The sequence below is a fragment of the Halanaerobium hydrogeniformans genome, from assembly GCF_000166415.1.
Taxonomy (GTDB): Bacteria; Bacillota; Halanaerobiia; order Halanaerobiales; family Halanaerobiaceae; genus Halanaerobium; species Halanaerobium hydrogeniformans.
Genome location: NC_014654.1, coordinates 1,499,460 through 1,557,130 on the forward strand (window position 1 = coordinate 1,499,460; position 57,671 = coordinate 1,557,130).

Sequence of the window (57,671 nt, forward strand, 5' to 3'; positions counted from 1 at the left end):
TCTAATCCGCTGCATAACTACTTGTTTTGCGGTTTGGGCAGCGATTCTACCAAAATTACCGGGTGTTACCTCAATTTCTACAATATCACCAATTTTATATTTGCCGTCAATTTTATCAGCTTCTTTTAAAGAAATCTGGGTATTTTCATTTTCTACTTCTTCTACAACTTCTTTGCGTGAATAGACTTTTACTTCCCCAGCATCTGTAGAAATATCTATCCGAACATTGTCTTTTGAACCAAAATCTTTTTTGTAAGCAGAAACCAGGGCGGTTTCAATTGCATCTATTAAGACTTCTTTTGAAATCCCTTTATCTTTTTCTATATCATCCAGGGCTTGAATGAATTCTACATTCATGCTAATCCCCCCTCAAATTATTAAATTTCAAATGTTAAATTAACTCTTGCTATTATATTGTCATCTAAATCAATTTCTTTACCGTTTCTTAAATCTATTTTAATTTGACCATTATTATAGGCTTTTAAGATACCAATAAATTCTTTTTGTCCATCGATTTTCTTAAAGGTTTTAACTGAAATTAATTCCCCTTGAAAACGTTCAAAATCTTCTTCAGTTTTAAGCGGTCTTTCTAAACCAGGAGAAGATACTTCAAGTATATAGCTTTTATCAATCGGATCTTCTTCATCCAAAATAACACTTAAAGCCCTGCTTACTCGTTCACATTCTTCAATTGTTAATTCTCCCTCTTTGTTTTCAAGAAAAACTCTTAATATCCAGTCACTTCCTTCTTTTAAAAATTCCACATCAACTAAGTTTAAATTTTCATTATGGGCAATTGGAAGTACAAACTCTGTTACTAAATCAGCAACTTTTCCCAAATAAAACACCCCACTTTCTTAATATTTAATTTTAATTTAAAGCAAATAGCAATTATTTAACTTTACTATAATAAAAGAGTGGGAAATAACCCCCACTCCTAATCAACAAAACTATTTTATCAGAACTCTTTCCTTTATAATTCTATCACAGCTTTTTTTTACTTGCAAGTTTAAATTGCTGAATAGTTAAAAGCTATTTGATGAACAAAGAAAGCTGATTTTTTTCAGGGAGTTCATCTAAAGAGCCGTGTTCTTTTAAAACCTCAATAACTGTTTTGGTTAAACAGGTTCTATTTGAAAGTTCTTCGATCGAAGTAAAATCTGATTTCTCTCTTTCCCTGACAACACTTTCTGCTGCACTACCACCTAAACCCTGTAAGCTTATTAAAGGGGCAAGAAGTTTGTTATCACCAAGATGCTGAAATTCAGTTGCTTTAGATTGATAAATATCAACAGCTAAAAACTCTATCCCTCTCATCATTGCCTCTAAAACGATTTTTAAGACTTTTAGGGTTCCACTTTCTTTGGTTGTGATTTCATTACCTTTATTTTCAAGCTCTTTTATTTTTGCTATTACCTTTGCTTTACCATTACAGGCCAGTTGAGCATCAAAATCATCTGCCTTGATAGAAAAGTAGGTAGTATAAAATGCTGCAGGATGATGTACTTTAAAATAAGCGATCCGATAAGCCATCATTACATAAGCTGCTGCATGAGCTTTTGGGAACATATATTTAATCTTTTTACAGGAATCTATATACCAGTTTGGTACATTTTTATCCCGCATAATATTTTCTTCCTCTTCTGTAAGGCCCTTGCCCTTACGCACATTTTCCATAATCACAAAAGCTTTTAAAGGATCAAGTCCTTTAGTAAGAAGATAATTCATAATATCATCTCGTACAGAAATAACTTCGGCTAATTTTGCCTTACCCTGCTTTATGAGCTTTTGAGCATTATTTAACCAGACATCAGTTCCATGAGAAAGACCACTGATTCTAACAAGTTCAGAAAAACTGCTTGGTCTGGTATCCCTAAGCATCTGCTGAACAAAAGATGTTCCAAACTCTGGTATTCCTAAAGTTCCAATATCAGTTCCTAAAACTGCAGAGTCTACCCCTAATTTATCTGTGCTTGAAAAAATACTCATTGTGGCCTGATCATCTAAGGGAACCTTCTTAGGCTCTATACCAGTCATATCTTCCAGCATCTTTAAAGAGGTGGGATCATCATGACCTAATAGATCAAGCTTTAAAATTCTACCACTGATTGAATGGTAATCAAAATGGGTAGTTCTAATATCTGTTTCCTGATCATTTGCAGGATGTTGAATCGGTGTAAAATCAAATATATTTTTGCTTTTGGGAACAATCATTAATCCACCTGGATGCTGACCGGTTGTTCTTCTAACCCCAGTACAGCCTTTAACCAATCTGTCTATCTCAGCTCTTTTGACTTCAATTCCTCGATCATCAAGATAGTTTTTTACAAAACCAAAAGCAGTTCTATCTGCAATCGTAGAAATTGTACCAGCTTTATAGACATAATCTCTCCCAAAATAGTCTTCTGTATAGCGATGGATTTCACTCTGATATTCTCCTGAAAAGTTAAGATCAATATCAGGAACCTTATTACCTTCAAAACCCATAAAGACCTCAAAAGGTATATCAAAACCATCTTTGATATATTTGGCCCCACATTCACATTTTTTGTCTGCAAGATCTATTCCACTACCTACAGATTCAGAATCTACAAATTCATAATTAGAACATTCAGGACAGCGATAATGAGGTGGTAGAGGGTTAACCTCGGTAATCCCGGTCATTGTTGCAACAAATGATGAACCTACCGAACCTCTTGAACCAACCAGGTAACCATCATCTAAAGATTTTTTAACCAGTTTATGGGCGATTAAATAAATAACTGCAAAACCATTTTCAATTATAGAATTTAGTTCTTTTTCCAGCCTGTCTATAACCAGTTGAGGTAGCTCTTGACCATAATACTGATGAGCTTTTTGATAGGCCATTTCCCTGATTTCGTCTTCAGCACCTTCTATTTCTGGAGTATAAAGTCCATCAGGAATAGGCTGAATCGCCTCAATTTTAGATAATATTTTATTTGGATTGTCAATTACGATTTCCTTAGCGGTTTGCCCATCAAAATAACTGAATTCAGCAAGCATCTCTTCTGTTGTTCTATAATATAATGGAGGCTGATTTTCTGCATCGGCAAAATTTTGTCCAGCCTGTAATATCTCTCTAAAAATACTATCTTTAGGATCCAGAAAATGCGCATCTGTTGTAGCAACGACTTCTTTATTTAACTCCTGACCTAATTGATAGATTTTTTTATTTATATTTATTAGGTCTTCTCTACTGTTTACTTTTTCTGGTATTAAAAATTCATTATTAGCCAGTGGCTGTAGTTCAAGATAATCATAAAGTTTTGCAATTTTTTTGATTTCGTTTTTAGGCCGATTATTAATAAAAGCCTGATATATCTGCCCTGATTCACAGGCTGAACCAATTAATAATCCTTTTCTGTGCTGCAGCAATTTGCTTTTTAAAATTCTTGGCTTACGATAAAAATTATCAAGATGTGAAATCGAAACAAGTTTGTAGAGGTTTTTCAATCCCTTTTTGTTTTTAGCCAGCAAAACTGCATGAAATGGTCTTAAATCTTTCCAGTCGATTTTTGAAATATAATCATTTATATCTTTAAGATTGCTGTTATCGTCTTTTTCGATAATAGCTAAAAGTTTTTTTAAGATTTCTGCTGTAGCATCAGCATCAGCTAAAGCCCTGTGATGATCATCCAGTTCAACAGAAAAATATTCAGCCAGTGTATTAAGCTTATAATTTTTGCTGTCTTTAATAAGAGCCCTTGATAAAGCAAGAGTATCTAAAACGGTATATTCTTTTCTATTAATCTCTAATTTCTGGAGAGCAGTTCTTAAAAATCCATAGTCAAAATCTGCGTTATGAGCAACCAAAACCCCATCACCGATAAAGTCAATAAACCGCTCAATCGCTGCTTTTAATTTAGGAGCTCCGGTAAGCATAGAGGTGTTGATTCCGGTTATTTCGGTTATTTTTGCAGGAACATTTTTATCGATATCTATAAAAGTTTCAAATTCAGCTATTTTTTCACCTGCTTTAATCTTAACAGCTCCAATCTCTATAATATCATGTTGAGATGGATTTAAACCCGTTGTTTCTAAATCAAAAACAACAAATTCTGTCTGCTTAATTTCGGCAGGATAAGGATTATTAATTATCGGTTCTCCATCATCAACCAGGTAAGCTTCCAGACCATAAATAATCTGGACATCATGTTTCTGTCCTGCCTGATAGGCATCCGGAAAGGCCTGTACAACACCATGATCGGTAATTGCAACTGCTTTATGGCCCCAATCTGCAGCCCTTTTTACCAGTTTTTTAACATTCATAACACAATCCATCGAACTCATTTGAGTATGCAAATGCAGGTCTACTCTTTTTTCTTCACTATTATCTGCTCTAGTTTTTTTATCTATTTTTATTAAATCATTAAAAATGATATTCCATTCTTTGCTGTAAGGGTCGAAAGACACCTTACCCCTCAATTTAATTCTATCTTCAGTGGTTAAGCTATCTAAAAATGGATCTCTTTTATCACTGAATGTTTTGGCAGAAATAGAACTATCATAATCAGTAATTTTTAAAATATATAAATAACTGCCATTACGAGTTTGTTTAAAATCAACTTCAAACAGATCTGCTTCTATTACTACCTTTGGAATCTCACTATTTAGTTCATTTATTTCATGAGTTTTTGCAGCCCTAATTATTCTTCCATATTTATTTTTTCGTTTAGATTTTTGATAATTATTTGGGCTTTGTTTTTGCTGCTTTTTATTTGTATTTTTAGTCTGATTTTTAATTTTCTCTGCTACAAAATCATTATTATCATCAATTTCAGCTAAAAAATTCCCGTTATGGATACTAATTTTTTGAATTTCACTTAGATAATTTTTAATTGTATATTCGAGAAAATTTCTAACTTTTGCTTGAGATAATTTTTTGTGGGCAACCTTAGTCTCCAGCTTAATATTCAAATGATTGCCATCAAGATACAATTTAGCTCTCTGCAGCCAGTTTGATTTAAAAGAGAATTTCTTCTTGAAATCCTTAATGATCTGAGGCCAGATCAAAAAAAGCTCTTCCTTAAGGCTTAAATCACTGATTACTTTAATTACATAATCATCATTAAAACTTAATTCTTCCTCGAGCTGCTTTTTTATCTTTAATGGCTGATCCTCAGCTGCTATACAGTAAATAAGCTTTTTTTGTTCATCACAAATTAAATATTTATAGCTATTATTTTTTTTATTATTTAGTGACAAAGCTTTGATCATAATTATTCCTCCAAAGAAAAGTTACCAAAGACTGATTAATTTTTAAATAAAATACTTAAATTTTAATTAAGAAATTTCAGCCATTAATTCTGCTGTTTTTTCTTTTAAATTATCTATTTTAATCTTTGATTTCTGATTATTTTCTCTAATCATGGCCTCGATCTCTCCATTTTCTAAAGAACGAGAACCGATGGTTAAACGCAAGGGAATTCCTATTAATTCTGAATCATTAAATTTTACCCCTGCTCTTTCTTTACGGTCATCAAGCAGTACTTCCCAGCCTTCTGCCTCTAGTTCTTGATAAATTTCTTCAGATTTTTCTGCAACTGCTTCATCATTACCTAAAGCTAAAATAATAATTTGGTAAGGAGCAATTGCTTTTGGCCAGATGATACCATATTCATCATTGTTTTGTTCTATAGCAGCTGCTACAAGTCTGGTAATGCCTATTCCATAACTTCCCATAACAATTGGCTGAGTTCTGCCATTTTCATCTAGATAATTAGCTCCCATATTTTCACTATATTTCGTGCCAAGTTTAAAGATGTGACCAACTTCGATTCCAGCTTTAATATTTAATTTTCCTTCTGTACACTGTAAACAGCTTTCACCATCTTTAACCAAGCGTAAGTCTGCAAATTCTTCTACTTGAAAATCTCTTTCTATATTAACATTTTTAAAGTGATAATCTTTTTGGTTCGCACCTGTTACTGCACCCCTGATCTTTTCCAGGCGTTGATCTGCAATTATTCTTATATCTGCTAAATTTACCGGACCTATAAAGCCAGCTGTACTATTAAATAGCTCTGCAAATTCTTCTTCCTCAGCTGCTCTTAACTGATTAGCCTCTAAATAATTTTTAAATTTAATCTCATTTAATTCATCTTCTCCAGAAAGAAGAGCTAAAACAGGCTGTTCATCTGCCACCATTGCTACTGCTTTAATCATTCTTGCTGCAGGTAGATCTAGATAAGCTTCCAGTTCAGCGATTGTTTTAATATCAGGAGTATGTATTTTTTCCATTTCATTTTCTTCTTCAAAATCAAGCAATTCTTTATTTGCAACTGCTCTTTCTACATTTGCTGCATAACCACAGCTGTCACAGAAAGCTACCTGGTCTTCACCTGAGTCAGCAAGCACCATAAATTCATGAGAATCTTTCCCTCCCATTGCTCCAGTGTCAGCTTCCACAGCTACTGCATCAAGTCCACATTCTGCAAATGTTTTTTCATAAGCATCATACATAGCTTGATAGCTTTTATCTAAGCCTTCATAATCAATATCAAGGCTGTAAGCATCTTTCATTATAAATTCGCGACCCCTCATAACTCCGAAGCGGGGTCTGATTTCATCCCTGACTTTTGTTTGAATCTGATAAAGGTTTAAAGGGAGATCTTTATAAGAACGGATTTCATCTTTTATTAAATCTGTTACCACTTCTTCATGGGTTGGACCCAGACAATATTCTCTATCTTTACGATCTCTTAATCTCATCATTAAAGGCCCAAATTTATCCCATCTTTTAGAATCCTTCCAGATTTGAGCGGTCTGTAAGATGGGGAGCAGTACCTCCTGAGCTCCACTGGCATCCATATGTTTTCTTGTTATATTCTCAATTTTTTTAATTACCCTATAACCTAATGGAAGGTATGAATAAATACCAGCTGAATGATTTCTCATTAAGCCTGCTCTCAGCATTAATTTGTGGCTTGTTATATCTGCTTCAGCTGGATCTTCTTTTAAAGTAGGTAAATATAAATTTGACATGCGCATCTTTATCACTCCTGCATTAAAAATATTTATTTTTAAAGTTTGTTTATTTCTTTTAATAATTCTGCTAATAGTTCCGATTCTTTAACCTTTTTTATTATTTTTCCCTCTTTAAAGATCAGAGCTTCCTTTTTCCCTCCTGCTATTCCTATATCTGCTTCTTTAGCCTCACCAGGGCCATTAACAGCACAACCCATTACAGCGATCGTAATATCTTTATTAATTGCTGCAGTTTCTTTTTCTACTTTTTGAGCTAAAGATATTAGATCTATCTCGGTGCGTCCACAGGTAGGACAGGATATTATTTCAACCCCTCTTTTTCGCAGACCAAGAGATTTTAAAATCTCCCAGGCAACTTTAACCTCTTCAACTGGAGAGCCGGTCAAAGAAACCCTCAATGTATCACCATAACCTCTGGTTAAAAGAGAGGCTATACCAGCTGCAGATTTAATCGTCCCCTTCCAGGGAGTACCTGCTTCAGTAATCCCAATATGAAAGGGATAATCAACTTTTTTAGCCATTAAATCATAAGCTTCAATTGTTGTTTTAATATTACTGGATTTTAAAGAAATAACGATCTCATAAAAATCATTTTCCTCTAAAATCCTTATATTTTTTAGTGCACTTTCTACAAGTGCTTCTGCAGTAGCCCCACCATATTTTTCTAATAGCTCATTTTCTAATGAACCAGAATTACTACCGACTCTAATCGGAATATTTTTTTCCTTACAGGCTAAAGCAACAGCTTTAATTTTATCTTTGCTGCCGATATTGCCAGGATTGATCCTTAGAGCATCAACCCCATTTTCTACTGCTTTTAAAGCCAGTCTATAGTCAAAATGGATATCTGCTACAAGGGGAATTTCTATTGCCTTTTTGATATCTTTTAATGCCTCAGCTGCACTTAAAACTGGTACAGCAACCCTTATAATCTCACAGCCAGCCTCAACTAATTCCTCTATTTGTATAAGAGTCTTTTCTATATTTTCTGTTTTAGTATTGGTCATAGACTGTACCGATATTGCTGATTCTCCACCGACAGCTTGTTCGGCAAAAAATATTTTTTTCGTTTTTCTCCTATTATACATAAGCCACCTCTTCTAATAATGAAGAAATTTATTGCTATAATTCAAATTAAAAGAAACTTCTCATAACATCTCTGTAAATGATAAATACCATTAATAAAAGCAAAACTGCAAAACCTACTAGATGAACATAACTTTCTTTTTCTGGATCTACCGGTTTACCCCTCAACAATTCAATAACTATAAAAGTTATTCTTCCACCGTCAAGTGCGGGAAAAGGTAAAAGATTGATAATCCCTAAATTAATTGAAATTATGGCAGTCCAATTTAAAACATTAATAATACCCACCCTGGCAGCCTGACCGATAATTGAGGCAATCATAACCGGCCCACCAATATCTTCGGCTGAACGGGTACTTATCATTTGAGCAAAACCAGTGATAGTCATACTAAATATTTGATAAGTCTGGGCAGCTCCAAGGCTTATAGCCTGGAAAACCCCAACGCTTTCTCTTATCAGTTGGGGATAGATACCTATTACTCCCCCTTCAACATCAGCACTGCTAACCGGAGTTATGCTCAATGTGTCAACACTTTCATTTCTCTGATATCTTATCGTAATCTCTCTGCCTTCATTTTCTCTAATCAGAGCAGCCATTTCTTCCCAGCTTTCTACTTCAGTACCATCGATTTCTAATATTCTATCATTAGCCCTTAAACCTGCTTCTGCTGCAGGTTGTTCTGGAATTACTTCACCTAAAACAGCTTCTCCAGTAATCGAGGTTGGTACACCAAAAACAGAAAAAGCAAAAATAAAGATCAATAAAGCAAGTAAAAAGTTCATTATTGGTCCCATTAAAATAACTGCCAACCTGGTGAATGCTGATTTTTGGGTAAATAATCTTCCATCTTCTTTTGCCTTATCATAAATCTTTTTTTCTTTTTCACCCATTGACTCATCAGCAGGAAACTCTCCTACCATATTACAGAATCCTCCCAGAGGAATTGCTCTGATAGAATAAAGAGTTTCGCCAACCTTTTTATATATTAATTTTGGGCCAAAACCAAGCGCAAATTCTGATACCATGATCCCAGATTTTTTCGCTGTAATATAATGGCCAAATTCATGAATAAATACAAGTAAACCTAATACCACTATAAAAGATAAGATTGTTAAAATCATTCTCTAATTACCTCCACTGCCAGACTACTGGCAAAACTTTACCAATTATATATACAAATTTAATTCTTAATTTATCTATTAATCTCTGATATTTACTAATTCAGAATCAGTAACTGCTTTAATAATAACCAAAAATGTTGGACCAACTACAAAACCAATTGCTCCTAAAATTCTAAACCCGGCAAAAAGTGCAATCATTGTTGCAAGCGGATGAACCCCTAAGTTCTCTCCCATTATTTTCCCTTCTGAAGCCGATCTTACTCCTGCTAAAAATAAATGCAGTAAAAAAAGTGAAAAAGCTTGAGTGAAATTACCATAAATAATTGAAACGATTATCCAGGGATAAAAAAGTAAGGCCGGACCAATAATCGGTATCAAATCTAATATAGCTGCTGTCAAACCGATTATCACGGCATATTCGAATCCCATTAAATGAACTCCAACACCTGCTATTGTACCACTTATAGAAATCAAAATTAACAGAGCTCTAATATAGCCAACTGCAGAAATATTTAGCTGTATAAAAACATTAGCAATTTTCGGTTTAACATCTTCGGGAAAAAGATTAACCAAAAAGTGCTTGATATCATCTCGATCTCTGCTGATAAAAAATGTTGCGATAAATGAGATAAAAAGTATCATAAATACACTTGGTAATCTGGTCAGCATTTCTAAAATGTTATTAATAACTGAGATAATCGCATCTCTAATTCCATTGTAAAGAAGTTGTATATTAGCTCTTATAGATTCCTGTACAGCTTCAGATATCTCCCAGCTTTCTATTAAAGCTTCCAGCTGCTGGTTTTGTTCGGCTAACCACTGAATTTGGGTATCGATTGTTCTAAAATCTGGCAAATTACGTAATAATCTATTTAATTCAAGATATATTTGAGCTCCACCAATAATAATAAAGCTCGCAAAAATGACCACAACCAGAAGCAGTACAATTAAAACCGAAAAACCTCTGTGAACTGGTATATTTTTATCTAAAATATCAACTATTGGATTAATTAAACTAGCAATAACTGCTGCTATAATAAAAGGTGTAAAATAAATAAAGATATGCCTTAAAAAAAATAAGGCAAATACCAGAAATAGCAGCATTATAAAATATTTGCTATACCAGTTTTTCATTGTCATTTTAATTCACCACCATTAAAATATAGAGAAAATAATAAGTTAAAGGTGCGGTAAAGATAAAACTATCAAATCTATCTAAAATACCACCATGACCGGGAATAATGCTCCCGGTATCTTTAACCTTAAAATCTCTTTTTAAACATGATTCAAATAAGTCACCCATGATCGCTACGATGGGGAAGAAAAGCGAAAAAATTAACCAGTAAATATTAAAAAAATCAAAAATTAAAGTAACAGAAATAATAAATATAATTGCAGTCGCTATACCACCAACTGCACCGGCAACAGTTTTATTGGGACTTATTACAGGAGCCATAGCCTTTTTACCAAATTTTATCCCGATAAAATAGGCACCACTATCTGTAAGCCAGGTAGCAATTAATACAAACCAGAGAGCTGAGGTGTTAAAAAATGGCCCAATTGTAAAATCACGCAAAAAGATTGCAAATGATAATCCTCCGGCAATATAAATTAAAGCAAAAAACTGATAGGAAATATTTTTAACAAATAATCCCTCTTCATAATGATAAATATTATAACAGTAAAGCAAAATAATAATAATAAATAAAATAATTCCATAGGGTAAATGCCTGTAGTTATTACTGAGCAAAAAACTATTAAAAACAATTAAAACTCCAGAAAAATTTAAAATTGATTTAAGAACTGTTGATTCAATTTTTAACATACTGCAGTATTCTTTGATTCCCAAGATTGCTATTGCAGAAACTGTTAAAAAAAATACGAATGATCCAGAAAAAACCAGAATTGCTAGAATAAGAATTCCAAAAATAGAACTTATAATTCTTTTTTTAAGCATTTTTATCACCATCATTAAGACCGCCAAATCTTCTTTCACGTTTTTTGAAGTCTTTTAAGGCTAAATCAAAATCAGCTTCTCCAAAATCAGGCCAATATTTATCAGTAAAATATAATTCGGCATATGCAGCCTGCCAGAGCAAAAAGTTGCTTAATCTTTTTTCGCCACCGGTTCTAATTAATAACTCAATATTTTTAAGGTCCTGTTGATACAAATAATCTCCAAAATCTTCACAGCTTAATTCATCTAAATCAAAATTATTATCCTGATAGTCTAAAAAGAGTTTTTTGGCAGCATCGACTATTTCAGCTCTACCACCATAATTAAAAGCTATATTTAATACTAAATTATTATTTTTTCGAGATTTTATTTCGATTAATTCTATCTCTTTAATCAGCTTTTTGGAAAGAGCATCTTTTCTGCCCAAAAAATTGATCTTAACACCTTCAGCAAGCAGTTCATCAACTTCCTCTCGCATGGTTTTTTTCATAAGGGCAAGTAAGAAGTTAACTTCAGATTTTGGTCTTTTCCAGTTCTCTGTAGAAAATGCATAAACTGTTAAAGATTTAACATTTTTTTTAGCAGCATATTTAACTATTTTTTTTAAGGTTTTTACACCTTCTTTATGACCTTCACGTCTCGCCAGTTTTCTTTTTTTAGCCCAGCGACCGTTACCATCCATAATAATTGCAATATTTTGAGGAGGAAACATTAAATCATCCCTTCCAATTAATTAATTACCCCCTCGATAAAGGGGGCATAAAATTAGCGGTTATATTGAAAAGACCAAATTATTTCTAAAAAATCAGCTTTTTCTTTGATTCTAATCACTCTCTTGTGTTTAGAATTACTTTTTTTAATATTTTTTAATGGAGGTTTTGTTTCTTTCAATTTATATTTTATCTCATTTTTAGCTAATATTTCTAATGCATCACCAAGTTGAGAAGCTAGAAGTTTTTCTTTTTGCAATGACATGCTTTAAACTTCCATTATCTCATTTTCTTTTTTCTCAGTAATAGATTCAATTTTACCGATGTACGTATCGGTTAGATCCTGTACATTATCAAATCCACGATGCATATTATCCTCAGAAATCTCACCTTCATCTTCTAACATTTCTAACTCTTCATTAGCATCTCTTCTAATATTACGAATAGCAATTTTACCATCTTCAGCTTTTTTATGCAGAATTTTAGTAAGTTCTTTTCTTCTTTCTTCAGTTAGCTGAGGTATATTAATTCTGATTACATTACCATCATTGCTGGGATTCAAACCAAGGTTTTCCTGCATAATAGCTTTTTCAATAGCTTCTATATTATTTTTATCCCAGGGCTCAATAACTATTTGTCTGGCTTCTGGTGCCATTACTTTTGCCATCTGCTGGATTGGGGTTGCAACCCCATAGTTATTAGCTTTAATATTTTCTACCAGAGAAGGACGAGCACGACCTGTACGAATTGTGTTTAAGTCTTCTTTTGTTGCTTCTAAAGCTTTTTTCATTCTCTCTTCGGTTTCTTTTAACACTTCATTAAACATAAATGACCCTCCCTTAAATTAATTAACAGAAGTACCAATCTTGTCACCAAGCAATACTCTTTTAATATTACCCTCTTTTTTAACTGCAAATACTTTTAATGGAATTTCATTATCCATGCAGAGAGATACTGCTGTAAAATCCATCACCCTTAAAGAATTATTTAAAAGATCAATATAGCTTAAACTATCATGCTTTTTAGCATTAGAATTTATTTCCGGATCAGAATCATAGATTCCATCTACATTCTTAGCCATTAAAATCACATCAGCACCTATTTCAGCTGCTCTTAAGGCTGCAGTAGTATCAGTTGAGAAAAACGGATTACCTGTACCAGCTGCAAATATAACGACCCTGCCTTTTTCTAGATGGCGGATAGCTCTCCTTCTAATATAGGGTTCTGCAATTTGGCGCATTTCTATTGCAGACTGTACTCTTGTTTCTATCTCAAACTTTTCTATAGCATCCTGAAGAGCAAGGGCATTAATAACAGTTGCGAGCATCCCCATGTAGTCAGCTGTCCCTCTATCCATACCTTTTGCACTGCCAGCTATTCCGCGAAAAATGTTCCCTCCACCTACTACTATTGCCATTTCCACATTTGTACTTTTTACAACCTCACTAATTTCAGCAGCAATTTTTTGAATCATCTCCGGATCAATTCCATAACCATTAGTCCCGGATAAAGCCTCTCCGCTAATTTTAAGTATCACTCTTGAATAAACTGGTTTTTCTGTCATTATATAATTAACCTCCATTAAATATTATTCTCTAATTTTAAGCTAATTCCTTTATTAAAAAACAAATTTACTTAAAAAAAGAGAACACCCTTAATAGTGCTCTCCTTTTTTAATTATTATTGATTTTTAGTAGCAGCTTTTACTTCGGCAACAAAGTCATCTTCTTTTTTCTCAATACCTTCGCCGATTTCAAAGCGGGTAAATCTTTTTACGGTTAAATCATTTTCTTCAAGAATATCTGCAACAGTTTTTTCGTCATCTCTAACAAATGGCTGTTCTAATAGACATACTTGAGTATAATATTTATTTAATTTACCTTCAACTATCTGATCAATTATGTGCTCAGGTTTACCTTCATTAATCATCTGCTCTTTATAGATTTTCTTTTCTTTTTCGATATAGTTTTCACTAACTGAATCGCGATCAAGAAAATCAGGATTAATTGCTGCAATATGCATAGCAATATCCTTAGCTACAGCTTCTTTTTCAGCAGAAAATTCATCTTCAAAATCAACTAAAACACCAATTTTTCCACCTAAATGAATATAGCCATAAATAAACCCATCACTTTCATAACTGACAAATCTTCTTAAATTAATATTTTCACCAATACTGGCAATAGCTTCTTTAATGATATCATTTACAGTTTTATCACTGTTTTTATACCATTTTTCTTCAGCTATTTGATCAGTATTATCTGCATCACTCTGCATTACATGTTCTGTAATATCAGCTACTAGATTTTGAAATTTATCATTTTTAGCCACAAAATCAGTTTCAGAATTAACCTCAACTAAAATACCTTTTTTACGATCATCACTAATATTTAAACTTACAAGTCCCTCTGCAGCAATCCTGCCTGCTTTTTTAGCTGCATCAGAGATACCTTTTTCTCTCAAATGCTCAACAGCAGCTTCTACATCGCCATCAACAGCATTCAAAGCCTTTTTGCAATCAAGCACACCGGCACCTGTGCGGGAGCGAAGTTCTTTTATATCTTTCATAGTAACGCCCATCAAAAATTACCTCCTTTAAGTAGTTATTTAACTTTAATCTAACAAAGTCTTATAAAAAAAGCGCGGCAAAGCTAAAAACTTCACCAACGCTTTTAATCTTTGCTAATTATTGTTCAGTGTCTGCTTCAGCCTGAACTGCTTCTGCTTCAGCTTCCTGCTGTTCCTGGGCTTTTTGTTCCTGTCTGCCCTGTTTTCCAGCAAGTACTGCATCAGAAATAACACTGGTAATTAATTTAACTGCTCTAATAGCATCGTCATTACCTGGAATGACATAATCTATTAAATCTGGATCACAGTTTGTATCTAAAATCGAAACGATTGGAATATCCAATTTAATTGCTTCTTTAACGGCAATATCTTCTTTTTTAGCATCTGTGATAAAGATTACATCTGGAAGACCATTCATATTTCTAATTCCACCGAGGAATCTTTCAAGTTTATCATGTTCTTTATTTAATTCAATAACCTCTTTTTTAGGTAAAACTTCGAAGATACCTTCTTCTTCCATCTCTTCAAGCTCATCTAAGCGGTCAATACGCTTTTTAATAGTATGATAGTTTGTTAACATACCACCAAGCCACCGTTGATTTACATAAGGCATACCACATCTTTCTGCCTCTTTTTTAACGGTTTCTTGAGCCTGTCTTTTGGTTCCTACGAAAAGAACTTTTTTGCCCTCAGCAGCTTCTTCCTTAACAAAATTATATGCTTTGTCAATTAACTTAACTGTCTGCTGCAGGTCAATGATATAGATTCCATTTCTTTCGGTGAAAATATATGGTTCCATTTTGGGATTCCACCTTTTAGTCTGATGACCAAAGTGAACACCCGATTCGAGGAGTTGTTTCATGTTTACTACTGACATAACTCCTGCACCTCCTTTCCGGTTTTATAGCCTCCGACAGCATCATCTCTAAACACAACTGTATTAAATACAGCACCAGCATTTAGATCAACTGTCGTGTGTATTTTGCCACAAAAAAGTATACCATAGTATTTGAGATTTATCAAGTTTTTTTAGCAAAATAAGTTTTTCGAAAATATTAAAAATTGTCTAAAATATCCAAAAAGATTTTAAAAAAACCTCCTCTCTTAGAGAGGAGGTCTTATATTATGCTTTTAATTTTTCTAACTCAGGAAGCAAGTTGTCATTAAGCACTTTAATATAGGTTCCTTTCATTCCTAAAGAACGGGACTCTATAACTCCAGCACTTTCAAATTTACGTAAAGCATTAACAATTACTGAACGGGTTATACCGACTCTATCTGCTACTTTACTAGCTACTAATAAGCCTTCTTCTCCATCCAGTTCTTCAAAAATATGTTCAATAGCTTCTAATTCAGAATAGGAAAGTGTATCTATAGCTATTTGAACTGCAGCTTTTTTGCGAGCTTCTTTTTCAACCCTGTCACTGCGGGCTCTTAAAATTTCCATCCCCACAACCGATGCCCCATATTCACCTAAAACTAAATCTTCATCATCGAATTTAGAACCATATCTAGCCAAAACCAGGGTTCCTAATCTATCTCCACCACCAATAACAGGAACGATGGTAGTCAATTTATCTTCAAATAGACAGTCTTCTCCTTCGGCAAATACACACTTACCTTCTTTTTGTTCAATATTAGATTTAGTTTCTCTAATTCTAAGTAAACCCTGATTATATTCTTCAGGGAATTCACCCTTACTTATTACCTTATCTTCCATTATATCACATTCAAAATCATCTAAAAGACTGTAACCTAAAATCTTACCCTTTTTACTTGTAACATATGCATTACACTTAATTGCTTCTTTTAAAACATAAGCCATATCTGAAAAATCAACTGCATTGCCTCCAGTTCTCTGAAGTAATCTGTTAATTTTTCTGCTTTTTTCTAGTAAACTTCCCATTGTTATCTCCTCCAATTTAAATTTTTAATAGTTATAAAATATATTTACTTAAATCTTTATCTGCTACAACATCTTTCAGTTTATCATGAACATAATCTACATCAATGATAATTTTATCTGTTTCTAATCCCGGTGCTTCAAATGAAAGATCTTCAAGTAATTTTTCCATTATAGTGTGCAATCTTCTAGCACCAATATTCTCTGTTTCTTCGTTAATATCAAAAGCAAAATTTGATATCTCTTCAACAGCTTCTTCACTAAATTCGATCTCCACACCTTCTGTTTCCAGCAAAGCTTTATATTGTTTAATCAGAGAGTTTTGTGGTAATAAAAGAATATCTTTGAAATTTTCTCTGCTTAAACTGTTTAAATTAACCCTTAGTGGAAATCGACCCTGTAATTCCGGGATTAGATCAGCTGGAGAAGAAACATGGAAGGCACCTGCAGCAATAAATAATATGTGGTCAGTTTTAACTGAGCCGTGTTTGGTAACTACAGTTGATCCTTCGACTATAGGTAGGATATCACGCTGTACACCCTGGCGGGATACTTCAGGACCTGAGCCTGATTCTCTTCCGGCAATTTTATCAATTTCGTCCAAAAAGATAATACCATCATTTTCAACCTTATCGATTGCTTCTGACTTTACCTGTTCCATATCAATCAATTTTTGAGCCTCTGACTGTTTTAATATTTCCTTGGCCTGTTTGATAGTAACTTTTTTCTTTTTCTTTTTAGAGGGAAATATATTGCCCAGCATATCCTGAAAATTAATGCCCATTTCCTCCACCCCAGAGCCAGAAAATACTTCTAACATCTGCTGGCTATTTGCTTCAACTTCGATTTCAATTTTATGATCATCTAACTTACCTTCTTTAATTCTTTCGAACATTCTCTGACGACGAGCTTTAACTCTATCATCAAGCTCATCTTTACTTTCATCTTTATCAGCCATTTTACTAAAATAATCATCTTTTTTCTTGTTTTTACCGGGAAGCATAATATCAACAATTCTTTCAATTGCCATTTTTTCTGCTTCCACTTCTACTTTTTCCATTTTATGTTCTTTTACCATTCTAATCGAAGTCTCTGTGATATCTCTTATCATAGATTCCACATCTCTACCTACATAACCAACTTCAGTAAATTTGGTGACTTCAATTTTAATGAATGGAGCCCTGGCAATTTTAGCAAGTCTTCTTGCTATTTCTGTTTTACCAACTCCAGTTGGTCCAATCATCAAAATATTTTTAGGAATAATTTCATCTTTCATATCATCTCTAACCAGTTTACGTCTATATCTATTTCTGAGAGCTATTGCTACAGATTTTTTTGCATCATCCTGGCCAATTATATATTTATCTAATTCACTTACAATCTCTTTGGGAGTTAATTCATTATTCACTATTTTTGGACTCACCTCCATCAAGTTCCTCTAAAGTTATATTTTCATTGGTATAAATACAAATAGAAGCCGCTATTTGTAGTGCTTCTCTGGCTATATCTCCGGCACTAAGGTCATTACCGTGATTGCTTAATGCAGATGCAGCAGCTCTAGCATAAGGACCACCAGAACCGATTGCAGAAATATTTGCATCAGGTTCAATCACATCACCATTACCAGAAATAATTAAAATTTCCTCCAGATTTGCAACAATTAGCAAAGCTTCAAGTTTTCTTAAAATTTTATCTGTTCGCCATTCTTTGGCAAGCTCTACGGCTGCCCTTTGCAAACTGCCATGATACTCTTCAAGTTTAGCTTCAAACTTTTCAAACAGAGTAAAGGCATCTGCAGAAGTTCCGGCAAAACCAGCTAAAATTTCTCCGTTATATAATCTTCTGACTTTTTTTGCGGTACTTTTCATTACTGTATTGCCGAGTGTTACTTGACCATCACCGGCCAGGGCCATACAATTGTTATGTCTAACAGCAACTATGGTAGTTGCTTCAAACTCTGTAATTGACAATTTATTTTCCTCCTTCACTTATAAACTTATTTAAATTGTCACACGATTCAAAATATTTCAACCTATTTGCTTTATATTAACATGAAAACAGAAAAAAATCAAGGGTATGCTATTGTTTTCACATAATTTTTAACAGTTAATAATAAAGTTATAATCTTATAGTAGTGTTAGAATTATTAAAACTGCTTTTTTATAATTTAAGCATACCCGATCATTTTATTCAGCTTTTTCAGTATGTCCACATTCTTTATTAATACACTTATAATGTTCACCTTTTGCCTTAGTGGTTTTTTCAACCATCACTCCACCACATTCGGGACAGGGTTTTTCAACAGGCTTATTCCAGGCCATAAAATTACACTCAGGATAATTACTACAGCCAAAAAATGTCCTGCCTTTTTTAGAAGTTCTTTCGATTACTTCACCATCATCACATTCGGGACAGTCTACACCAGTTTTGATCAAATATGGTTTAGTATTTTTACAGTCAGGATAACCTGAACAGGCTAAAAACTTACCATATCGTCCGTATTTAACAACCATTGGCTTCCCACATACTTCACATACCTCATCAGTTTCTTCTACGATTTGCACTCTTTCCATATTTTCTCTAGCATGCTCAAGCCTTTCATAAAAAGGCTGATAAAAGTCTTTTAATAATTTTTTCCAGTCTTCATTTCCCTTTTCAATTTCATCTAATCTCTGTTCTAAACTTGCAGTAAATTCTACATCAGTAACATCAGGGAAATATTCAGATAATAATTCAGTTACAGTTTCACCTAATTCGGTAGGTTTTAAATATCTGCCATCTTTTTCAACATAATCTCTAGAAACTATTGTAGAAAGTGTTGGCGCATAAGTACTTGGTCGACCAATCCCCTCTTCTTCTAAAGTTTTAACTAAACTTGCCTCAGAAAATCTGGCAGGTGGTTTAGTAAAATGCTGTTCAGGTTTAACATCCTGGAGTTTATAAACATCTCCCTCTTTTAAAACAGGCAGATCTATTTTGTCTTCTTTTGCTTTACCGGTTAAAATTAAATGACCGGGAAAGAGTAATCTAGACCCACTTACTCTAAACTTATATTTTTCACCTGCTTTAAATTGAGCAGAAATACTTTCATAAAGAGCAGGACTCATCTGACTGGCAACAAATCTCCTCCAGATTAGATCATACAATTTATATTGATCTTTTGATAAATGTTTTTTCATTTTATCAGGAGTTCTCATGGTATCAGTCGGCCTGATAGCTTCATGAGCATCCTGTGAATTTTTATTTTTTTTCTTTTTTTTCTTTTTAGATCTTAAAAACTTATCTCCAAATTCAGCCTCAATATATTTTGCAGCACCTGCTTTAGCTTCTTCGGAAAGTCTGGTACTATCAGTTCTAATATAACTTATTAAACCAACAGAACCTGAACTACCTATATCCATACCTTCATAAAGCTGTTGGGCTAAATACATAGTCTTTTTAGCCGAATAGTTTAGTTTGCTAGAAGCAGTCTGCTGTAGGGTACTTGTTGTAAAAGCTGATTTCGGATTACGACGTCTTTTGCGTTTTTTAACCTTTATTATTTCAAAATCTTCTTTTTTGATATCAGAAACTATTTTATTTGCTGCTTCTTCACTATCAATATTGTATTTTTTATTATCTATTCTGTATAAACTGGCCGTTAATTTATCCTTATCTTTTTTTAAATCAACATCGATCGTCCAGTATTCTTCTTCTTCAAAGTTTCTAATTTCTTCTTCACGTTCACATATTAACTTAACTGCTATAGTTTGTACCCTTCCTGCACTGAGTCCTTTACGAACTTTTTTCCAGAGCAGAGGACTAAGTCTATAGCCAACAAGCCTATCTAAAAGTCTTCTAGCCTGTTGAGCATCTACCAGATTTTTATCAATCTGGCGGGGCTTTTTGATAGCATTTTTAATTGCATTTTTCGTTATTTCATTAAATTCTATTCTGTTATTATCTTCTTCAGATAATTTAAGTGCATGTGATAAATGCCAGGAAATAGCTTCACCTTCCCTATCAGGGTCAGTTGCTAAATAAACTTCATTACTTTTTTTGGCTTCTTTGCGTAATTTAGCCAGGGTCTTACCCTTACCTCTAATTGTTATATAATTGGGCTCGAAATTATTTTCGATGTCTATTCCCATTTTGCTTTTTGGAAGGTCAATTACATGTCCCATTGAAGCTTTAACTTTATAGTTTCTACCTAAAAACTTTGCAATAGTCTTTGCCTTTGCGGGTGACTCAACAATTACTAGATTTTTGTTCTTCTTTGCCATTAAATTTATACCTCCAGTAAACTCGTAGTTTACATTTGAAATTTTATTGCTTTTCCATTAAACTCATTTATACTCTCCGAAATTATATAAAGCTTATAATCATCTTCAACTATTTCATCAATAACATCCCACATTGATTCAATAGTTAAATTATTGAAAAAGGCCATACTTAAAAGTTGATCAATTATAACTTCTAATTTTTCTGTATTTAAAAGTCCAGATTTATTTAATTTAATAATTATATTTTTGACCTCATCATCAAAATACAGCTTTTCTATTTTGGTGAAAACTCTATTATAACCGCTATCTTTTTGATCACTATAAAAATCATTTTCAGAAACAGCAAATGGGTCCTTATACATAAACTCAAAAGCTTTATTTATATCTTCAAGTTCATAGCCCTGTTCTTCAAGGCTGTCGGTTATATCTTTTTTTAAAGACAACAAATCAATCTTGTCTATAAATATTTGCATTAATAAGGTTAATATTTCAATTACATTTTTATTCATATTATTCTGGCATTTAAGCCCATAATCTCCTTTCGCTAAATTTTCATTTTATTACGAATGGATAATTTAGCATTAGACCATCGAGGTCGTCACTCTGAGTTTTCTTTTATAGAACGGATGGATAACTCAGCACTAGGTCATCGAGACCTTCGCGCTATATCTTCATTTTATTACGCATGGATAATTTAGATATTAGGTCATCGAGACCGTCACTCTAAGTCTTTTTATAGAACGGATGGATAACTCAGTACTAGGCCATCGAGGCCTTCGCGCTATATCTTCATTTTATTACGCATGGTCGACTCAGCACTTGGTCATCGAGACCGTCGCGCTATATCTTCATTTTAAAACACATGGTCGAAGTAGTTTTCTTTACTAAAAATGAAGAAAAATATTATAAAATCTTTAACTAGTATATCATTATATTGGTTTGAGTAGATTTTGTAAACCCTTAAATCGATATTTTTTTCCTTTTAAGCGCTGGATTAAATCCATTAATTCGAATTTTATCAGAATTTTATCTACTTTGTCTGTAGTCAAATTACTTAATCTTATTAGATCATCATAATAGATTTCTAACTCATATTGAAAAAGGTATAAAATCTTTTTTTCATCATAATTTAACTCAGGATAAACTTTCTGCAGCTCATTTCTATCCTGGATAAAATCTGCATTCGGCCGTTCTTTTTGTAGATAATTGTTTAAATAATCCAGTATATCCTGTACTTCTGTAAAAACAGCAGCTCCTTTTTTTAAAAGTTTGTTGCAGCCAACTCCAGTTGGTCGATCAATATTAGCTGGTACAGCCATTATATCCTTACCCTGTTCTAAGGCATAATCAACAGTAATTAAGGTTCCACTTTTTTTACCTGCCTCTACTACCAGTATTAAATCTGCTAAAGCACTGATTATTCTATTTCTTCTTGGAAAATTACCAGCCTTTGGTGGTATCTCTGGATTAAATTCTGTAATTAATAAACCTTCTTTTTTTATTTTTTTAGCCAGATAATTATTTTCTGATGGATAAATATAATTAAAGCCATTGGCAAAAACTGCAGTTGTAATACCAGATTCTACACTTAAAGCTCCTTTATGAGCGGTGCTGTCTATTCCATTGGCCATACCACTTATGATGTTTATTCCTTTAGCTGCTAAAGCTGCGGAAGTTTTAGAGGCTATTTTGCGGCCATAAAGAGTAGATTTCCTTGAACCAATCACTGCTACTGCCGGTAAATTGAAATTAAGCTGGCCCTGATAAAATATTACAGGAGGTGGATCATAAATATTCATTAATTTTTTTGGATATCTGCTATTATATAAGGTTAGAAAATTTATATTTTTTTCTTTTAAAGATTTTTTTAATTGATAATAATTAAAATCACCTTTACAATTAAGGAAAGAATTAATTTTTTTAGAATTTAAATTTAAAGCTTTCAATTCTTTTTTCTTTAATTTCCAGAGCTTTGAAATCCTTTTTAACTTCTGATAAAGTTCATGAATCGTTTTAGGCCCAAAACCTCTAATTGAATTCAAATAAATTAAATAATACTCTTCTATATTATCCATATTTTACCTCCTATTCTAAAATTATTATATAGTTAGATTTGAATAATAGCAAGTATAATTTATTTTTTTACAGGAAGATGATAAAATTTATAGAATAAATAAACAAGCGAATAATAACAGGGGGGCTTTTAATTGATAAAATCCACTAAGTATAATACAATTTTTTATTATCTTAGTTCATTAAGTTTTATTTTAGCTATTATGATAGTAATTCCTTTAGTAGTTTCTTTTTATTATCAGGATGGTAGACAAATTTATCAGGCTTTTTATTACTCTATTATTATTTCTTTTGCAGCAGGTATTCTTTTAAAACTTCCCACTGATAAAGAAAAAACATATATTGATTTAACAACAGCTATGCTGCTCTGTGCATTAGGCTGGATATTAGTTTCAATTTTAGGTTCTCTACCCTTTATGATTGGGATAGAAAAATCTTTTATTGATGCTTTATTTGAAACGGTAAGTGGGTTTACAACTACTGGAATTACAGTTTTTACTGGTTTAGAACTTATGCCCAGATCAATACTTTTCTGGCGCAGTTTGATTCAGTTACTGGGAGGACTGGGTATCTTAACTTTTTTCTTATTAGTTTCAACAAGAGCTAAAGGAGAAACCTGGCAGCTATTTAGTGCAGAGAGCCATAAAATCAATGTATCTAGACCTGTGCCAAATGTTTTTAAAACTGTTAAAATTCTCTGGTCTATTTATTTAGGTTTTATGTTATTGCAAACTTTATTATTAATTATACTAGGGCTTTCACCTTTTGATGCACTTACTCATAGTTTTACTACCCTTTCTACAGGTGGATTTTCCAGCTATGATGCAAGTGTTGCCCATTTTGCTGCCAATAATTATAGTAATTATATCTTAATTGAATATGTAATAACATTTTTTATGTTTTTAGGTGGAGTGAACTTTTTACTTCATTATAGATTGTTTCAAAAAGACTTTGAAAGCATTAAAAATAATTCTGAGTTCAGAACTATGGTGAAAATAATTATTTATTCAACTATTTTTTTAAGTTTGGTTATTATAACATTAGAAACTGCTCCTGGAATTTCGGTGGAAGAAGTATTTAGAAGAACTATTTTTCAGGTCACTTCAATTTTAACAACAACCGGTTATGCCACCAAAGATATTAACTCTGCTTTTTTCCCTGCAGCAGCCAGACAGCTATTTTTAGCTTTCATGTTAATTGGAGGTTGTGTTGGGTCTACTTCCGGTGGTATTAAAATTATGCGTTTAAATATTTTAAGAGCATTATTTAAAAGAGAGGTAAAAAAAATATATTTACCAAACCATGCAGTTTTACCTGTAACTGTTGACAGAAAAATCATCAGAAAAGATGAGCTCAACAAATTAACAGGAATCTTTACCTTCTGGCTAGTTTTGATTGTTGTTGGTGGAATAATAACCTCTTTATTTTCTCATTTAGATGGCTGGCAGGCCTATTCTGGCATGTTTTCAGCCATGGGTAATATTGGGCCTTTCTTTTTTAGTGTAGAAGAAATGTCAAATATATCACCTGTAGTGAAGACAACTTATATAATTGGTATGCTGGCAGGGAGGTTAGAAATCTTACCAGTTATAATATTATTTTCTAAAAAAGCATGGCAAAATTAAAAATAACTCTGGAGGTATAAATTATGTACATAATAATAGCAGGTGGAGGAATAGCGGGTAGTAACTTAACAAAAAATCTGGTTAATGATCATGATGTAATTGTTATTGAAAAAGATCAGCAGGTAGCAGAGAGGGTTTACAGCCGTTATGGAGCTGTTACCGTATTGGGTAATGCAACAAGGATCGATATTTTAAAAGAAGCAGGTATAGAAAAATGTGATGTGGCAATCGCTGTTATGAGAAATGATGCGGATAACCTTTCTTTTTCACTCCTGGCTAAAAATTTTGGGGTAAAAAAGATCTTGGTCAGAATGCGAGAACCACAGTATAAGAGTGCCTATAAAATGGCTGGTGCAACAAATATAGCAGCAACTATGGAGTTGATTGTTGATAGATTTATAACTGATATTGAAGAACCTGATGTGCGAAAAGTTGCTTCACTTGGTGATGGAAAAGCTGAGGTATCTATTTTAACTATTCCTAAAGAGTCAAAAATATCAGGTAAAAAAATATCGGAAATAGTTAGCCAGGAAAACTTTCCAGAAAATTGTATAATAGCTGGAATTTTTGATAAAGAAATGGACCGTTACATAGTTCCCCGAGGTAACAGAGAGATCTTTGCCGGTAATCAGGTCTTTTTAGTAGCCTCTAAAACTGATATGGAAAAAGCAGCAAATTTTTTGCTTGAAAAATAGATAAAACTCCACTGCCCGGTATAAAAAATTGAGTAGTGGAGTTTTTCTTTTTAAATATTAAGTTAATATAATTCTACTTCTGCAGATAGAGATACACTTATATTGACTTTTTCTTCCTTAACCGGTACTTCCATCGAGTCCGCTTCTGCACTTCTTCTTCCAACAGATTGAAGCATATCAGCACCATAAATATCCTGACGACCCATATTTAATTTGGTAATTCTATAATCTTCTTTATCTAAATTTTGAGCAATAAAGGCTGATTTACTTTTCAGACTGTCTAAAGCCATTGCAGTTACTTCATCAAGGGCAGCCTCATTGTTTCTTAACCTATAATCTAAACTTACCACCCTATTTGCTCCTGCTTCAAGCAATCTGCCTAATAATACCGGCAGTTCTTCTAAGTGTTCAGTTCTAAATTTTAATTGGTTAGAAACTCTGTAATATGTTACTCTTTCTTCATCTTCGTAGCGAGTAAATGGATAAACCCTAAAATATTGAGTTTCTAAACTTTCAAGATCTTCCTCTTCTAAAATATCCATTAGAGCACTTACAATTTCATTGTTTTCTCTAACAGCCACTGATTGTTCCTGGTCTTCATTTTCAAAACCGAGCACTACATCAACTATTTCTGGATCAAATTCTTTTTGTTGAGAAATACTTAAACTTGTTGTTATATAGTCTTCCTCTACCCTTTCTTCTACCACTTCTTCTGGAGCAACAACCTCATCATTAGTATTAAAATACAAACCGTTGATAACCAAAACCGAAAGCAGTATTAAAGCTAAAAAAACTAAAAATAAACCAGCATTTCTGTTCATTAAAACCCCTCCATCTTTCTCTTATTTTAAGATTTAAAACTTTAAAAAATATTTAATATTATAATTCCTCTTATTAGATATAATTCTAATAATAAGATTAAATCCCTTTTTTATTAGCAAAATAAATAAAAAAAGATGAGCTGCAAACTCACCTTCTTTCCCTTAAGCTAAATGATATCTGCTCAAAGTTATTTTGCTTTAACTCTTCAATCAGGGCAACCAAATTTTCAAAATCAGTTTTACGATCTGCATAGATCTTAACCGATTTATCTTCTCGTTCTCCTATATCTCTAAACAGTAATTCTAATTGACCAGGATTATATTCAACTTCCTGATAATATATTTTATTGTCTTCACTTAAAAATATATTTATCTGTTCACCATCAGCTGTCTGACCTATACTGCTGTCAGGAACAGTTATATTGTAGATCGCCTCTTCCCCCTGTAAGGTAGAAGAAACTAAAAAGAAAATCAAAAGCAAGAAAACTATATCTATCATAGGAGCTAAACCCAAAGACCCATCTCGATTTTTAGGCTTATATTTCACTTTAATCAATCTCCTTTTTATAACCATTATAAAGCAGGTTTTTGGTTTCTAAGCGCAAATTATCCATTTGATTAACAAGTTTATCAATTTTAGAATAAAAATAGTGATAAAATGCTAAAGCTGGTAAAGAAATAACCAGACCTGCCGCAGTTGTAAATAATGCTTCTGAAATACCAACTGCCATCTGTTCAGGACTTCCACCAATACCAAGTACCTGAAAGGTGTTAATCATTCCACTTACAGTACCTAATAAACCTAAAGTAGGTGATGCCTGAGCTAAAAAGTTTAATAAACCAAGACCTCTTTCTAATTCTGGTAATTTATCTACTTCTTCTGCATCCATAAAAAGCTGAAACTGCTCTTTGTTGACCGGTTTTTTAGAAAGAACTGCATTATATATTTGAGCGGTAATACCTTTGTTTTTGACAATTAAATTATCTTCATCAGCCTGATCATTATAGAATTCTTTAATATCTCTTAAATATTTGGTTTTTTTAATGCTTCTGTATTTAAGAAAATATATTATAGATCTCTCAAATACCATAAAAATAACTAAAAATGCAGATAGTAATAAGGGATATGCTATAATACCTGCTTTATTTATAAACTCTCCAATCATTATGATTCCTCCATTTAATCGAGTTCGAATCGAATTGGTAGTGTGATTCTTACACTTACAAATTGATCATCCAATTTTGCAGCTTCAAATTCCCATTCTTTAACTGCACTCAAAGCAGCCTGATCAAAAGCATCATAACCAGAACTGTCATGTATTTCAAACTCACTTGTCTTACCATCCTGGTCTATTTTAAGACTTAAGATAACCCTGCCTTCAATATTTCTTCTTCTCATTTGAGGGGGATATTCAGGTGCTCTATGATTTCTTATTGATGGTCTATCTATTCCAGAATGACCATTTTCACGTAGATCATATATTTCATCTTCTCCACTGTCTGTATCATCAGAGCCACCATTCTCAATTTGTTCTTCTGCAGGCTGAGAACTTTCAACTTCTTCACTTTCTCTGTTAACAATTTCGTCTACAACCTCATTTTCCTCATCATCAGCATCATCATTATTATTTCTTAATTCAGCCAGATAGCTGTCTAAATCAAATGAATCATCTTCACTTTCTTCTGGCTCTTCTACTTCATTTTGATTTAAAACCCATTCTGGAAGCTGTTCTTCTTCACTTTCATTTAATTCTTCTTCTACCTCAACCTCTGCTTCTTCTACAACTTCTACCTCTTCAAGCTCTTCAGGCTCTTCTTCTATTTCTTCTTCGATTTCAACTACTTCCTCAACTTCTGGCTTTTCTTCAACTTCCTCAATTTCTTCTTCGGGTTCTTCTTCGATTTCAGGTCTTTCTTCCACTTCTTCAGGCTCTTCAGCTAATTCTTCTTCAGTTTCTTCATATTGAGTCTCTGTTTCTCTATCTGGCTCAGGTTCAACTTCTTCACTTACTTCTGCCTCAGAAGTACTATCTTCCTGAGCAATCTCTTCCTCTAAAGCAGAATCACTATCCTCTGCTGCCTCAGAACCACCTTCTTCTTCAAATAGCTCTGCTGCATCAGATAATAATAATTCTATTTCTACCTCTTCCCTCTCAACTACCTGAATATCATTGGCTAGAAGCCTGAATGGGCAGGCTTCTAGCAGAAAGAGCATGGATAATGATAATATGAAACTTAATACAAAAACAAACTTATCTTCTTTTTTCATCTTATCATCACCCTTTCAAATTTATTTAGAATGAAGTTCCTAAACTTAACATAAAGTTACGACCAGGCATATCTAAAGGACTGACTACTTGATAATCCCTATCCAATAAGTTATTTATTGAGAATGTCATATTAAAATCTCTTTCTCTTATTTCTAATGGTCTGCTAAATCTAGAATCTAAGACAAAATAGCTTGGCATATCTAATCGACCAGCAACCAATCTACCATCTAAGGAAATTCTATTAACTTGATCATTATAATTTAGGCTAAGTTTTGCATTATGATATGGTTGATTAGCTAAACGATTATCATTTTGATCTCTAGCATCTAAATAAGTATAGTTTAATTTTGTGTTAATATTTTCTGCTAATTTTCTATCAAGTCCTAATTCTATTCCCTTAAATTCAGAAGTACCTTCTATATTTATTCTGGTATTAATTCCATTATCTTCAAAACTAGTGATTAAATTATCAACTTTTCTTTGAAACAAACTTAATTGACCTGAAGTATTTTGAAAGTTAAATCTTAAACCTATCTCATAATTATCACTAGTTTCTGCCTTTAAATCAGGATTACCCTCAAAGCCAGGAAAAAACCAATCAGGATTAGGAGGATAAGTACCATATAAATCATCAAAAGTAGGAGCTCTAAAAGCCTGAGCTGCAGAAGCAACCAGACTGTAATTATCACTCAACTTATAATTTGCTCCAATCTGCGGGCTTAATTCAGAACCATATTCTTCATGATCATCATAGCGAGCCCCAATTTTTAAGTTAAGCTGATCATTAATTCCCCAGTCATCTTGAATATATAAAGCTTTATTGGTATTTTTTTGTTGACCTCCAATGATATCTGTACTCTCAACATCATCTTCCTTTATCTCAAAGCCATAATTTAAAATGTGATTATCAAAATAATTAGTATTATTTATATTTAAACCAGTTTGGTATCTTTCATGTTTGGAACCGTCACTAGGATATAATCTTTCCTGATAATTTCTAAAAACACTAACAGATGTATCTCTATTTTCTTTTTGAGTATTCCATTTCAAATTAAGATTTTGAAAATGATCATCTTGAACACTGCCACCAATTATTTTATCAGAAGTATTATCCTCAAATGTAAAAGTTAAATCAGAATGATTACTGAGCTGATAATTTAATCTGGCGAATACAGTTTCCTGTTCTAATTTTTCTCCATCTTCAAGACCATCAGAATCTCTATTTAAATATGATAAATATACTCCCAAATCATCAAATCTCTGTGAATGTGAAAGTTCATAAGTAAAATTATTATAAGAACCATAGTTCAAAGAAACTCTAGTTTGTGGTTCAACTTCTATATCTTTAGTAATAATATTAACTACTCCACCCATGGCATTTGCACCATAAATTACTGAAGCAGGCCCTTTGATAACCTCTATTCTTTCAATATTATTGGTAGGTATTAAACCTAAATCAAAACCACCATTTTGGGGTTCATTGATCGGCTGACCATCTAATAAAATTAAAACTTGACTTGCACTGGCTCCTCTAATATTTACCTGTTTAGCTCCTGCTGGACCACCAAAATCAGTTATAGAAACTCCTGTATATGTATTTAATAGATCAGCTACATTTTGAGAATTGCTCTGTGCTATATCCTCCTGGCTGATAACTTCAATACTTACTGGAGTATCCATAATTGCCTCTTCATATCTACTTGCTGTGACTACTACTTCATCTAGATCAATGACATCTTCTTGCGCACCAACTGGTATAACAAAAATTAATAATGCTGCAAGCAAAACTAAAACTGCCCTTTTTAACATTTACTATTCCTCCTTGTTTTTTTGTTATGCTTACAGCCACCTAAGACAAAAAAAAGCTATTTCCAAAGCAAAAGACACCCAGGTACATTGAGGGTGTCTTCGTGCGAAAAATACATAGCCCACAACCAATCCTGTCTCGAAGATGGCTGTTTTCCCTTTAGGCAGGTCTCCTGACTTTATAGCTTTAGTGATTTACCTTCCCCAAACCCATTTCTGAGTGGTATTAAATCACCATACTAGTTAACAGTGGCGGACCCGTTCAGGAATTTCACCTGATTCCCTATTATCTTCTGAATGAAGCACCTAAAAAGAGAACATTATTTGATTGTATTAAACTCTATTTATTATCTTCTTTATTTAAGGCTAAAATCCTCTAAAAAAATCTATTGTATATTTGTTTTTTTGTGTGAATTTTTTGTTATTTTCAATTTATCAATTTTATTTTACAGCAATTTTGAATATTTTTTGCTTATATTTTAATTATTTTGCAATAAAAAGAAGGTATTACTATATATTTACATAATTATATAATATATCTATTAGGAGGTGTTTTAATGGCTTTACATAATCAGATCGGAGAACTTGGTGAAGATATTGCAGCAAAGCATTTAAAAAACAAAGGTTATTTGATTATAGAGAGAAATTACAGGAATAATTTTGGCGAAATTGATATTATTGCTCAAAAAGATGATTACACTATTTTCATAGAAGTCAAAAGCAGAACCTCAGAAGATTACCTCTATTTGGCGGAAAATCTTTATTATACTCAAATTGAACATTTAAAAAATACTGCTTCATACTATTTTTTAGAGAATGACAAAGAAATTGATAACATTCGCTTTGATTTAATTGCCATTAAAATTAATAAAATAGATAAAACTGCTGATGAGCTCAAACATTTTAAAAATATCATTGATTGATTATCTGGAGGTATAAAAATGTATTCTTTTGTCCATTCTGCTGTTATAAGTGGTGTTAAGGCAGAAATAGTGAGAGTAGAAATTGATATCTCTCGTGGTCTGCCGGGTTTCCATATTGTCGGTTTAGCAGGAAAGACTGTTAAAGAATCAGCTAAAAGGGTCCGTTCAGCTATTATAAATTCAGGTTTTGAATGGCCGATCAAAAAGATAACGGTTAATCTTGCTCCAGGTAATATTCAAAAATATGGATCCCACTTTGATCTTGCTATTGCTGCTGTACTTTTAGAATGTTCTGGTCAGATAAAGATAAAAAATAGGGAAAAGAAAATCTTTGCTGGAGAATTAAATCTAAATGGAGATTTAAATAAGGTTAAAGGTGTGCTGGCGATGTTGATCGAAGCAGAAAAAAATAATATTAAAGAGGCAGTTTTAGCTGCTGAAAATCAAAAAGAAACTGAATTAATAGAGAATATAGACAGCTATTTTCTTTATAATTTAAGTCAATTAACTGATTTGATCAAAGTTAAAAATAATAATTTTTTTACGCGGGATATTGAAGAAAAAAATAGAGTTAATAGAAAGGATAATTATTTTGAGCTTAATTTTATCAGGGGCCAGCACAATGCAAAAAGAGCTCTAATTACTGCAGCTGCAGGAGGGCATAATCTACTTTTTGTAGGTCCACCAGGTTGTGGTAAAACCATTCTGGCAGCTTCGATTGTGAAACTTTTAAGACCTCTTTCCAGTCAAGAACTTTTAGAAACTGCTTCGATTTACAGTGTCAGCGATAATTTAGAAAAATTAAATTTTAAAAAAAGATACAGACCATTTGTTGCTCCACATCATTCAATTACCTCAGCCGCTTTGATCGGTGGTGGTAGAATACCTGTACCAGGTGAGATTTCACTGGCACACAATGGAGTTCTTTTCTTGGATGAACTACCTGAATTTAAAGCTGCAGTTTTAGCCAATTTACGTGAACCTTTAGAAAGAAAAAAGATCAAAATAGCCAGAAACAATGGCAGCTATATTTTCCCGGCAAATTTTCAGTTGATTGCAGCTATGAACCCCTGCCCCTGTGGTTATGCAGGAGTGAAAAACAAAAGCTGTAGCTGTTCAGAAAGAGATATAATTAAATATCAACAAAAATTATCAGGACCTCTTTTAGATAGAATTGATTTGCAGATAGAAGTACCTCCCTTAGAAAGTGAAGAAATACTTTTAAAAAGCAGTCAGACTAAATTGATTAATTATCAGGAGAAAATAAAAAATGCCCGCATTATGCAGGCTCAAAGATATAAAAATAGTAGACTAAAAAATAATTCAGAATTAGAATTAAAAGATATTGAAAAATACTGTAGTTTAAAAAGATCTGCTCAAAAAATATTAAAAGATGCCGTTAAAAAAATTAATTTGTCCATGCGGGGCTATATTCGTTTAATGCGGGTCAGCAGAACAATTGCCGATCTAAAAAGCCATCATAACATCAAAAAAGAAGATCTGATCGAAGCAATTGATTTTCGCTGGCTGGCAGAAAACTCTAAAATGTTGTATTAATCAATCATAGTATTTTTTTAAATATTTTACCATCGGATAACCTAAAAGTACAATTACCAATGTCTGGCTAACTCCAATCTGCAGTACGGTTAACCAATACGGTAATGAAAATAATAAGTGCAGATAAATACTAATTAAAAATGCATTAAAGACTATTGGACTTAAATAGGCAATTATACTGTCTCGATATTTATAAGTTACATAAGCTGCTAAAAGGGTGACTAAACTACCTCCAATGATATCTACCATACCTAATCCACCAATGACATTAGCCAGCAGTACACCTAAAAATAAGGCTGGAACTGCTTCGGGAAAAATTATCGGTAAAAGGGTTAAAGCTTCTGCAGCTCTAAACTGTAGTGGTCCAAAACTAATCGGTGCTAAAAAATATGTAATTACTACATAAAGAGCCGTAATAGCAGCTCCTCTGGCCATTCTTTTTGTATTCACTATTCTATATTTCCTCCTTTTATTTAGGGACTCGACCAAATGATTTGCGGTGAATCGGTGATGACCCATGCTCTTCTAAAGCGGCTATATGTTCTGCTGTTCCATAGCCCTTATTTGATTTAAAATTATATTCAGGATATTCTTCTGCATATTCAAAAATTATCTGATCCCTGCTTACTTTTGCAGCTATTGAAGCTGCAGCAATAGAATTAATTTTTGCATCACCATCGATAACAGCTTTTTGATCGATCTTTAGATCGGGAATAACTGTATTGCCATCAACCAATAATAAATCTGGTTTTTCTTCTAATTGAGGTAATAGGTTTTTTACAGCTCTTTTCATAGCTGCAAAGGTTGCTTCTCTAATATTATATTTATCTATTTCCTTACTGGAAGCCTGACCTATTCCAACTTTAGCTTTCTTTTTAATTTCTTCAAGCAGTTTTTCTCTTTTTTCTCGACTCAGCTTTTTAGAGTCATCTAAACCATAAATTGGTTTTGTTGAATCAAGTAGAACTGCAGCTGCAACCACAGGGCCAGCAAGTGGACCTCTCCCTGCTTCATCAATCCCTATCACAGCCTGATAACCATTAGATTCTAATTTTTCCTGAAGTGAGTTCATATTGACCCATTTAGCAATTACTGCTTCTTTTTTGGCCAGCTTATTTTTTAATTTTTTGGCAATTCTCTTTACACCTTTTCGCTCGTCTTCTGACAAAATGTTTGCTAATTCTATCAGACTATCATCAGTTTCTAAATCTTTAGTATAATCTTTTATCTCTTTAATTGTCAGCTCATCAAAATCAGGATATTTCATCTTCATCCACCTCTGCAGGTTTTTCTAAAGTTATTCTACCTAATTTACCATCTCTATAATCATTAATTACAATTCCAGCTGCCCGATTACGGTCGACTTTGCCACCGGTCATTAGACAACCTCTTTTGCGGGCAATATCTGCCAGAATATCATAGGAATGATCTGCTAAATAATCCAGCTGATAGAATTCTTCTAATTTTTCTGCTTTGATATTTTTAATAAATTTAATTAGTTTATATGCTGCAAGTTCAAAATCAAAAACATCATTACTAACAGCACCTGTTAAAGCCAGCTTATAGGCAGTATCTTCATCAGAAAAACTGGGCCATAAAATACCCGGAGTATCAAGCAGTCTGACCTTTTTACTGACATTAACCCACTGTCTACCTCTAGTAACACCCGGTTTATCAGCTATATTAGCAGCTTTAGAACCAGCTAAAAGGTTAATCAGGGCTGATTTACCTACATTGGGTATTCCAATGATCATAGCTCTGATCCTTCTTGCCTTTCTTCCCTTTTTAGATAGCTTATTTGTGATTTCATAGTGAAGACCGTTTAAGAGATTCTTTAATTCTCCAACTCCTTCTCCGGTTATAGAGTTTAGTAAAACTGCCTCTCCCTTAAAATAATTTAACCACTTTTGATTTAATTCTGGATCAGCTAAATCCTTTTTATTTAAAACAGCAACTCTTTTTTGATCTTTTACTAAAGACTGCAGATCTGGATTTTGAGTGCTGTAAGGTGCTCTTGCATCAAGGACCTCGATAATTAAATCTACCAATTTTAAGTCATCTTTTAATATTCTTTTTGCTTTTGCCATATGGCCTGGATACCATTGAATCATGATATTAACTCCCTCTTTAAATTGAGATTAAAAAAGGGTGTAGGATTATCTCCCCACCCTTTGTCTTAAAAATTACTCTGCATCTACTTCTGGTATAACTCTAGCTTCACGTTTTTCTTTAATTCTAGAAGCTTTACCTCTTCTGTCACGTAAGTAATAGAGGCGTGATCTTCTTACATCACCACGTCTTACTACCTCAATAGCATCTAATTTACTGGAATGGACTGGAAAAGTTCTTTCTACTCCAACTCCATGAGCAATTTTACGAACAGTAAAAGTTTCATTTAAACCTCCACCGTTTCTCTTAATTACAACACCTTTATAAGGCTGTAGTCTTTCTTTACCACCTTCTGATATTCTAACTTTTAGGTTTAATGTATCACCTACTGCGAATTCAGGTATATCATCACGCATTTGTTCTTTTTCAATTTCATTGATAATATTCATCAGTCAACCTCCTCTCAAAAAATACTAAAATTTATTCTTCCCACCAGGGTAAAGATAAAAGACGATCTAAAATAATCGAAGCAGCACTTCTAACAGAAAGATGGTTAAAATCTCCTCGGCCCCAGACTGGATCAAGTATATAATCACACTCAGCCAGTGTTTCTTCTGTTAAACCATATCCTGTGCCAAAGATGATCAAAAATGGCCTTTCAAAGTCATTTAAATACTCACGCATCTTTTTATAACCAACAGAATTAGCATATTCTTTAGCATCAGTTGCCACAACTATCGGTTTTTTGCCTGTTTCTGCCTTTATTTTCTCTTTTACTTCAGCTAATTCAGAAGCAATTTTTAAAACAGAAAAAGCCTGATGACGGTTATAGCAGTAATCTGCTCCTCGACCACCGGTCCAATAATCATGAACCCTTTCTACCAGTTCCTGTTGTGATTTCAAGTTATTAATTATATAATATTTCTCGATCTCATATGTTTTTGCAGCTCTAGAGATATCATGTAGATCATAATTAGTAACCGTTGTTGTGATAATCTCACCCAGTTTATTATAGATTGGGTTGTGTACCAATCCCAGGTAAACATCTGCCTCAATTGCTTTCATCCACTTCACCCTTTAATTCAGCTTTAATTTCTTTAAGTAGTTTTTTATCCTCTTCGGTTAATTCTTTATCTTTAAGCAGATCTTCTCTTCTCATCAAAGTTCTGCGCAGAGATTCTTTTTTACGCCAGCGTTCGATCAATTGATGATTACCACTTAATAAAACATCTGGTACCTTAAGACCTTTAAATTCCCTTGGTCTTGTATAATGAGGATGTTCTAAAAGCCCATTATAAAATGAGTCTTTTTTACTTGATTCTTCATCCCCCAATACACCAGTTAATAGTCTGGCTGCAGCATCAACTAAAACCATTGCTGGAATTTCTCCACCAGTAAGTACATAATCACCGATGGAAATTTCTCTGTCCACAATAGTTTTTCTAACCCTCTCATCTACACCTTCATATCGACCACAGATAATTATCAAGCCTGGCTCTTTAGCTAAATCGTTGACTATGTTTTGGGTTAACTGTTCTCCCTGAGGACTCATTAAAATAGTTTTGCTTTCAACTGATCTCTGGCTTTTAACCTGCTCCCAGGCTCTGTATATAGGGCCAGCCTTCATAACCATCCCTGCTCCACCACCATAAGGTGTGTCATCAGTTCTGTTATGCTTATCTTCAGCATAATCTCGGATATTGATAGTTTTTACCTCGATTAAATCCTTTTCTCTGGCTCTATTTATAATGCTCTCACTAAATGGTCCCTCAAACATTTCTGGAAAAAGAGTTAAAATATCAAAAAACATAGTTTCAGCTCCTAAAGATCCAATAGACCCTGAATTGGGTTATAGATAATTTTTTCTGCCTCAAGATCGATTTCAATAATCATCTCACGACTGGCAGGAAGCATATATTCTTTTGCTTCACCTTTTACAATAATTATATCTGTACCACTGGTATCGACAACTTCAATGACTTTACCAAGATAAGTATCATCACTTAAATAGACCTTACAGCCTACTAGATCATCTACATAATAACTATCTTCTGGAAGTAGATATTTTTCAGACTCAACTATTAAGACTCGAGAATTTTTCAATTCTTCAGCCTGGTCAATAGAATCGATTCCAAAAAATTTGATGATCACAAATTGTTTATGAAAGCGGATATATTCTATTTCAAGTTCATAAAACTCATCAGCATTTTTTAGAAAAACACTATCTAATTCAAAAAATCTTTGTGGAATATCGGTTGAAGGCATAACCCTAACTTCACCTTTATTCCCCTGATAACGAGTTATTTTACCTATTTCAATATATTTATCCTGCAGTTTAATCACCAGCCTGAAAAATAGTTATTTTATGTCGACAACAACCTGTTTACCTTCTTTTGTAGCAGCTGCATTGACAACTGTGCGAATGGCTTTGGCAATCCGGCCTCTTTTACCGATTACCTTACCCATATCTTCATCAGCAACCGAAAGCTCCAGTATTATGGATTGATCTTTTTGCACTTCTTTAATCTTAACTTCAGAAGGATTATCAACTATTGATTTTGCAATATATTCTACCAGTTCTTTCATGGAGAAAACCTCCTTTTGATTACTTATTGCCATGATATTTTGCCATAACTCCTGCTTTCTTCAGTAAAGTTTTTACTGTATCTGAAGGTTTTGCACCATTGTTAAGCCACTTAAGTGCTTTTTCTTCATCAACCTGATAGGTTTCTGGCTCAGTAGTTGGGTCATAGTAACCAAGTTCTTCCACAAAATATCCCTGAGGAGCTCTTCTGGAATCAGAAACGATCAGTCTGTATGATGCATTACGCTTACTTCCCATTCTTTTTAAACGAATTTTAACTGCCATCTATAAACACCTCCTCTCAAAAAATAATTTTAAAAATCTATTTTAGCCGAAAAAGGGCAGGTTCATTCCACCTTTTTTCAGATTACCGCTATTAAGCTTTTTCATCATCTTTTTAGTCTGTCTAAATTGTTTTAAAAGCCGGTTAACATCCTGAATTTTTGTTCCACTTCCCTGGGCGATCCTCTTTCTACGGCTACCATTAATAATATCTGGTTTTCTTCTCTCTTCAGGGGTCATAGAAGAAATGATAGCTTCTATATGATCAAGCTGTTTATCATCAACCTGAAGATTTTTAAGCTGTTTTGCTCCACCCATACCTGGAATCATACCGAGCAGTTCATCCATAGGTCCCATATTTCTAACCTGGCTCATCTGCTCCATAAAATCTTCCAGGGTAAATTCGTTTTTACGGATCTTTTCTTCAAGAGCTTTTGCTTTTTCTTTATCTATACTTTTTTCTGCTTTTTCGATTAAACCTAAAACATCACCCATCCCCAGAATTCTTGAAGCCATTCTGTCAGGATGAAAAGGCTCTAAATCAGCCAGTTTTTCTCCTGTACCTGCGAATTTTATCGGTTTACCGGTAATTTCTTTAATAGATAATGCAGCACCACCACGGGCATCACCATCCATTTTAGTCAGCAGTATCCCGTCGATATCAAGTCTTTTATCAAAGTTTTGAGCAACATTTACTGCATCCTGTCCGGTCATTGCATCAACTACAAGCAGTATCTCATCTGGATCAACAGCTCCTTTGATCCCTTCTAGTTCTTCCATCATTTCCTGATCAATATGCAGTCTACCTGCAGTATCAAGAATAATGGTGTCACAGTTGTGAGTAGAAGCAAAGTTAATACTGCCCTTTGCTATATCAACTGGATCACTATCTTCTCCCATGGAGAAAACAGGCAAATCAAGTCTTTCACCAAGCACCTGCAGCTGTCTAATTGCAGCCGGACGATAAACATCAGCAGCAACCAGAAGCGGGTTTTTACCCTTGTTTGAAAGCATCCTGGCCAGTTTACCGGCACTGGTTGTTTTACCAGAACCCTGTAGACCAACCATCATGATGATTGTTGGAGGATCAGGAGAAATATTTATCTCTTCCTGGCTGCCTCCCATTAAATTCTGCATTTCTTCATTAACAATCTTAATTACCTGCTGGGCAGGGGTTAAACTATCCATTACCTCTTTACCAACAGCTCTTTCTTCAATTTTATTGACAAATCTTTTAACAACCTTATAGTTTACATCAGCTTCTAAAAGGGCCATTTTAACCTCTTTTAGAGCACTTTTTACATCAGATTCACTCAGTTTACCCTTACCACGTAGTTTATCAAAGGTATCCTGAAGCTTTTCTGCTAAATTGGAAAAAATCATAAAATAACCTCCCCTAGAGGATAGATTTAATAGACTCTAGTTTTTTACTCACTTCATCATTTCCATCAGAAGCAAGCAGATCTCTTTTCAATAATAAAGACTCTAATTCTTTAATGTTTTTTCTAAGTTCTCTATATTTTTTAACAAGACCTAATTTAGCCTCATATTCTTTTAAGCTCTTTTCACTTCTTTTTAAATGATCATAAACTCCCTGTCTGCTGATGCCTATATTATCGGCGATTTCGGCCAGAGAAAGATCATTATAAAAATAACTTTTATTTATCTGCTGCTGTTTTTCGGTCAAAAGTGAACCGTAAAAGTCAAAGAGCAATGTCATCTTTATTGTTTTTTTAAGCATAAAAACCACCTGTAAAGTTAATTTACTTAACACAGGTGATAGTATACGATATTTTAGGGCATTTGTCAAGCCATTTTAAAAATTATTCTCCATTGCTAAATAGGGCCTCAATAAATTCTTCAGGATCAAAGTTCTGCAGGTCTTCTGCAGCCTCTCCAACTCCTATTAATTTAATCGGGATCTGCAGCTCGTTTTTAACCGCGATAACTATTCCACCCTTGGCTGTACCATCAAGCTTGGTTAGAGCAATCCCATCTACATCTACTGCCTCATTGAATAATTTTGCCTGAGAAATTGCATTCTGACCTGTTGTAGCATCAAGAACCAATAGTACTTCAACCTGAGCATTTGCTGATTCGGCCTCTCTGTCAATAACCCTTTTAACCTTTTTTAATTCTTCCATCAGGTTTTTCTGAGTATGGAGCCTACCTGCAGTATCGACTATTAGAAGATCAACATCTCTAGCTTTAGCAGACTGAACCGCATCATAGGCAACTGCTGCCGCATCAGAACCCTCTTTTTGAGCTATTACATTAACTCCCAGTCTATCTCCCCAGATCTGCAGCTGCTCAATTGCTCCAGCTCTAAAAGTATCACCAGCAGCCAGCATAACTTTTTTGCCCTGATCTTTATAGCGGCCAGCTACTTTAGCAATGGTGGTAGTTTTACCTGCACCATTTACCCCAACAACCATAATGATATTCAAATCTTTATCGAAGTTAAATGTTCCTTCTTCATTTTGCAGCATAGCTTTTAATTCGGCCTGAAAATATTTCATCAATTCTTCTGGTTCTTTAATATCCTCTTCTTTAATATCTTCTTTTAATTTTTCAATTAAAGCAAAGGTGGTTTTTACACCTACATCTGCCTGAATCAAAACCTCTTCCAGTTCTTCAAATAATTCATCATCTATATTTGTTCTACCTGTAAATATATTGCTGACCTTATTTACAAAGCCTTCTTTAGTTTTCTTTAATCCATCTTTTAATCTTTCTAAAAAACTCACTATAAAGCCTCCTCAATAAATTCTTCTTCAAGCTGTTCATCGAACCCTTCAGCCTGATTTAATTTAAGTGAAATTAAACGAGACACTCCTGATTTTTCCATGGTAACTCCATAAAGTGATTCTACCTCGGTCATCATATAACGGCGGTGGGTAATAATGATAAACTGGGCCACTTTAGCATACCTTTTTATAAAACTTGCAAAACGAACTATATTTACATCATCAAGTGGGGCATCAATTTCATCTAAGACATAAAAAGGACTTGGTTTAACCTGAATGAAGGCAAAGATTAAGGCAATAGCTGTTAAGGCTCTTTCTCCACCGGAAAGCAGAGAAAGCCTTTTTAGACTTTTACCAGGTGGTTGAGCCTGGATTTCTACCCCAGTTGCTAGCATATCATCTGGATCGGTAAGTTTTAGTTCAGCTTTACCTCCCTGGAAAAGGGCTTTAAAAACTTTTGCAAACTCTTCTTTTGCCTTATAAAAAGTCCGGCTAAACATCTTTTCCATAGATTCCTCTATATCATCTATGACAAGTTCTATTGATCTGCGGGCATGTTTAAGATCATTTTGCTGCTCATGTAAATAATCAAGCCTATCTTTTAATTCTTTAAATTCTTCTACTGCTGCCTCATTTACAGGATGTAGTTGTTTGATCTTTGCTTTCAGTCCCTTGATTTTTGCTTCAACTTCAGCTTCTTCTTCAGCTTTGATTTCCATCAATTGAGACTCATCAATTTCTTTTGCTGTCAGATCATAGTCTTCCTCAAGTATTTTTTCAATACTTTCAAGCTGACTTTTAAGCTTATTGTAATTTAAATCAAGTTTATGAAAATCATCTTTTAATTCATTTAAAGAAGCCTGTATCTCTTTGATTTCACTTTCTTTTTCTTCTACCTCATCCTCTAACTCACTGACAAGAACTTTAAGTTCATCTTTTGTCTTTTTTAATTTGAGAGCCTCAGCTTCTAAATCATCTTTTTTCTGATTTAATTTAAGCTGTCTCTGCTTGATTCTATTTAAATCAGAATCTAAGTCATCTAATTTTACTACAAGCTCTTTAAGTTCATTTTCGAGTTCACTTAATTTGCTTTCTTTTTCTTCTAATTTTTCTCTGGCATTCTCTCTTTTTTCTGAAATCCTGGCTCCATCAAGTTCCAGCTCTTTTAGTTCTGGCCTAAGTTCTTCAAGCTCTGCTGATTTAAGAGTTATCTTTTCTTTAAGTTCTTCAATCTTTTCTTTTTCAGCAGCAATATTAGCTTTTAATTTTTGTGATTGAAGCTCTTTAGATTCGATAGTTTTTTTGTTTTCAGATATTTTCTCTTCTAGCTGATTATAATTTGCTTCAAGTGAATTTTTAGTTTCTTTTAGTTCACTTAATTCTTCTTTAAAGCGCTGAATCTGATTTTGCTTATTATTTTCAGCCATTTTTAAAGCCTGTAGTTCCTCGATCTGTTCTTTATTTTGTGTTTCTTTTTCTTTTATTTCTTTTTGCAAAGTTTTAAGCTCGGCAACCAGTTTTTCACCTCTGGACTTAAGCTCAGCTTTTTTCTCTGTAAGTTCTTCAATTTTACGGCTGCGGCCAATTAAATTACGGCTGTTATTGCTACTGCTGCCACCAGAAATAGCTCCTCCGGGATAAACAACATCTCCTTTTTGGGTTACTACTCTAAAACTGCGCTTTATTCCTTTTGCCATTTTTACGGCATTTTCCAGATTGTCACTCACAACTATCTGGCCTAAAAGATAATTAAATACATTTTCTAATCGCTCAGGGAAATCAACTAAATCTACGGCCAAGCCCTTAAAACCGGGATAGTTTTTGAGTTGATTAAGATAGTTATCTCCAAGACGTGAACCATCAATCATATTTAATGGTAAAAATGTTGCCCGCCCTTTATTCTGCTTTTTTAAATAATTTACAGCTTTTTTGGCTGTACTGTCATTTTCGACAATAATATTTTGCGATTTTGCTCCTAAAGCAGTTTCTAGAGCTTTTTCATATTCTGACTCAACAGAGATTATCTCTGCTACTACATCAATTAAATCGGGAAAAAGTTCTTTGTTTTCTAGAACAGATCTGACCCCATTATAGTATCCTTCATAACTTTGCTGCATTTCTTCCATTAACTGCAGACGAGAACTGCAGTGTTGAAAATCCTCTTTAAGGGTGATCAATTTTTCTTTGCCCTGTTCTAGTTCTTCTTTTTCACGACTGATATCCTTTTTATGTTCAGCTATCACTTCAGTTTTGTTTTTTAAATCAGTTTTTAACTCTTCTAATTTTGAAGTTAAAAGTTCTTTTTGCTCTGTTTTAGCAGCTATTTTTCTCTCTAAAGCTGATTTTTGTTCTGAGATCTCAGCTAGTCTCTGTTCTGAAATCTCAACCCGTTCTCCTAACCTCTCTAAAAGAGAATTATTTGACTGGATTTGCTTTTTAAAGTTTTCGATTTTTTCTTTTTTTGTATTTACCTCAGCTTCAGTTTTTTGAAGTTCTTTTTCTATACTGCTCAACTGATTATTTAACTCAGCTATTTTTGCTTTTAATGCTTTTTGATCAGAATTAATCACCGCAAAATTTTCTCTACTTTTATTTAAAAGCTCTTCTTTTTTGCTGATCTCCTGCTCAAGCTTTTCTTTTTCTGCTTTTAATTCTTCTTTTTTTGCTAAATAATTTTTTTTGCGTTCTGCTAAAAGATTTAGATTATTATTGATCTCATTAACCTTATTTTGGTTTTGAAAATAGTTGCTGTTGTTTTCTTCTTTTTCTTTTTTCTTCTCTTTTAAATTATCTTTTTTTGTTTGCAGTTTATAGTTGGCAGTATTATATTTACTTTCTTTTTCATCCATTGTCTTTTTAGCTTTAGTTCTCGCTTTTTCGACCGTTTTAAATTCTTCAGATAATAGTTTCCATTTTTTATTTAAAAGACTGAGTTCTAAGTCTTTTAGCTCAGCTTTATATTCTTTGAATTTTTTGGCCTTTGCTGCCGCTTTTTTTAAAGGCTCTCTTCTTTTTTCCAGCTCAGAAACTAAGTCATGGATCCGGTTTAGATCATTATTGGTGTTTTCCAGGCGTTTTTCTGCATCTTCTTTACGTGACTTGTGTTTCATTATACCGGCAGCTTCCTCAAAAAATTCTCTTAATTTATCAGCTTTGCTGTGAATAATCGAATCAATTCTACCCTGACCAACTATCGAATAGCCATCACTTCCCAGACCACTATCCATTAAAAGAGCTTCTATATCTTTTAGGCGGCAGGAAGCTCCATTGATCAGATAATCACTTTTACCATCAATATCAACTTCTCTACCTAAGGTAAGCTCGTCTCCCTCTACAGGTAAAATACCATCAGAGTTATCAAAAAAGAGGGTAACACTGGCTGACCTTTTGGGGTTTAGCTCTTCACTACCAGAAAATATGATGTCTGACATTCTGCTCCCACGGAGGGTTTTTGCACTCTGTTCTCCCAGCACCCAGCGCACAGCATCAACTATATTGCTTTTCCCGCTCCCATTAGGTCCTACAACAGCAGTTATATTTTCTTCTAATTCTATATCAGTTTTATTTGCAAAAGACTTAAAACCTTTAAGCCTGATTTTTGTTAAGAAAATATTGACCACCTACCTTTAATTTATCTAAAATTTGCAGTTAAAAACCTATCCGTGAGGATAGGTTTTAGATAAAACTCAATTATCTTGGTTCTACTAAAAACTTAATAGCAGTTCTTTCTTCTCCATTAATTTCAACTTCAGTAAATGCAGGAATCATGATGACGTCAATCCCATTTGGAGCTACATAACCTCTAGAAATAGCTATAGCCTTGATCGTCTGGTTAACTGCTCCAGCCCCAATTGCTTGTACTTCTACTTTTCTTTTTTCTCTTAAAATTGCTGCAAGCGCTCCTGCTACAGATTTTGGATCTGAATTTGATGCTACTCTTAAATCATCCATAAAAAAATAAGTTCCCCCTTAAATGAATCTCATAGTTTAAAACAAATTGCTTTGTCTTTCATAGGTGGGAAACCAGCATTTTACTGAGGTTAAACTTTATGAAATTTTTAACATCTAAATAATTATTTCTTGATAGATTAAGTTATTCCTGCTTTTTGAGAAAAATCAACCTATCTTTTTTAGTTTTTTGATCTCCTCTTCATTAAGATATCTGTATTCACCTTCAGCTAAACCGTCTAAACTTAAAAAGGCAAAAGCAGTTCTTTTTAATTTGACCACCGAAAAGCCTGCAATTCTGCACATTCTTCTGACCTGACGATTTCTACCTTCATGAATAGTAATTTCAAATTCTGTATAATTATCTAAATAATTAATGTTGGCTATTTTAGCTGGAGCCGTTTTGCGACCATCAATAACCATACCTTCTTCAAATTTATTAAAATCTTCTGCAAAAATTGTCCCCTTAGCCCTAACCCAGTATCTTTTATCTACTTCTTTTTTGGGATGGGTCAGCTTATAGCAGAGATCACCATCATTCGTTAAGATCAAAAGTCCAGAACTGTCATAATCAAGACGACCGGCTGGATATACCCGCTGTTTTAGATCAGGAATTAAATCCATCACGGTCTGCCTCTCTTTAGGATCAGAAACAGTTGTAATATAGCCTTCTGGTTTGTGTAAAAGCAGATAAACCTTTTTTTCTTTTGCAATAACTTCCCCATCAACTTCTATTTCATCTTTTTTAGGATCAACTTTAAAACCCATTTCTGTTACAATTTCTCCATTTACCTTAACTCTACCTTCTGCGATTATTTCTTCTGACTTTCTGCGGGAAGCAACACCTGCATGTGCCATCACCTTCTGCAGTCTTTCCATTCTTTCACCCCAAAATTATTATTACTTTTCAATATTATTTTCTTCATCTTCTTCTTTTTCTTCTTTTTCTGCTATTTCTACATTTGCTTCACTTTCTTCTTTTTCAGCCTTTTCATCTTTTTCAGCTTCTTCAATTTCTTTAGCAAATAGTTTTTCTACCCGCTCTATTTCTGGAAGCTGATCTAAATTATTAATATCAAGATATTCTAAAAATTGATTTGTTGTCCCATAGAGAATGGGATTACCAACTGTCTCCTTACGTCCTAATTCTTCAATTAAATCATATTTAGCCAGGGTATTCAAAGTTTGAGCAACCCTGACCCCCCTTATTTCTTCTATCTCTGTTCTGGTTACCGGCTGTCTATAAGCAACAATTGCCAGTGTTTCCATCGCAGCTGTAGAAAGAGAAGCTACCCTTGTAATATCAAATAATTCTTCTATATGATCTGAATAAATTTCTTTGGTCTGAAAAACATAGTGATTATCATATGATTTTAAAGCAACACCTGAGTTCTCTTTTTGATACTGGATCTTTAAATATTCGATTATCTGTTCCAGCTGTCCTACATTTAAGCCCGTTATCTTTAGAAGTGTTTCTTTTTTTATTTTATTTTTAGAGCTAAAAATCAAGGCTTCTACAAGTGCTACATAATTGATTTCTTTATTTTCTTTAGCCATTCATTTCACCTTTCCAAACTTATCTTTATCTCAGAAAAATTATTGGATTGAATAACCCTGATCCTTCTTCTTTTCATCAGCTCTAAAAGTGCTAACAGGGTTACAACTATCTCAAGCTGATTGTTTTTTTCTTCTAAGAGATTGTAGAATGAAATTTCTTCATTGACCCTTCTGATATCTTTAAGCATATCTCTAATCTTATTGCTTATATTAAACTTTTCCTCTTTTAAATAATCGAGTTTAGGATTGCGAAGTATTTCAGTTTCTGATTCTTTTTCGGCTGTTATAGCCTGAATAATTAGTTCTTTTAATTCAGAAGCGGAAATAGAAATATCAACCTGAAGCTTTTCTGGAATCATAGCCTCAATATCAACCTGGCACTGATAGCGATTACCTGCCTCCTCTTCCCATTCTTTGAGCAGAGAAGCGATATTTTTAAATAACTCGTATTCTCTCAGCCTGGCGATTAGTTCGTGTTCACTTTCTTCATCTTCTTCCTTATTTGATGGTAAAATTGCTTTGATCTTGATCTCGATCAATTCGGCAGCAATGACCAAAAATTCACTGGCCAGATCAATATCAAATTCTTGCATATCTGTCAAATATTCCAAATATTGATCGGTGATGCTGGCCAGAGAGACCTCATTAATATCTATTTCATTTTTTTTGATTAATTGATAAAGGAGTTCCAGTGGACCCTCAAAACTATCAATTACAACCTTATAATCCATAACTTTTACCTCTCATTAAAGCAGTATATTATACATTGTATTAACAATTGGTCTTAAAAATGCCCATAAAATACCTGTATAGGCTAAGATCATAATCAAGATCATCCCATATGGTCCTTCTAGTTTCCTAATATATCTATCAAACTCAGCCGGTAAAACTCCCCTTAATATTTTTGAACCATCCAGGGGAGGAACAGGAAGCAAATTAAAGATCCCTAAACTCAAATTAATAATTACCGATAGTTGAATAAAGACAAAAAATGTCTGAACCAAATTGCTATAACCTGCCTGCTGCAGCTGAAAAAGGGTGTTAGCACCAAAAAATACCGCCATTCTTCCTAGCATAGCAAAGACAAAAGCCAAAAAGAAGTTGGCTGCAGGACCGGCAACACTTACCAGCATCATCCCTTTACGCGGATTTTTATAATAATTTGGATTAATCGGAACAGGTTTAGCCCAGCCAAACCTTCTTGTGATCAATAAGACCAGACTTCCCATAAAATCCAGATGGGCCAGGGGGTTTAAGGTTAATCTACCCTGATTGCCAGGAGTTGGATCTCCAAGTTTATAAGAAACATATCCATGTGAAAATTCGTGTAATGAAAGTGAGAATAATAAAACCGGAATTAATAACATCAATTCAAATATTGTATTCATTTTAAATCACCTCTTATAAAGCCCGATTAATCATACTGACTTTTGATTAAATCTTCAGCATAATTTAAGGCTGATTGTCTATCTTTAAATTTATTTCTTAAAATCTGATCTCTTACTTTCAGCAGTATTTCTTTTATTTCGGGTCCCTGTTTTAAACCCATTTTCAAAAGATCATGGCCATTGATGGGTACTTTAATTTCTGTTCTTTTTTGCAGATGGGAAAAGATAGCTTCTACAAATTGTTGTTCATAATTTATAACGGCTGCCATTATTAATTCTTCCGGCTGATAAGATTCTAGCTCTCTATACTTTAGAGCCGGATCATCTAATTGATAAAATTTAGCATCAACATTTTCCCATTCCTTGTGAGAGAACAATTTAGCTTCATATTCTGAAATAGGCCACTGCTTTATTTTGCTTTCTTCTCTATTATAAAACAAAATTATCAGTCTGACAAGAAAGTGGTTTACCGTAAAATTATTTTCTCGGCTAATGGCAAGTAATTTTTCTCCCTTTAAGAAGTTAGCATCTTTTTTCATATCTAGTTGAAAATCAGCTTCAATTAATTTTAAAACAGGAATTTGATTTAATAATAGCGCTGAAAATTGAGAAATATCTTTTTGGGCTTTAAAGAGATATTTAAGCTCTGCAAAAACTCTTTCAACTGCCAGGTTTTGATAATCATATAATTTAAGTGATTTTTTGCTTAATTCAACACTTTCCGCACTTAGTTTAAAATCTTTTAAAATTTGAAAACGAATTCCCCGCAGGATCCGGAGAGGATCATCTCTAAAACTGTAGTTATGAAGCACATTAAGCATTTTGTTTTTTAAATCATAGATCGCACCAAAAAAGTCATAAACAATTCCTCTCCGCTCAGGATGAAGATCCATCACCAGAGTATTTATTGTAAAATCACGTCTATATAAGTCTGAAAAAAGATCAGCCTTTTCTACCAGGGGCAGAGAACCGGGAAAATGATATTTTTCCTCTCTACAGCTTGCAATATCGATTGAATAACCATATTGATTGTGTAAAAAACCGGTAGAAAATTTATTATTATAATCATATTCTAACCCTTTTGTCTTTTTTAAATGGATAAAAAATTCTTCTAAATCACCTTCGATGAGCAGATCAAGATCTTTGTTTAAAGGTAGACCGATCAAAAGATCTCTTACCTGTCCACCAACTAAATAGAGATTGTAGTTTAGAGCTGCTGCTTCTTCAGCCAGCATTAAGATAAACTCCCGCCTCTGTTGGGGCAAATAATCCAACAAGTTTATTTTGTAATGAAGAAAAGAAGCCTGATTATGGTTATTTTTTTGATATTTTTTTAATAAGTCCAGACCTTTTACTATATCAACCCCAAGCTCTGTATAATTATCTCGACTGAGATGAGGAACCTTATAGCTGCCTGCTATAACTTTTTCCAAAAATTCTATCTTTTTTTCTAATAATTGAATACTTTCTTTATTAAAATAGATATTTTTTTGGTCAACAAGATAATAATTTTCAGAATAATATTTAAGCTCAGCTTCTTCTGCTCTTAAACTTAATTTTTTGAAATCAACTTCGGTTAGATTATTGATCTTAATAACCATTCCCTGATGATGATAATATTCTTCTGCCGAAGAGTTTAAGACTTTATTTAATAAATTTTGTCTGTTTTTCATAACGAGTCCCCACCTCAAAAAGACTGCCTCTTTTGAGACAGTCTGCAATATTAACTTAAACTATTTGATCTTGCTCAAATCGATTTTTTCTAAATTTGGATTGTTTGCTGGAGAGCGACCAACTTTGGCCATTTCTTTCCATTCTCCATCTATCTTTACTCTTACTACATCTGCTGTATAATCATTTTTGGTGTCCTCTGCTCCACAGTTTGATAAAAGCCAGCTGCCTACCCCATAAATATCAACTGGTACCTGAGAAGATTCAAAACGATCTATCTTTTCAGGGGCAAAGCCACCGGTAGCGATGATCTTTACATCAGTACAGTAGTTTTTAGCCCTACTGATATCACCGGGCTGGAGATCCCAATTCTTATAGGCATTATCAATCGCTTTGCGGAGATTAAAGATCAGACGTGCATTTACCCCATTATCCAGTTCTTTTTTGCCTAAAGGCTGAACACTTTCATCTCTCAAGTTTGAGGAATTATCAGGTCTAACCCCAAATAATTTATAGCGTTTAGCTTCTTCTTTTTCACCTGCTTTTAAAAGACTTAAATATTTATTAAACATGGTTTTTAAAACTTTTAAGGTAGTTTCTACACAATTATTATCAAAGTCAACCAGAGCAATTCTATTTACATCTAGCGGCATCAAGCGGCAGAACTGGATCATAGACTCAGCTGTATCACCTAGAAAAGATGCGACATAGGAATGACTGATCGTTCCTCCACCTTTACCTCCCCACCAGGCACCCTGTTCATCAGTGGAAATAAAGCGGCCTGTATTGGTATCATATTCATTGTTATAGGCGTTGACACCAAGTGAATAAGCATAACCGTGCATTGCCTGTAATTTATAATGGGTAAATCTGGCCGGGAAAAACAATACATCTTTACCCCTTGCTGCTACCATAACCTTATAGACATTTGTTGCGATTCTGGAAGCTTCGGTTAAAGAACCGAGGATCGGAGTTTCCAAAATCGAAAAATCTCTATACCTTCCCCTTATTTTTAAAACAGGCTCTACATTATGGGGATTACCACTATAAAATATTTTTTCACCATCATGACAGGCTTTAACTTCTAATTCAGAGGAAGTATTAACAAAATTACCAGCTTCATCTTCATATCCTGTTGCCGTTTTTAAAATGGATAATGCTTCATCAATCCCTCCTGCAATACAAAATGGCTGGCGTCTGGGAAAAATCTGCAGTTCCACCTCAATATCTCCTATATTCTGGCCTTTAAATGTATAGCCTTCCTGAGAAAGTTTTTCTAAAATTCCTGCTATATTGCGAAAATAAACATCAGAATACCAACCAGCTGCCATTCTTTCTCTATCAAGCTGAAATAATTCAGTTTCTAGACGTTCACCATTAAAAATAGTCATAAACTCACCTCTAAATATCTTTTATGTAATTTTTTCATAAATTAATTTTTTATTTTCTACTTCGTTTTTAGAATAACTATAAGCAGCTAATACTTTTGCTCTGGCCTGGGCCAGATTCTTTTGATCATTGACATGCAGCAGGGCTAAAGTATCACCTTTTTTAACCTGATCAGAAACTTTTTTCTTGAGCTCAACCCCAACCGCCAGATCTATCTCAGAATCTTTATTTTCTCTGCCTGCACCTAAAAGCATAGCTGCCAGGCCAACTTCCAGTGCATTTAATGTTGCTATATAACCATCTTCTTGAGCTTTTATCTCTACAACTTTTTCGGCAGTAGCAAATAAAGAGTAATCATCAATAACTGCCGGATTACCTTCCTGAGCAGAGATCATTTCCTTGAATTTCTCCAAGGCTTCACCACTACTTAATTTTTTTCTTAAAAGTTCTTTAGCTTCAGCATGATCTTCACTTTGATCAGCAAGTTCAAGCATTGCTGCTCCTAACTCAAGGCAGAGTTCAGTTAAATCTTCAGGACCTCTCCCCTTTAAAACCTCAATCGCTTCTTTGACCTCCAGAGCATTTCCAACTGCATAACCAAGGGGCTGACTCATATCGCTAATATAGGCTGCTGTATCTCTGCCGATCTCTTTACCGATTGCTACCATCGCTTTCGCCAGTTTTTTGGCCTCGGTTAAATCCTTCATAAAAGCTCCACTACCGGTTTTTACATCAAGTAAAATCGCATCTGCCCCCCCGGCGATCTTTTTTGACATAATACTGCTGGCAATTAAAGGGATTGACTCTACTGTTGCAGTAACATCTCTGAGAGCATATAATTTTTTATCTGCTGGAGTTAAATTACCGCTCTGACCGACAACTGCAATTCCGTGCTGATTAACATTATCAAAAAATCTATCTCTGCTTAAAGAGGTATTAAAATTTACGATAGAATGTAATTTATCTATCGTACCTCCAGTATGCCCTAAGCCTCTGCCCGACATTTTTGCTACCGGAATTCCAGCACTGGCTACCAGAGGTGCTAGAATAAGGGTTGTTGTGTCCCCTACCCCACCAGTACTGTGTTTATCAACTTTTTTGCCCTTGATTTCACTTAAATCAATCATATCTCCCGATTCAGCCATGATCATCGTCAGATCAGCAGTTTCTTCAGCATCCATAGACTGAAAATAGACCGCCATTGCCCAGGCAGAAATTTGATAATCAGGAATATCTCCCTCAACATAACCCTTGATTAAAAACTCAATTTCTGCTCTGCTCAATTTCTGACCTTCTCTTTTTTTATATATTATATCATAGGCTCTCATAATTAAAACCTCCAGCTAGATCTTTTTTATAATATCCTTCATCAATTTAATAAAATCAGCTTTAACTCTTTCTGCAGTTTCTACAACTTCACTGTGATCTAGTGGTTGTGCTAATATACCAGCAGCCATGTTAGTTATACAGGAGATTCCTAAAACTTCAATTCCCATATGACGAGCTACTATTACCTCAGGTACTGTAGACATCCCAACCGCATCTGCTCCAACCGCTGCCAAAAACTTAATTTCAGCAGGAGTTTCATAAGTAGGACCGGACATTGCAGCATAAACACCCTTACGGATCAACAGTGAATTATCTTTGGCAGCTTCTTCTGCCACCACAATTAAATCTTTACTGTATGCTTCCGTCATATCAGGAAATCTGGGTCCATATTCGGCCATATTTTTACCCCGAAGTGGGTTATCACCGATAAAATTGAGATGATCGGAGATAAGCATAAATTCACCCGGTGAGTAATTTGCATTAACTCCACCAGCTGCATTTGTTAAAAGCAGTTTTTCGATTCCCAATTCTTTCATAACCCTAACCGGTAGGGTTAATTTTTCCATCGAATATCCTTCATAATAATGGAACCTACCCTGCATAGCGATTACCTTTTTGCCCGATAATTCTCCGATTACAAATCTTCCTGTATGCCCTTTTACGGTAGAAGTCGGGAAATTATCTAAGTCACTATAATCGATCAGGGTTGGAGCTTCTATTTCTTCAGCCAAAACTCCCAGCCCTGAACCTAGGATCAAGCCAATTTCTACCTGATAATCGATCTTTTCTAAAATTTGAGCAGCATTGTTTTTAATAGCTTCGATCATTTTTTGCCTCCTAAATTTAGATTATAAAATTGCCATCATGATAAATAAGTTCATCATCTGCATATATTTCGCCACCATTTTTCGTATCACAGAGCATATCCCAGTGGATTGTAGAAATGTTTTCTCCCCCGGTTTCTGGATAACTGCGGCCTAAAGCCAGGTGGATGGTACCACCGATTTTTTCATCAAATAACATGTTTCTGGTAAATCTATCGATCCCCTGATTACAGCCAACCGCTATCTCTCCAACATAACGAGAACCCTCATCTGTATCAAGCAGAGAATGAAGTAGTTCTTCACCCTTGGCTGCAGAAGCATCGACAACTCGACCTGCTTCAAATTCTAATCTAATATCTTCAATTTCTTTACCACTGTAGATACCGGGAAAAGAAAATCTTATTTTACCTTCAACACTATCTTCGATTGGTCCTGTAAAGACCTCACCACCGGGATAATTTTCCTTACCCTTATCTGCTATCCACTTTCTTCCTTTAACCTTGAGTTTTAAATCTGTATTTTCAGCTAAAAAATGAAGTTCGGATTTTTCTTCTAAAATTTTTGCTATTCTCTCCAGCTCCTGACCGAACTGGGTCCAGTAGGCAACCGGATCCTGTCTATTTAAATGGCAGGACTGATAAACAAATTCCCTGTAATCAAGCAGTGACATCCCTGCTTCCTGGGCATCAGCCTGGGTAGGATACTGACAGACATTCCAGTTTAAACTACCCTCTGCAGCCCTTTTAAGCATGATCTCTGTAATTTCTCTTTTGGCCAGTGTGCGCTTTTTAATTTTTTCTGGATCTACCGAGGCTAAATTCTTGGTATTATTATGCCCTAATATTTTAAGTGTAGCATCAACATTTTCAAGCAAATATTTTAAATAGGGAGAAGTATAATTAAGCTGTGATTCCCCGGCAAATTTATAAAATAATTCTTCCTGTTCCGGTATAGTGGTGATTATGAAGGGGTGAGCACCAATTTTTAATGCATTTTTATAAACTTCTTTAATCAATTCATTACTGACATTTTCACCCTGAATTAAAATTTCATCACCTTTTTTTAATTCTAGAGAATAATTAAGCAGTACATCTGCGTATTTAACAAGTTTTTGATCTGACATAATAACCTCCTTATTGAGATTAGAAAATCACCTTACCGTATTTTCCTCCACCACCAGATTGAAAACTAAATTCTTTATCTCTGGCCCTGGCAATTTTTTTGTATATCCTGCTGCTGAGACATTTTTTTAATTGCTCAGCTCTAAGTTTATGAAGAACATCCATTTCAGTTCCACACTCAGCCAATACTTTCTGGATGGTTTTTTTACCTATTCCAGGAATATCTAAGAGAGGAACCTGATATATATATTGAGGTCTGTGAGTTGGACTTTGTGCTTTTTTTCGAGGAGCTATCTGCAGTATCCTATCCTTAACCCCAACAATCAGCTTGTCTTTACCACAGCTGGGACAGCTTAATACTGCCTCAGGCTGAGCAAAAATCCTGCTGCATTTTTCACAATAAGAGCGATGGTATTTACCAAGCTCAGGGTTTAAAGCAAAATTTTTAATTATTTTTCTACCTTCTTCTCTTTTTAAGACTTTAATGAACTCATTATAATTTAGTTCTTCCATTTTAAAAATATTATATTCTCTGGCAATTTTGGGTAATGAATGAGCATCCGAATTACTTAAAAAACTTTTATCTTTAAGCTCAGGCAGCAGATCAGCCATCTCTGTATCAGCACTCAGTCCAAGCTCTACTGCGGGTATCTGATCCCACTCGGAACCGGAAAATAGTTCAGTATAATTATTAAAAGCTCTCCCATAAAAACTTTTATGGGGTGTAAAAATATGGGCCGGAATTAATATCCCACCGTGAAAACTAACAATTTTTAAAATTTCTTTGCCTGTCAAAGCTGCAGCCTGTGAACTTAAAGTTATATTAGAGATATAATTATCCATCGTGCTGCTAAATTCTTTAATGGTTTTTAATCTAGGAAAAAAAGCCATATAATGGACCTGACCACCATTTTCCTCCCTGCTTTCTATTTCTGCTCCCAGCAGGACAAGTAGAGTATCTTTATATAATATGCCACCTGATTTAAGTTCTTTCATTTCTCCTTTAGCAAGCATTTTTTCAATATCTTTTAATACAACTGGAGAAGCACAGTCGATAATCCCGATTAAATCAAGCCCTTTTTTAAAAGCAGCTTCTTCTAAAATATTGGGAAAATTGAGTTTTCTGGAAGCTGTTATTTTAACTGGACTGCCATCACTACCTCCCCCGATATGAATATGAAGATCAGCAAAAAAATCTTTTAACATTAATATTCACCAAGGTAATGTAAAACGGCGATTAAAGTTTTGCTGTCCTTAAGCTCACCGTTTTTTAGCAGTTCTTGCAACTCTTTTCTGCTTTTTGGAACAACTTCAATGTATTCTCCCTCTTCCAGTTCTGTACCCACATAGGAGAGTCCTTTGGCTTTATAGATATAAATAACTTCTGTGCTGTAACCTGGAGTTGGGTAAAATCTATAGAGTTCACTGAATTCTTCTGCCTGATAACCTGTTTCTTCCCTCAACTCCCGGGAAGCACACTCAACAATTTCTTCATCTATTTCTAATTTACCGGCAGGAATTTCATAAATTACTTCATCAACCGGATATCTATACTGTTTGATTAAAAGCACTTTACCTTCATCATTTTCAGCCAGTACAGAAACCCCTCCACTGTGTTCGACCAGTTCTCTGACTGATTGAATATTATTGCAAAACTCAACTTCATCTCTTTTTAAATTTAAAATATTGCCTGAATAAATAGTTTTTCCACTTACCCTTTTCTCTTTCTTGATTTCCATTATTAACCTCCACTATTAAACTTTATTTTCTACCTTTATTTTATCGGCAATTCTGGCGATGAACTGCGAATTGGTCGGTTTATTATTTTCTTCCTGCATATTGTTAGCAAAATATTTTTCTAAAGCTTTCTGATTCCCTCGATCCCAGACCACCTCTATAGCATGTCTGATCGAACGTTCAACCCTACTTGAGGTAGAATCAAATTCTTCAGCGACCATCGGATAAAGCTTTTTAGTTACTGCTCCTAGAATGTCCATATCTTCTATTACAAGTTCAACTGCATGTCTGATATAGTGATAGCCTTTGATATGGGCAGGAATGGCCATCTCATGTAAAATAGCAGTTATTAAAGCTGTAACATCCTGTTTTGTAGCCTTCTCTTTTTTGCCCTGATATTTAACACTCTTTTGACTTTCAATTTCTGGCTCCATCAGCTGTCTGATTCGCATCGCCAGCTTATCTAAATCAAAAGGTTTCATTATATAATAATCTACTCCCAATTGAATAACCTTTTTCATCATCTGGTCATGACCAAAAGCTGTTAAAGCAATTATTTTCATCTCACTAACCCGATCATCACCATTTAATTCTTCTAAAACACCCATTCCATCTAGATGGGGCATTATTAAATCTATAATTAAAACATCTGGAATTTCATTTTCTTCAAGCAGCTCTAGTGCTTCTTCTCCATTATGGGCAATTCCACCAACATTGAAATCTTCATTCATCTCTAGAAATTCTGCAAGCAGCTGACAGAATTCCTTGTTGTCATCAACAATAAACACACCTATTTTTTCCATTATATTTCCCCCTTAATTTGGTGTTCTAATCATTTTCAGCTGTATAACTCTTCGGCAGCCATATCCAACATCTCTTTAGCATGGGCAATAGTCTTATCGGTCATTTTAGTACCACCGATCATTCTGGCTATCTCTTCTATTCGCTGCTGTTCATCTAATGCATAGATATGGGTGTAGGTTCTGTTTTTACCCTTTTCTTTTTTAATCAAATAATGATGACTGCCTGCAGTTGCAATCTGGGGTAAATGAGTTATACAAATAATCTGTCTGTCTTTTGAGATATAGGCCAGTTTTTCTGCCATCCTAGCAGCGGTTTCTCCACCAACTCCACTGTCAACCTCATCAAAAATCAGGGTATCAACCTGATCAAGACCGGCTGTAATAGTTTTTAAAGCCAGCATAATTCTAGAGATCTCTCCTCCTGAAGCAATTTTAGTCAGAGGACGAAGTTCTTCTCCTTTATTCGGAGATATCAAAAATTCCACCCTGTCAATTCCACTTTCTCCTAAGTCTTTTTTCTGAAAAGAAAGTTCAAACTTTACATCTTCCATTGCCAGATCCTGCAGTTCAGCTTTTAGTTTGGCTTCAAATTCTCCAGCCTGTTTTTTTCTCAATTCAGACAACTTTTCTGCCTTTTTAAGTAATATATTTTTAAGCTCATTTTTTTCTTGCTTGATTTGAGCAATTTTTTCTTCAATATTTTCTAATTTTTTCCTTTTTTCTTGTAGTTCTGCCAAATATTCCAGGATTTCTTCAACACCGTCACCATATTTTCTAAATAATGAATTTAATAAATCGAGCCGATCAGCAGTTAAAGCCAGCTCTTCTTCATCATAATTAAAGCTGCTGCAGTAATCTCCCAGTTCAAAGATAAATTCTTCTAAATTGTAATAGATATCGGCAAAATTTTGATTTAATTCAGCCAGCTTCTTATTATATTCTTTAAGAGATTCCAGCTTGCTTTTCAAGATTGCCATTCTATCGAGCAGTCCCTGTTCACTGTAGTCATCACCACTTAAAGCATTTAAGACTTCTGAAGTGTTCTGATAGATTTCTTCACCATGAGAAAGTGACTGATATTTTTCCTTTAAGCTTTGATATTCTCCGATCTGCAGATTCGCCTTTTCTATCTCATCGATCTGAAAATTTAAAATATCAAGTTCTCTAACCCGTTCTGAGTCATCAATATCAATTTCAGCTAATTCTCTTTTTAACACCTGATATTTTGCATAATTGTCTTTAATATCATTTTTCAATTCTTTGATTTCTGAACCTATAAAAGCATCTAAAATCATTAAATGAGAACTCTGGTCTAAAAGCAGTTGGTGTTCATGTTGACCGTGAATATCGATTAAATAACGGCTTATCTTTTTGACCATCCTTAAAGTTGCCAGCTGACCGTTGATCAATGTTCTATTGCGGCCATTTTCTTTAATTTCCCTGGCGATTAAAATACCGTTTTGCTCTTTTTCTACCCCTGCCTCATCCAAAATATTGTTGATTATCTCCAGTTCAGAGGGTTGAAAAAAAGCAGAAATATAGGCTGCATCTTTAGCGGTTCTAATAACATCTGTATTGGCTCTAGCACCAAGCAAAAGATCCAGAGCCCCTATAATTATAGATTTACCTGCACCTGTTTCTCCACTTAAAATATTAAGGCCCTTTTTAAAATTAATATTTACCTGATCAATTAAAGCAAAGTTTTTTACCTGTAGGTCACTGAGCATCATTTACCTCCTGTCAGCTAAGCTAAATCCATCTTCTCTTTAATGGTCGTATAAAATGTCCTGTCTGGT

General features: G+C 34.0%; 57 protein-coding genes and 1 riboswitch (2 of these 58 cut by a window edge). Of the genes, 4 read left to right on the plus strand and 53 right to left on the minus strand.

Annotation, left to right across the window (positions count from 1 at the left end; translation table 11 throughout):
• The 20 genes from nusA to dprA form a co-directional block, all read right to left on the minus strand.
• Nucleotides 1-357 carry the 5' portion of a transcription termination factor NusA gene (gene nusA / locus HALSA_RS06725; protein WP_013405839.1) on the minus strand. The gene continues 852 nt to the left of window position 1, outside the view, so only the first 357 of its 1,209 coding nucleotides appear in the window; it begins with the start codon at nt 355-357; the stop codon falls past the left edge of the window.
• Between the two features lie 20 nt (nt 358-377).
• The gene (gene rimP, locus HALSA_RS06730) at nt 378-848 is read right to left on the minus strand and encodes a ribosome maturation factor RimP (RefSeq protein ID WP_013405840.1); all 471 of its coding nucleotides are present in this window, start codon (nt 846-848) and stop codon (nt 378-380) included.
• Nucleotides 849-1,032: 184 nt separating this feature from the next.
• On the minus strand, nt 1,033-5,238 hold the full coding sequence (locus HALSA_RS06735; RefSeq protein WP_013405841.1) for a PolC-type DNA polymerase III: 4,206 nt from the start codon (nt 5,236-5,238) through the stop codon (nt 1,033-1,035).
• Between the two features lie 66 nt (nt 5,239-5,304).
• Entirely contained in the window at nt 5,305-7,011 is a 1,707-nt protein-coding gene (locus HALSA_RS06740; protein WP_013405842.1) for a proline--tRNA ligase, read from the minus strand.
• Between the two features lie 32 nt (nt 7,012-7,043).
• A complete protein-coding gene (gene ispG / locus HALSA_RS06745) occupies nt 7,044-8,096 on the minus strand; it encodes a flavodoxin-dependent (E)-4-hydroxy-3-methylbut-2-enyl-diphosphate synthase (protein WP_013405843.1) in 1,053 nt (350 codons plus the stop codon).
• A 46-nt stretch (nt 8,097-8,142) separates the two neighbouring features.
• A complete protein-coding gene (gene rseP / locus HALSA_RS06750; protein ID WP_013405844.1) occupies nt 8,143-9,216 on the minus strand; it encodes an RIP metalloprotease RseP in 1,074 nt (357 codons plus the stop codon).
• A 78-nt stretch (nt 9,217-9,294) separates the two neighbouring features.
• Nucleotides 9,295-10,356, minus strand: coding sequence for a sporulation integral membrane protein YtvI (gene ytvI, locus HALSA_RS06755; RefSeq protein WP_013405845.1), 1,062 nt, complete (start codon nt 10,354-10,356; stop codon nt 9,295-9,297).
• Nucleotide 10,357: 1 nt separating this feature from the next.
• Nucleotides 10,358-11,188: a phosphatidate cytidylyltransferase gene (locus HALSA_RS06760; RefSeq protein WP_013405846.1), complete on the minus strand. Its 831-nt coding sequence runs from the start codon at nt 11,186-11,188 to the stop codon at nt 10,358-10,360.
• Nucleotides 11,166-11,885 carry a polyprenyl diphosphate synthase gene (gene uppS, locus HALSA_RS06765; protein WP_013405847.1) on the minus strand — a complete coding sequence of 240 codons (720 nt, stop codon included), beginning with the start codon at nt 11,883-11,885 and terminating at the stop codon, nt 11,166-11,168. The genes HALSA_RS06760 and uppS overlap by 23 nt, the downstream gene beginning before the upstream one ends.
• Nucleotides 11,886-11,938: 53 nt before the next feature.
• A complete protein-coding gene (locus HALSA_RS06770; protein ID WP_013405848.1) occupies nt 11,939-12,148 on the minus strand; it encodes a hypothetical protein in 210 nt (69 codons plus the stop codon).
• Between the two features lie 3 nt (nt 12,149-12,151).
• Nucleotides 12,152-12,709 carry a ribosome recycling factor gene (gene frr, locus HALSA_RS06775; RefSeq protein ID WP_013405849.1) on the minus strand — a complete coding sequence of 186 codons (558 nt, stop codon included), beginning with the start codon at nt 12,707-12,709 and terminating at the stop codon, nt 12,152-12,154.
• An 18-nt stretch (nt 12,710-12,727) separates the two neighbouring features.
• A complete protein-coding gene (gene pyrH / locus HALSA_RS06780) occupies nt 12,728-13,447 on the minus strand; it encodes a UMP kinase (protein ID WP_013405850.1) in 720 nt (239 codons plus the stop codon).
• 116 nt (nt 13,448-13,563) lie between these two features.
• Nucleotides 13,564-14,463 carry a translation elongation factor Ts gene (gene tsf / locus HALSA_RS06785; RefSeq protein WP_013405851.1) on the minus strand — a complete coding sequence of 300 codons (900 nt, stop codon included), beginning with the start codon at nt 14,461-14,463 and terminating at the stop codon, nt 13,564-13,566.
• 106 nt (nt 14,464-14,569) lie between these two features.
• Nucleotides 14,570-15,328 (minus strand): 30S ribosomal protein S2, encoded by a 759-nt coding sequence (rpsB, locus tag HALSA_RS06790; protein WP_013405852.1) that lies wholly within the window; start codon nt 15,326-15,328, stop codon nt 14,570-14,572.
• A gap of 246 nt (nt 15,329-15,574) precedes the next feature.
• Complete coding sequence (gene codY / locus HALSA_RS06795) at nt 15,575-16,357, minus strand: GTP-sensing pleiotropic transcriptional regulator CodY (protein WP_013405853.1); 783 nt, start codon at nt 16,355-16,357, stop codon at nt 15,575-15,577.
• A gap of 31 nt (nt 16,358-16,388) precedes the next feature.
• Nucleotides 16,389-17,783 (minus strand): ATP-dependent protease ATPase subunit HslU, encoded by a 1,395-nt coding sequence (gene hslU / locus HALSA_RS06800; protein ID WP_013405854.1) that lies wholly within the window; start codon nt 17,781-17,783, stop codon nt 16,389-16,391.
• Nucleotides 17,755-18,324, minus strand: a complete 570-nt coding sequence (hslV, locus tag HALSA_RS06805) for an ATP-dependent protease subunit HslV (RefSeq protein ID WP_013405855.1) — start codon at nt 18,322-18,324, stop codon at nt 17,755-17,757. Before hslV ends, hslU begins: the two co-directional genes overlap by 29 nt.
• A 216-nt stretch (nt 18,325-18,540) precedes the next feature.
• The gene (topA, locus tag HALSA_RS06810) at nt 18,541-20,616 is read right to left on the minus strand and encodes a type I DNA topoisomerase (RefSeq protein ID WP_013405856.1); all 2,076 of its coding nucleotides are present in this window, start codon (nt 20,614-20,616) and stop codon (nt 18,541-18,543) included.
• Between the two features lie 29 nt (nt 20,617-20,645).
• Nucleotides 20,646-21,125 (minus strand): DUF494 family protein, encoded by a 480-nt coding sequence (locus tag HALSA_RS06815; RefSeq protein WP_013405857.1) that lies wholly within the window; start codon nt 21,123-21,125, stop codon nt 20,646-20,648.
• A 420-nt stretch (nt 21,126-21,545) separates the two neighbouring features.
• Nucleotides 21,546-22,691, minus strand: a complete 1,146-nt coding sequence (gene dprA, locus HALSA_RS06820; RefSeq protein WP_013405858.1) for a DNA-processing protein DprA — start codon at nt 22,689-22,691, stop codon at nt 21,546-21,548.
• 132 nt (nt 22,692-22,823) lie between these two features.
• Between dprA and HALSA_RS06825 the strand changes: the two genes are divergently transcribed.
• A complete protein-coding gene (locus HALSA_RS06825; RefSeq protein WP_013405859.1) occupies nt 22,824-24,314 on the plus strand; it encodes a TrkH family potassium uptake protein in 1,491 nt (496 codons plus the stop codon).
• Nucleotides 24,315-24,337: 23 nt separating this feature from the next.
• A complete protein-coding gene (locus tag HALSA_RS06830) occupies nt 24,338-25,009 on the plus strand; it encodes a potassium channel family protein (protein ID WP_013405860.1) in 672 nt (223 codons plus the stop codon).
• A 62-nt stretch (nt 25,010-25,071) separates the two neighbouring features.
• Here HALSA_RS06830 and HALSA_RS06835 read toward each other — a convergent pair whose 3' ends face one another.
• From HALSA_RS06835 to HALSA_RS06855, 5 genes are all read right to left on the minus strand, one after another.
• A complete protein-coding gene (locus HALSA_RS06835) occupies nt 25,072-25,830 on the minus strand; it encodes an SIMPL domain-containing protein (RefSeq protein WP_013405861.1) in 759 nt (252 codons plus the stop codon).
• Between the two features lie 148 nt (nt 25,831-25,978).
• Nucleotides 25,979-26,377: an ExbD/TolR family protein gene (locus tag HALSA_RS06840; RefSeq protein WP_013405862.1), complete on the minus strand. Its 399-nt coding sequence runs from the start codon at nt 26,375-26,377 to the stop codon at nt 25,979-25,981.
• Nucleotide 26,378: 1 nt separating this feature from the next.
• Nucleotides 26,379-26,996: a MotA/TolQ/ExbB proton channel family protein gene (locus HALSA_RS06845; RefSeq protein ID WP_013405863.1), complete on the minus strand. Its 618-nt coding sequence runs from the start codon at nt 26,994-26,996 to the stop codon at nt 26,379-26,381.
• Nucleotides 26,997-27,010: 14 nt separating this feature from the next.
• A complete protein-coding gene (locus tag HALSA_RS06850; RefSeq protein WP_013405864.1) occupies nt 27,011-28,099 on the minus strand; it encodes an energy transducer TonB in 1,089 nt (362 codons plus the stop codon).
• A gap of 25 nt (nt 28,100-28,124) precedes the next feature.
• Nucleotides 28,125-29,909 carry a TonB-dependent receptor plug domain-containing protein gene (locus HALSA_RS06855; protein WP_013405865.1) on the minus strand — a complete coding sequence of 595 codons (1,785 nt, stop codon included), beginning with the start codon at nt 29,907-29,909 and terminating at the stop codon, nt 28,125-28,127.
• Between the two features lie 143 nt (nt 29,910-30,052).
• Nucleotides 30,053-30,231: riboswitch (cobalamin riboswitch) on the minus strand.
• A gap of 232 nt (nt 30,232-30,463) precedes the next feature.
• Between HALSA_RS06855 and HALSA_RS06860 the strand changes: the two genes are divergently transcribed.
• Both HALSA_RS06860 and HALSA_RS06865 read left to right on the plus strand, forming a co-directional pair.
• Nucleotides 30,464-30,829 (plus strand): YraN family protein, encoded by a 366-nt coding sequence (locus HALSA_RS06860; RefSeq protein WP_013405866.1) that lies wholly within the window; start codon nt 30,464-30,466, stop codon nt 30,827-30,829.
• An 18-nt stretch (nt 30,830-30,847) separates the two neighbouring features.
• Nucleotides 30,848-32,386 (plus strand): YifB family Mg chelatase-like AAA ATPase, encoded by a 1,539-nt coding sequence (locus HALSA_RS06865; RefSeq protein ID WP_013405867.1) that lies wholly within the window; start codon nt 30,848-30,850, stop codon nt 32,384-32,386.
• Here HALSA_RS06865 and HALSA_RS06870 read toward each other — a convergent pair whose 3' ends face one another.
• The 28 genes from HALSA_RS06870 to HALSA_RS07005 all read right to left on the minus strand — a co-directional run.
• Nucleotides 32,387-32,836, minus strand: coding sequence for a QueT transporter family protein (locus HALSA_RS06870; protein WP_013405868.1), 450 nt, complete (start codon nt 32,834-32,836; stop codon nt 32,387-32,389).
• A 19-nt stretch (nt 32,837-32,855) separates the two neighbouring features.
• On the minus strand, nt 32,856-33,659 hold the full coding sequence (locus tag HALSA_RS06875; RefSeq protein WP_160143060.1) for a ribonuclease HII: 804 nt from the start codon (nt 33,657-33,659) through the stop codon (nt 32,856-32,858).
• A complete protein-coding gene (gene ylqF / locus HALSA_RS06880) occupies nt 33,640-34,497 on the minus strand; it encodes a ribosome biogenesis GTPase YlqF (RefSeq protein WP_013405870.1) in 858 nt (285 codons plus the stop codon). Before ylqF ends, HALSA_RS06875 begins: the two co-directional genes overlap by 20 nt.
• Before the next feature lie 72 nt (nt 34,498-34,569).
• Nucleotides 34,570-34,944, minus strand: a complete 375-nt coding sequence (gene rplS, locus HALSA_RS06885) for a 50S ribosomal protein L19 (protein WP_013405871.1) — start codon at nt 34,942-34,944, stop codon at nt 34,570-34,572.
• Nucleotides 34,945-34,975: 31 nt separating this feature from the next.
• Nucleotides 34,976-35,560, minus strand: coding sequence for an RNA methyltransferase (locus tag HALSA_RS06890; protein WP_013405872.1), 585 nt, complete (start codon nt 35,558-35,560; stop codon nt 34,976-34,978).
• Entirely contained in the window at nt 35,547-36,305 is a 759-nt protein-coding gene (trmD, locus tag HALSA_RS06895) for a tRNA (guanosine(37)-N1)-methyltransferase TrmD (protein WP_013405873.1), read from the minus strand. Before trmD ends, HALSA_RS06890 begins: the two co-directional genes overlap by 14 nt.
• Nucleotides 36,306-36,316: 11 nt before the next feature.
• A complete protein-coding gene (rimM, locus tag HALSA_RS06900) occupies nt 36,317-36,838 on the minus strand; it encodes a ribosome maturation factor RimM (protein WP_013405874.1) in 522 nt (173 codons plus the stop codon).
• 15 nt (nt 36,839-36,853) lie between these two features.
• A complete protein-coding gene (locus HALSA_RS06905; protein ID WP_013405875.1) occupies nt 36,854-37,081 on the minus strand; it encodes a KH domain-containing protein in 228 nt (75 codons plus the stop codon).
• Nucleotides 37,082-37,100: 19 nt separating this feature from the next.
• On the minus strand, nt 37,101-37,364 hold the full coding sequence (rpsP, locus tag HALSA_RS06910; RefSeq protein ID WP_013405876.1) for a 30S ribosomal protein S16: 264 nt from the start codon (nt 37,362-37,364) through the stop codon (nt 37,101-37,103).
• Nucleotides 37,365-37,406: 42 nt separating this feature from the next.
• Nucleotides 37,407-38,744, minus strand: a complete 1,338-nt coding sequence (gene ffh, locus HALSA_RS06915; RefSeq protein WP_013405877.1) for a signal recognition particle protein — start codon at nt 38,742-38,744, stop codon at nt 37,407-37,409.
• Nucleotides 38,745-38,757: 13 nt separating this feature from the next.
• On the minus strand, nt 38,758-39,102 hold the full coding sequence (gene ylxM, locus HALSA_RS06920; protein WP_013405878.1) for a YlxM family DNA-binding protein: 345 nt from the start codon (nt 39,100-39,102) through the stop codon (nt 38,758-38,760).
• 82 nt (nt 39,103-39,184) lie between these two features.
• Nucleotides 39,185-40,108, minus strand: a complete 924-nt coding sequence (gene ftsY / locus HALSA_RS06925; RefSeq protein ID WP_013405879.1) for a signal recognition particle-docking protein FtsY — start codon at nt 40,106-40,108, stop codon at nt 39,185-39,187.
• A complete protein-coding gene (smc, locus tag HALSA_RS06930) occupies nt 40,108-43,728 on the minus strand; it encodes a chromosome segregation protein SMC (RefSeq protein WP_013405880.1) in 3,621 nt (1,206 codons plus the stop codon). Before smc ends, ftsY begins: the two co-directional genes overlap by 1 nt.
• A 70-nt stretch (nt 43,729-43,798) precedes the next feature.
• On the minus strand, nt 43,799-44,059 hold the full coding sequence (locus tag HALSA_RS06935) for a stage V sporulation protein S (RefSeq protein WP_013405881.1): 261 nt from the start codon (nt 44,057-44,059) through the stop codon (nt 43,799-43,801).
• Nucleotides 44,060-44,224: 165 nt separating this feature from the next.
• Complete coding sequence (locus tag HALSA_RS06940; RefSeq protein ID WP_013405882.1) at nt 44,225-44,935, minus strand: pseudouridine synthase; 711 nt, start codon at nt 44,933-44,935, stop codon at nt 44,225-44,227.
• A gap of 21 nt (nt 44,936-44,956) precedes the next feature.
• Complete coding sequence (scpB, locus tag HALSA_RS06945) at nt 44,957-45,613, minus strand: SMC-Scp complex subunit ScpB (RefSeq protein WP_013405883.1); 657 nt, start codon at nt 45,611-45,613, stop codon at nt 44,957-44,959.
• Between the two features lie 5 nt (nt 45,614-45,618).
• Nucleotides 45,619-46,344, minus strand: coding sequence for a segregation and condensation protein A (locus HALSA_RS06950; protein WP_013405884.1), 726 nt, complete (start codon nt 46,342-46,344; stop codon nt 45,619-45,621).
• A 15-nt stretch (nt 46,345-46,359) separates the two neighbouring features.
• Nucleotides 46,360-47,001: a site-2 protease family protein gene (locus tag HALSA_RS06955; RefSeq protein ID WP_013405885.1), complete on the minus strand. Its 642-nt coding sequence runs from the start codon at nt 46,999-47,001 to the stop codon at nt 46,360-46,362.
• Between the two features lie 26 nt (nt 47,002-47,027).
• On the minus strand, nt 47,028-48,674 hold the full coding sequence (locus HALSA_RS06960) for a tRNA nucleotidyltransferase/poly(A) polymerase family protein (protein ID WP_013405886.1): 1,647 nt from the start codon (nt 48,672-48,674) through the stop codon (nt 47,028-47,030).
• Nucleotides 48,675-48,734: 60 nt separating this feature from the next.
• The gene (locus HALSA_RS06965) at nt 48,735-50,063 is read right to left on the minus strand and encodes a nicotinate phosphoribosyltransferase (protein WP_013405887.1); all 1,329 of its coding nucleotides are present in this window, start codon (nt 50,061-50,063) and stop codon (nt 48,735-48,737) included.
• Between the two features lie 21 nt (nt 50,064-50,084).
• Nucleotides 50,085-51,389 (minus strand): pyrimidine-nucleoside phosphorylase, encoded by a 1,305-nt coding sequence (locus HALSA_RS06970; RefSeq protein ID WP_013405888.1) that lies wholly within the window; start codon nt 51,387-51,389, stop codon nt 50,085-50,087.
• 15 nt (nt 51,390-51,404) lie between these two features.
• Nucleotides 51,405-52,217 (minus strand): purine-nucleoside phosphorylase, encoded by an 813-nt coding sequence (locus HALSA_RS06975; RefSeq protein ID WP_013405889.1) that lies wholly within the window; start codon nt 52,215-52,217, stop codon nt 51,405-51,407.
• 16 nt (nt 52,218-52,233) lie between these two features.
• Complete coding sequence (locus HALSA_RS06980) at nt 52,234-53,337, minus strand: aminopeptidase (protein ID WP_013405890.1); 1,104 nt, start codon at nt 53,335-53,337, stop codon at nt 52,234-52,236.
• A gap of 19 nt (nt 53,338-53,356) precedes the next feature.
• Nucleotides 53,357-54,541 (minus strand): endonuclease Q family protein, encoded by a 1,185-nt coding sequence (locus HALSA_RS06985; protein ID WP_013405891.1) that lies wholly within the window; start codon nt 54,539-54,541, stop codon nt 53,357-53,359.
• On the minus strand, nt 54,541-55,074 hold the full coding sequence (locus tag HALSA_RS06990; protein ID WP_013405892.1) for an NUDIX domain-containing protein: 534 nt from the start codon (nt 55,072-55,074) through the stop codon (nt 54,541-54,543). The genes HALSA_RS06985 and HALSA_RS06990 overlap by 1 nt, the downstream gene beginning before the upstream one ends.
• Before the next feature lie 15 nt (nt 55,075-55,089).
• Nucleotides 55,090-55,875 (minus strand): sporulation transcription factor Spo0A, encoded by a 786-nt coding sequence (gene spo0A / locus HALSA_RS06995; RefSeq protein ID WP_013405893.1) that lies wholly within the window; start codon nt 55,873-55,875, stop codon nt 55,090-55,092.
• Between the two features lie 35 nt (nt 55,876-55,910).
• A complete protein-coding gene (recN, locus tag HALSA_RS07000) occupies nt 55,911-57,602 on the minus strand; it encodes a DNA repair protein RecN (protein ID WP_013405894.1) in 1,692 nt (563 codons plus the stop codon).
• 17 nt (nt 57,603-57,619) lie between these two features.
• On the minus strand, nt 57,620-57,671 hold the end of the coding sequence (locus HALSA_RS07005) for an NAD(+)/NADH kinase (protein WP_013405895.1). Its footprint extends 803 nt past the window's final position; the window shows 52 of its 855 coding nt (coding positions 804-855); the start codon falls outside the window, past its right edge; its stop codon occupies nt 57,620-57,622.

Excerpts from the sequence above, each read along its gene's own strand:
- HALSA_RS06735 (WP_013405841.1), bottom strand. The coding sequence starts at position 5,238 with ATGATCAAAGCTTTGTCACTAAATAATAAAAAAAATAATAGCTATAAA.
- HALSA_RS06740 (WP_013405842.1), bottom strand. The coding sequence starts at position 7,011 with ATGCGCATGTCAAATTTATATTTACCTACTTTAAAAGAAGATCCAGCT.
- ispG (WP_013405843.1), bottom strand. The coding sequence starts at position 8,096 with ATGTATAATAGGAGAAAAACGAAAAAAATATTTTTTGCCGAACAAGCT.
- rseP (WP_013405844.1), bottom strand. The coding sequence starts at position 9,216 with ATGATTTTAACAATCTTATCTTTTATAGTGGTATTAGGTTTACTTGTA.
- ytvI (WP_013405845.1), bottom strand. The coding sequence starts at position 10,356 with ATGACAATGAAAAACTGGTATAGCAAATATTTTATAATGCTGCTATTT.
- HALSA_RS06760 (WP_013405846.1), bottom strand. The coding sequence starts at position 11,188 with ATGATGGTGATAAAAATGCTTAAAAAAAGAATTATAAGTTCTATTTTT.
- uppS (WP_013405847.1), bottom strand. The coding sequence starts at position 11,885 with ATGTTTCCTCCTCAAAATATTGCAATTATTATGGATGGTAACGGTCGC.
- HALSA_RS06770 (WP_013405848.1), bottom strand. The coding sequence starts at position 12,148 with ATGTCATTGCAAAAAGAAAAACTTCTAGCTTCTCAACTTGGTGATGCA.
- frr (WP_013405849.1), bottom strand. The coding sequence starts at position 12,709 with ATGTTTAATGAAGTGTTAAAAGAAACCGAAGAGAGAATGAAAAAAGCT.
- pyrH (WP_013405850.1), bottom strand. The coding sequence starts at position 13,447 with ATGACAGAAAAACCAGTTTATTCAAGAGTGATACTTAAAATTAGCGGA.
- tsf (WP_013405851.1), bottom strand. The coding sequence starts at position 14,463 with ATGGGCGTTACTATGAAAGATATAAAAGAACTTCGCTCCCGCACAGGT.
- rpsB (WP_013405852.1), bottom strand. The coding sequence starts at position 15,328 with ATGTCAGTAGTAAACATGAAACAACTCCTCGAATCGGGTGTTCACTTT.
- codY (WP_013405853.1), bottom strand. The coding sequence starts at position 16,357 with ATGGGAAGTTTACTAGAAAAAAGCAGAAAAATTAACAGATTACTTCAG.
- hslU (WP_013405854.1), bottom strand. The coding sequence starts at position 17,783 with ATGGAGGTGAGTCCAAAAATAGTGAATAATGAATTAACTCCCAAAGAG.
- topA (WP_013405856.1), bottom strand. The coding sequence starts at position 20,616 with ATGGCAAAGAAGAACAAAAATCTAGTAATTGTTGAGTCACCCGCAAAG.
- HALSA_RS06815 (WP_013405857.1), bottom strand. The coding sequence starts at position 21,125 with ATGAATAAAAATGTAATTGAAATATTAACCTTATTAATGCAAATATTT.
- dprA (WP_013405858.1), bottom strand. The coding sequence starts at position 22,691 with ATGGATAATATAGAAGAGTATTATTTAATTTATTTGAATTCAATTAGA.
- HALSA_RS06830 (WP_013405860.1), top strand. The coding sequence starts at position 24,338 with ATGTACATAATAATAGCAGGTGGAGGAATAGCGGGTAGTAACTTAACA.
- HALSA_RS06835 (WP_013405861.1), bottom strand. The coding sequence starts at position 25,830 with ATGAACAGAAATGCTGGTTTATTTTTAGTTTTTTTAGCTTTAATACTG.
- HALSA_RS06845 (WP_013405863.1), bottom strand. The coding sequence starts at position 26,996 with ATGATTGGAGAGTTTATAAATAAAGCAGGTATTATAGCATATCCCTTA.
- HALSA_RS06850 (WP_013405864.1), bottom strand. The coding sequence starts at position 28,099 with ATGAAAAAAGAAGATAAGTTTGTTTTTGTATTAAGTTTCATATTATCA.
- HALSA_RS06855 (WP_013405865.1), bottom strand. The coding sequence starts at position 29,909 with ATGTTAAAAAGGGCAGTTTTAGTTTTGCTTGCAGCATTATTAATTTTT.
- HALSA_RS06860 (WP_013405866.1), top strand. The coding sequence starts at position 30,464 with ATGGCTTTACATAATCAGATCGGAGAACTTGGTGAAGATATTGCAGCA.
- HALSA_RS06865 (WP_013405867.1), top strand. The coding sequence starts at position 30,848 with ATGTATTCTTTTGTCCATTCTGCTGTTATAAGTGGTGTTAAGGCAGAA.
- HALSA_RS06875 (WP_160143060.1), bottom strand. The coding sequence starts at position 33,659 with ATGAAGATGAAATATCCTGATTTTGATGAGCTGACAATTAAAGAGATA.
- ylqF (WP_013405870.1), bottom strand. The coding sequence starts at position 34,497 with ATGATTCAATGGTATCCAGGCCATATGGCAAAAGCAAAAAGAATATTA.
- rplS (WP_013405871.1), bottom strand. The coding sequence starts at position 34,944 with ATGAATATTATCAATGAAATTGAAAAAGAACAAATGCGTGATGATATA.
- HALSA_RS06890 (WP_013405872.1), bottom strand. The coding sequence starts at position 35,560 with ATGAAAGCAATTGAGGCAGATGTTTACCTGGGATTGGTACACAACCCA.
- trmD (WP_013405873.1), bottom strand. The coding sequence starts at position 36,305 with ATGTTTTTTGATATTTTAACTCTTTTTCCAGAAATGTTTGAGGGACCA.
- HALSA_RS06905 (WP_013405875.1), bottom strand. The coding sequence starts at position 37,081 with ATGAAAGAACTGGTAGAATATATTGCAAAATCAATAGTTGATAATCCT.
- rpsP (WP_013405876.1), bottom strand. The coding sequence starts at position 37,364 with ATGGCAGTTAAAATTCGTTTAAAAAGAATGGGAAGTAAGCGTAATGCA.
- ffh (WP_013405877.1), bottom strand. The coding sequence starts at position 38,744 with ATGATTTTTTCCAATTTAGCAGAAAAGCTTCAGGATACCTTTGATAAA.
- ylxM (WP_013405878.1), bottom strand. The coding sequence starts at position 39,102 with ATGCTTAAAAAAACAATAAAGATGACATTGCTCTTTGACTTTTACGGT.
- HALSA_RS06935 (WP_013405881.1), bottom strand. The coding sequence starts at position 44,059 with ATGGATGATTTAAGAGTAGCATCAAATTCAGATCCAAAATCTGTAGCA.
- HALSA_RS06940 (WP_013405882.1), bottom strand. The coding sequence starts at position 44,935 with ATGGAAAGACTGCAGAAGGTGATGGCACATGCAGGTGTTGCTTCCCGC.
- scpB (WP_013405883.1), bottom strand. The coding sequence starts at position 45,613 with ATGGCTAAAGAAAATAAAGAAATCAATTATGTAGCACTTGTAGAAGCC.
- HALSA_RS06950 (WP_013405884.1), bottom strand. The coding sequence starts at position 46,344 with ATGGATTATAAGGTTGTAATTGATAGTTTTGAGGGTCCACTGGAACTC.
- HALSA_RS06955 (WP_013405885.1), bottom strand. The coding sequence starts at position 47,001 with ATGAATACAATATTTGAATTGATGTTATTAATTCCGGTTTTATTATTC.
- HALSA_RS06960 (WP_013405886.1), bottom strand. The coding sequence starts at position 48,674 with ATGAAAAACAGACAAAATTTATTAAATAAAGTCTTAAACTCTTCGGCA.
- HALSA_RS06965 (WP_013405887.1), bottom strand. The coding sequence starts at position 50,063 with ATGACTATTTTTAATGGTGAACGTCTAGAAACTGAATTATTTCAGCTT.
- HALSA_RS06970 (WP_013405888.1), bottom strand. The coding sequence starts at position 51,389 with ATGAGAGCCTATGATATAATATATAAAAAAAGAGAAGGTCAGAAATTG.
- HALSA_RS06975 (WP_013405889.1), bottom strand. The coding sequence starts at position 52,217 with ATGATCGAAGCTATTAAAAACAATGCTGCTCAAATTTTAGAAAAGATC.
- HALSA_RS06980 (WP_013405890.1), bottom strand. The coding sequence starts at position 53,337 with ATGTCAGATCAAAAACTTGTTAAATACGCAGATGTACTGCTTAATTAT.
- HALSA_RS06985 (WP_013405891.1), bottom strand. The coding sequence starts at position 54,541 with ATGTTAAAAGATTTTTTTGCTGATCTTCATATTCATATCGGGGGAGGT.
- HALSA_RS06990 (WP_013405892.1), bottom strand. The coding sequence starts at position 55,074 with ATGGAAATCAAGAAAGAGAAAAGGGTAAGTGGAAAAACTATTTATTCA.
- spo0A (WP_013405893.1), bottom strand. The coding sequence starts at position 55,875 with ATGGAAAAAATAGGTGTGTTTATTGTTGATGACAACAAGGAATTCTGT.
- recN (WP_013405894.1), bottom strand. The coding sequence starts at position 57,602 with ATGCTCAGTGACCTACAGGTAAAAAACTTTGCTTTAATTGATCAGGTA.